Raw genomic sequence first — 57425 nt, 5'->3', positions numbered from 1 at the left:
GAGCGCCTCGACGGGTAGGTGCTCGGTCCCGGGATCACTTCCTCCGCCCGCCAAGAGGCGGAGGAAGTGAGACTTCCCTGACCCGTTGGAGCCCAGCACGGCAACTCGATCTCCGTACCAGATCTCGGTGTTGAACGGCTTCATCAACCCGGTCAACTCGAGTTCCTGGCATACCAAGGCGCGCTTGGCAGTTCGTCCACCGGTAAGTCGGACGGTCACCTTCTGCTGAAGCGGAATCGCCTCGGGTGGTCCGGCTTTCTCGAACTTCGCCAACCTGGTCTGTGAAGCGTGATATCGAGCGGCGAGGCCGTCGTTGAACTTCGCCTTCTCACGCAATCGCAGAACCAGGGCACGCAGTTTCGCGTGTTCTTCGTCCCAGCGGCGGCGCAGTTCTTCGAAGCGGGTGTTCCGATCCTCACGTGCCTGGTGGTAGCTAGCCAACCCGCCACCGTGTGTCCACGACGTCGCGCCGCTGATCCCCGGTTCCAGAGTGACGATGTGGGTGGCGGCGTTGGCGATCAATTCGCGGTCGTGGCTGACGAACAGGACCACCTTCGTCGACTCCGAGATCGTCTTTTCCAACCATCTCTTGCCCGGCACGTCGAGGTAGTTGTCCGGCTCGTCCAGAAGAAGAGCGTCGTCAGACCCGGCGAACAGCGCTTCGAGAACCAACCGTTTCTGCTCGCCGCCACTGAGTGAGTTGGCCTTTCGCCACTTCGCACGGTCGTACGCGACACCGAGAGCCGAGGTAGTGACCTTGTCCCAGAAGTCCTCGGCCTCGTAGCCACTCACGTCTGCCCAATCGGCCAGCGCGTGTGAATACTGCATCTGGGTTGATTCTTCGTCGCGCTCGATCATCGCGTTCTCTGCGTTGTCGAGCGCCTGCGCTGCGACGCGAATGGGGGTTGGGGACACGGACAACAGCAGATCGCGAACCGTGGAGTCGTCGCGAACCTGTCCGACGAATTGGCGCATGACGCCTAGCGTTCCGGATCGTGTGACAGCGCCCTCGTCTGCCGCCGCATCCCCGGCGATGATACGGAGCAGCGTCGTCTTGCCGGTCCCATTCGGGCCGATCAGTGCAGTTTTGGCACCACTGCCGACTCGAAAGTTCACACCGTTGAGCAACTGCCGACCATCGGGGAGGAAGTAGTCGACGTCGGCGATGTTGAGGTGGGCCACGCTCTGAAGCGAACCCTACCCACGGCGATCTGCCAAACCATTTCTGTGCCCACCGGTCTAAGTCCCACTGCAGCCGGGGGAGCGAGCCACCAGGCAGCCGGTGGCACGCGACCGGCAGGTCGCCTTCTCGGTTCAGCGCAGCATCACGTGCGCCGCTCTGATCGCTGATATCCCGGCGCGATGCATCGCCGCGGCGACGGCTGCGGCGTCGAAGTCGGGAACCTCAGCGATGAACGTGCATCACACGATTTCGGGACGAATCCCGTCAGCTTGTCCCACTCCGGAATAGTTCACGGCCTCCGGTGGTACTACGAGATCGTGAACATCGACCTGACTGGTAAGACCGCACTCGTCACCGGATCGACCCAGGGGATCGGCTACGCGATCGCTGAGGGGCTGGCCGCCAGTGGCGCCCGCGTCGTGGTGAACGGCCGATCGGCGGAGCGCGTCGATGCCGCCGCCGCGGATCTGCGCAGGGCGACCGGAGCCGACGTCATCGGCGTTGCGGCCGACGTCACCACCGACGACGGCGTCGCTGAATTGGTGCGTGCCCTGCCGACCGTCGACGTGCTGGTCAACAACCTCGGCATCTTCGGTGCTGTACCGGCCCGCGAGATCACCGACGAGCAATGGCGCACGTACTTCGACGTCAACGTGCTGACGGCCGTCCGGCTGATCCGGACGTACCTGCCGGCGATGACCGAGCGGGGCTGGGGGAGGGTCCTGCAGATCGCGAGTGACTCGGCGATCGTCATCCCCGCCGAGATGATCCACTACGGCGTCTCCAAGACCGCGCTGCTGGCGGTGTCGCGCGGATTCGCCAAGGACGCCGCGGGCACCGGCGTCACGGTGAACTCGGTGATCGTCGGACCCACCCACACCGGCGGCGTCGAGGACTTCGTCTACGAGCTGGTCGACAAGTCCCTCCCGTGGGACGAGGCGCAGCGCGAGTTCATGCGCAAACACCGGCCACAGTCGTTGCTACAGAGGCTGATCGAGCCTGCCGAGGTCGCCAACATGGTGACCTACCTGGCGTCCCCGCTGGCGTCGGCGACGACGGGAGCCGCGGTCCGGGTGGACGGCGGCTACGTCGACTCGATCCTGCCGTGACACAGGGCCTTTCACCCGCAGCGCACCGCTGATCAGCAGCGCCACCACGGTGAGCGCGGCGGGCATCACGCCGAGCCCGGCGAGACTCAAGTGGTCCACGGCCCAGCCGCCGACGAGTGCCCCAACGGCGATGCCGAGGTTGGCCGTCGAGATGTTCAAGGTCATGGCGAAGGCCGGCGCGGTGGCACCGGCCAACGTCACCCGAACCTGGCTGAGCGTGACACCCGCCGTGTGCATGACGCCCCAGACGGCCAGTGGAATGACGGCCGCAAGAATCGAGTCTCCGGTCCAGGCTGCCACGTTCACGGCGACGGTGAGTGCGACGGCAGTGAATACGGTCGCCGTCAGCGGGAACCGGTCGGCGATACGTTCTGCAATGAAATTGCCCGCGACTCCGACAGCGCCGAACACGAGAAACGCGAGCGCGAGCCGGCCGGCGTCGAGTCCCATGACGTCCTCGAACCACGCACCCAGATAGGTGTAGGCCGAGAACATGGCGGCGAAGATCGCGACCGACAGCGCGAGATGACCGAGGAACCGGGGCCTCCGCAGCAGGGCGAGGTCGTCGGCGATACGGGGTGAGGGCTGGTCGGGCACGTGGTGGTCGCGCGGGAACAGAAATGCCACCGCTGCCGCGACAGGCAGGGTGGCGATCGCGAGCACGACGAACGGCATACGCCAGTCGCCACCTCGTGCCAGCGCGATACCTGCGGGCAGCGCGAGCAGCACGCCGAGCACAAAGCCGAGGTTGGCGCGGGCCAGCGCGCGGCCACGCGATTCCGCAGGCGCGTGCCGCAGGACCTCCGCCGTGCCGACACCGATGAGGGCTGGCAGAAACGCCCCCTGCACGCCCCGCACCGCCAGCACGAGGGTGAAGTCCGAGGCAACGGCGATGACGCCGTTGCCCACCCCGAACAACACGAGCGCCGCGGTGAGCAGCGTCTGCGGTGGCACACGGCTCACGGCGAGTGTGACGAGTGGTCCGAGCACCGCCGCGGCGATCGCGAACACCGCGGTCAGACCTCCGGCGGTCGAGAGCGGCACATCGAACTCGCTGGCGATCGGCGGCAGCAGACCGACGACGATGAACTCGGTCGCGACTGCCAGCATGATCGTGGGCGCGAGCAGCAGGTGCACCCGACGCAGGGCCCGGTCGGCGTCCGCGTCGACGGAGGTCACGCGTTGGCGCCGCCGTCCACGGTCAGGCCGGTTCCGTTGATCGAACCGGCCTCCGGGCCTGCCACGAATGCGACGAGCGCGGCCACATCCGCGGGCGAGCCGTAGCGCGGAATCGCCATGAGCGCCCGCTGATCCGCCGCATGTGGGCCGTCGGCCGGGTTCATATCGGTGTCGGTGGAACCCGGATGTACGACGTTCACGGTGATTCCGCGGGGACCGAGATCGCGGGCCAGTCCCTGTGTCCACCCGATCAGCGCCGCCTTGCTCGCCGAGTACAGCGCCATGCCCGCCCCGGGCACGCGGGTCGCCAGGTTGCTGCCGGTGGAGATGATGCGACCGCCCTCCGGCAGGTGCGCCAGCGCGGCCTGCGATGCGAGCATCACCGCGCGCACGTTGACGTTCAACGTCGCGTCGACATCCTCGAGCGTCATCTCCTCGACTGGGCCATCGCGGTAGATGCCGGCGTTGTTCACCAGGATGTCCAGTCCGCCAAGGGCTTCGGCGGCCTCATTCACCGCCCGACGGACGGCCGCGGGATCGTCCGCTGACATCTGGACCGCAACGGCGCGCCCACCGCTGGCGGTGATGGCGTCGACGACGGCGCGTGCCGCGTCCACCGAATGCTCGTAGCCCACGGCCACGGCGGCGCCCTCGTCGGCCAACCGATGGGCGATGGCCGCACCGATTCCCCGGCTGGCGCCGGTCACGAAGGCCCTCTTCCCGTCGAGCTTCTGCATCGCGTCTCCATTTCTGTAGTGATCGATGCAAATATAGGAGCGACCAGCCGCCCCGTCAAGGATTTCTGTATTATTCGGTGCAGAATTGCGAGAAGGGCGGTTCCGATGGCGACACGTGGACGACCGAGGGAGTTCGACAGGACGGCCGCGCTCGAACGCGCCATGGAGCTGTTCTGGGAGAAGGGTTTCGAGGGCACGTCGATGTCCGACCTCACGTCGGCCATGGGCATCGGGTCGACCAGTCTGTACGCGGCCTTCGGGTGCAAGGACGAACTGTTTCGCGAGGCGGTGGAGCATTACGGGCAGAGCGCGGGCGCGGAGATCTGGGCCGCGGTGACCGCGGCCGACAGCGCCTACGGTGCGGTCGAGAGCTTCCTGATGACGACGGCGCGCGCCTTCACGCGTGGCGATTGTCCAACGGGCTGCATGATCGTGCTGTCGGCGCTGCACGTCAACGGCGCGACGGATGCGCTCCGGGCCGACCTCGTCGACAAGCGTGAGGCGAACACCGCCGAGCTGGCCGAAATCCTGTCACGCGGCATCGGCACCGGCGAGATCCCGTCGACCGCAGATGTCTCCGCGATCGCCCGCTTCTACGTCACGGTGCAGCAGGGCATGTCGATCCAGGCGCGCGACGGCGCCGACCGGGCGACCCTGGAGAGGATCGCGCGGTCGGCGCTGGCCGCGTGGCAGCCGCTGGTATCCGCGGTCTAGTACTCGATCGCCTCGATCAGCGGACCGGGCTCGTCCATGAGCGCCCAGAAGCGGTCGCGGATCGCGACGGTCAGCGGTCCCGGCGTGCCGTCGCCGATCGGCTCACCGTCGAGGGTGTTGATCGGGGTGACCCCGCCCGCGGTGGTGACGGCCATCAACTCGTCGGCGTCGTAGAGCTCGTGGCTGGTGACATCGCGCAGGGTTGCCTCGATGCCCATGGCGTCGGCCAGCTCGAACACGGTCTTGCGGGTGATCCCGGGCAGGGCGTTTCGCGACGGGGACGCCAGCTTGCCGTCCTTGACGATGCAGACATTGAAACCGGGCCCCTCGGCCACGCAGTTGTCGGAGTCCAGCAGGATCGCCGTACGCGCCCCGCGGTCCTTGGCCTCGAAGCTCGCCGCGGTCAGATCGCCCCACTGGTAGTTCTTGATGGTGGGGTCGACGGTGTTGCGGCCGGCCCGACGGACATGGCGCGGCACGATCGCGGTGGTGCCGAAGATCTGTTCGGCGGGTGGGAAGGCCCACAGGTAGGGGATCGCATAGATGTAGACCTGGTGGGTGAGCTTGGTCAAGTCCTTCTCGCCCTTGCGCTTTCCGTATCCGCGCGTGACGGTCAGGTTGACGAAGGACTCGCGTAGCTGCGACATCGAGATGCACTTGCGGGTGATCTCGGCGAGTTCGTCCTTGCTCATGCCCGCATCCAGGCGGAGCTTGCTCGCCCCGTCCAGCAGGCGGTCGAGGTGATCGCCCAGGCGAAAGACGTTGCCGTGCCAGACGTGAGCCACGGTGTAGGTCAGGTCGGAGTGGCCGAAGCCGGTGTCGAAGATCGAGATCTTCGCCTCCTCGGCGGGCATGTACTCACCCTCGATCCAGGCCACGCCGCCCGCGAACGGGCTGGACGTGTCGAGCTCGTAGTCGCTGTACTGGATCACCGATCCGGGCGGGGTGTCCTCGCGGATGGCGCCGGGTTCGACGGCGACGAGGTTGCTGGTTCCCAATGTGGCGGTCATGAGATGTGTTGTCCCTTCTGGAGATTGAGTCTGGTTCAGACAGAGTGGGTCTTGACGTAGTTGACGCCGGCCTCGCCGCGGCGCAACCGGGCCTTCAGGCCGGTGGCCCACCAGAGCGCGGCGATGACGACGACGCCGAGGAACACCCATTTGTTGCTGGTGAACTGCGGCAGGAACAGCAGGGCCACCGCGACGCTGAGGAAGACCACCAGCGCCGTGATGTAGAGCGGCAGACGGAACCTGCCGAGGTCGAATGTGCCGGGTTCGGGCTCGGGAATGGTGCCCTTGCGGACGCCGACCAGCAGGCCGATGGTCTGCAGGATGTAGACGAAGAAGAACAGCAGCGACGCGATGCCGATGATGAAGTTGAACGCCTTCTCGTTGACCAGCGCCGAGAGCAGCAGCAGGGTCGAGAGGCAGCCAAGGCCGATGATCGAGTACGTCGGGGTCTTGCGGGTTGGGGAGACGTGCCGCCAGATGTGTGAGAACGGCAGCATGTTGTCGCGCGCCATCGAGTAGCTGAGCCGCGTGGCCACCAGGATGTTGGCCAGCAGGCACGCCAGGATGTTCGTCAGCGCGACGGCCACGACGATCTTCGTGACGAGGGGGCCGGCCTGTTGCGTGATGATCTCCTCAATCGGCGCAGCGGAATTGGCCTGGACGGCGGCGACGTCCTTGATGGCGAGCACGTAGACGATGTACATCAGCAGCTCGATGACGATCGAGGTGACCAGGGCGTAGAACATCGTCTTCGGGACGACGCGCCGCGCGTCCTTGGTCTCCTCGGCGACATCGGCACCGGACTCGACGCCGATCAGGCCGAAGAACGGTCCGAGCGCGGCGGCCAGCCAGGCCAGCATGTAGGAGTCCTTGTCGCCGGCCTCACCACCGGTGAACAGCACCGAGATCGGCTGGTGGTTCTCGGGTGCGGAGAACGCGATGATCGCGATCAGGGCAGTGGCGCCCACCGTGATGACGAGTTCCAGGCTGACACCGATGTTGTTGACCATGGTGGCGAAGCGGACACCGTAGATGTTGATCAGCACACACACCGCAACCACGCCGATGGCGAGCAGGATCTGGGCGCTCTGGCTCATGCTCCAGCCGAACAGTCCACCGAGGTAACCGGACAGGATGAACCCGACGCCGGTCATGCCGCAGACCCACCCCATGAGGGCGATGAACCCGGTGAACCAGGCGAGATCGGGTCCGTTGATGCGGCTGATCCACTGGTAGGAATAGCCGGCCAGCGGCAGCTTGGCGGTCAGGTCGGCGGCGATGAACGTCCACAGGGCGAACACCACGCCGGCGAGGAGCAGCGTCCACACGAACGGTGCGCCCGCGGTGAAATAACCGGCGCCGAAGCCTGTGAACACAGCCGTGGTCGCGCTGATGGTCGCGAAGCCGATCGCGAAGGACGCCAACGTTCCGACCGAGCGGTCGAGCTTCTGCTCGTAGCCGAGTTCGGCGAGCTTGGCGTCCTCGGTGTTGAGCGTGGACGGCGGTGAATCAGCGTGTCGTACGGGGGTATCGGTCACGGTCACTCCAGGTCATGCGTTGCCGGATAACGAGTGATGCCAGGAAAGCCGGATTGCGCGCACACCGGAAGTTCAATGTTTTGATCTACTCATAAGCTGCGTTTATCAGTCGTTGTCCACCGCCGTCAGAAGTAGGTCGCCGGTGCGTCCCGATGCTGCGCATCGCCGAAGTTCCAATGCTCCTGCACGTGCCTGACCAGCGCATCCGCCTGCGGACTCAGCCCCGCGGGGTTCCACGCCAGCGCCGTGTAGCTCGGCGGCCGATCTGTGATCGGCACGTAAACGATGCCGGGGCGGTCGTAGAACCGAGCCACCGACGAGGTGGTGAAGCTGATGCCGAGGCCGCGTGCGATGGACGTCGTCTCGGCCTCATATGTGGCGGCGACCGCGGCGATGGAAGGTGGGCGGTGCCCGCGCACGTCCATCGCCAACCAGTAGTCACGCCAGGTCCCCGCGGTCAGCGGTGCGCAGACGATCGGGTCGTCGAGCAGTTCGGTGATCGCGATCTCGGCGCGGTCGGCCAGCCTGTGGTCCCGCGGCAGGCATGCCATCCACGTCTCGGAGTCCAGGATCAACATGCGGTGGTCGGGGAGATCCACGGGCGGCCGAATGAGAGCGACGTCGGTGCTGCCGGTGGCCAGACCCGCCGTGGGATCGGCGAAGTCGAACTCGACGGGCGCAACGGTGATATCGGGGTATGCGGACTCGAAATGCCGCACCACCCGGAACAGGAGGTCGGCCCCGGTGCCGATGAGGTAGCCGAGGCGCAACCGACCCTGGCGCGTGCCGGAGAGGGTGACGAGGTTCTCGACGATGGCGTCCACTCCACCGAGGGCCTGCTGCACCTGGGGCAGCCAGGCGGCGCCGAGGTCGGTCAGCGCGACCTCGCGGGTGTTGCGGGTGAACAGCACGACGCCGAAGTGATTCTCCAGTGCCTTGATCGCCGTCGACAGCGCGGGCTGCGTGATGAACAGGCGCTCGGCGGCGCGTCGATAGTTGAGTTCCTCGCCGAGCACGGCGAAGTACCGCAACTGGCGCAGTGTCACCTCGGCGCTCGTGGGTCACCTCCCAGTGATTCCCCCGAATTCTGCACCACTGTAGCCATCTGGGTACAACTACGACGATGGTGCAGAACTCGACGGGGGAGGCGAGAGGCTACGGATCGCGCGGCAGGCCCAGCAGACGCTCGGCGATGATGTTGAGCTGCACCTCGGACGTGCCGCCGTAGATCGTCGTCGCACGGCCTGCCAGCAGGTACTCGGCCCACTTGCCGGAGGGCTGCTCCTTATCGCCGACCGCCGCGTCGGTGCCGAACGAGGACACCCCGAACTCGGCGTAGCCCTGGCCGGTCTTCATCGACAGCAGCTTGGAGATCGCGGCAGCGGGCATCGGGTCGCCACCGGCGAGCGTCAGCAGTGTCGAGCGCATGTTGAGCAGCTTGGCGGCATGGCCCTCGGCGATAAGCCGGCCCGCGTGGTTCTGCTCGATCTGGTCGAAGTGGCCCTCTTTGAGGAACTCGACGAACTGGTCGAGGCTGGCCAGGAACGGCGGCTCGCTGCTCCCGATCGACACCCTCTCGTTGGTCAGTGTGTTGCGGCTGACCTCCCATCCGCGGTCCACCTCGCCGAGCACCATGGAGTCGGGGACGAACACATCGTCGATGAAGACGGTGTTGAACATCGCGTTGCCGGTCAGCTCCCGCAGCGGCTTGACCTCGACGCCCTCGGCCTTCATATCGAGCAGGAAGTAGGTGATACCAGCGTGTTTCGGTGCGGACGGGTTGGTACGGGCCAGCAGCGCGCCCCACTGGCTGTACTGCGCGCCGGTGGTCCAGATCTTCTGTCCGGTGATGCGCCAGCCACCGTCGACCTTGGTCGCCTTGGTGGTCAGGCTGGCGAGGTCAGAGCCCGCGCCCGGCTCGGAGAACAGCTGGCACCAGATCATCTCGCCGCGGAATGTCGGCGGCAGGAAGCGCTGCTGCTGCTCGTCGGTGCCATACGCCACGATCGACGGGATGATCCAGGCGGCGATGCCCATCTGCGGCCGCTTGACCCGCCCGCTGGAGAACTCCTGCGCGATGATGATCTGCTCGATCGGGGCGGCCGCCCGGCCCCACGGCTTGGGCAGGTGCGGTTGCACCCAGCCGCCCTCGGCGATCGCGGTGGTGCGCTCCTGGCTCGGAATCTCCTTCAGCGCAGCCACTTCCGCACGGATCTCGGCGCGAAGCTTCTCGGTGTCGGGATCCAGGTCGATGTCGATCGAACGCATGCCTGTGCTCGTCGCGACGTCGACGACCTGCTGGGGGTAGTCGGCGGCGCGGCCGAAGCTGGCGGCCAGCACGATCGCGCGCCGGTAGAAGACGTTGGTGTCGTGCTCCCAGGTGAAGCCGATGCCACCGTGCACCTGGATGCAGTCCTGGGTGCAGTGCTGGGCCGCGACGGGCGCCAGCGTGGCGGCGACGGCGGCGGCGAACTCGTAGGCGCTGTCGGCGTTGCCGCCACTGAACTCGTCGATGGCGCGCGCCGCATCCCACACCGCGGCGGTGGCGCGCTCGGTCTCGGCGATCATCCCGGCACACTTGTGCTTGATGGCCTGGAACTGGCCGATGGGGCGCCCGAACTGCTCGCGAATCTTGGCGTACTCGGCGGCGGTGTCGGTGGCCCACCGGGCGATGCCGACACATTCGGCCGACAGCAGCGTCGACATCAGGGCGCGCGCCTGGACGCGGCTGAGGTTGGACAGCACGCGGTCGTCGCCGACCTCAACGGCGTCGGCCTGCACGTGCGCGAGCGGGCGCAGCGGGTCGACGCTCTCAACGGGTTCGATGCCGACCTGGTCGGCGTCGAGCAGCAGCCACTCCTCGCCACCGTCGATCGCGACGGGCAGCACCAGCAGGGATGCCTGCGCGGCGGCAGGCACGGCCCGCACCTCGCCGCGGATGATCAGGCTCTCGCCCTGGCGGGTGGCGGTCAGGCCGGAGTCAATGGCGTAGGCGGCGATGACCTCGCCGGAGGCCAGCCCCTCGAGGCGCTTGTCTTGCGCGTCGTTGGCCGAGATCAGTGCGCTCGCGATGGCCGACGGCACGAACGGACCCGGGACGGCGCCGTAGCCGAACTCGGCGAGCACGATGGCGAGTTCGAGGATGCCGAAGCCCTGGCCGCCGACGGCCTCGGACAGGTGGACACCCTGCAGACCCTGCTCGGCGGCGGCGGACCAGAACGAGGGCGGATTGGCGATGGGCGTCTCCAACGCCTCGTGCAGCACCTCAGACGGTGCCACTCGTTCGATGAACGAACGTACCGATTCGGCCAGGTCAGTGTGCTCGGACAGGATTGCGATGGGCATTCATTGCCTCCTCTATTAACCGGTCGGTTGGGAACGAGGGTACTCGGGCGCTCAGGCGCGGCGGACAGGATGGTCGTTAACCAGGTTCACCAAGTCGCGGCCATCGCGCAGGCGGGCGCAGTTGTCGACCGCCTCGGCCAGGTAACGCCGCATCGTGTCGGCGGTGTACCAGGCGACGTGTGGCGTCGCCACCACGTTGGGCAGCGCGAGAAGCGGGTTGTCGGCGCAGACCGGTTCCTCGGTGAAGACATCGAGGCCCGCGGCGGCGATCCGATTGCCGGCAAGTGCGTCCAGCAGTGCCTGCTCATCGACGATCGGCCCGCGTGATGTGTTGACCAGCACGGCGTCTGGCTTCATGGCGGTCAGCGCGTCCACGCCGATCAGCCCCTCGGTCTGATCGGTCAGGGGCAGGTGCAGCGAGACGATGTCGCTTTCGGCGAGCAGCTCGCGAACCGGTCGCCACCCGGGTTGCCCGTCATCGCGCGTGCTGGTGTGCAGGACGTCGGCGCCCATGGCCGTCACGATCGTCTCCACCCGCTTGGCGACGTTGCCGTAGCCGACGAGGCCGACGGTGCAGCTGCCGATATCGCGCACCGTCTCACCCAGCGTGGGGTCCGAGGGCCAGCCGCGGCCCTCGCGGGTGCGGCGGTCGAGCTCGGGTAGCCGACGCAGCGCCGCGAGCATGAGAAGCACGGCGCCCTCGGCGACCGACGGCGCGTTGGCGCCGGGCATGTTGGCCACCGCGATGCCGTTGCGCGTGGCGGTGTCGACGTCGATGGTGTTGACGCCCGCGCCCAGTTTGTGGATCAGCTTGCATCGCGCGGCGCGCTCGACGTCCGAGCCCGAGAGGGGGCGTAGGACGTGCCAGATCACCTCGGCCTCGGGTAGCTCGCGATAGAAGGTGTCATCGTCGTCCTCGGCGCAGAACCGGACGTCGATCCAATCAGACTGCGGTGCAATGTACTCAAGCACCCGCTCACCCGGGGTGAAGTGGGCCAGTACTCTCAGTGCCACCGTTTTGCGATCCATTTGGCGATGAAGTCGGCCTGCTCGCTGCGTGCACCCGGTGTGGTGAAGTAGTGGTCGGAGTCGATGGCGTGCAACGCCTTGTCCGTACTCGCCAGCGCGTCGTGAATGCGTTGTGCGTCGGAGGGGTACACGCCGGTGTCCTGTTCGGCGTTGATGACGAGCGCGGGGCTCTTGATGCGCGCGAGGTGCGGTTCGGCGCGCGTCTGGGCGTGTCGAAGGCTCCACATTCCCAGCCAGCCCCGCAGAGTGCAGGCCCCGGCGATACCGTGCGCCGAGCGGTTGGCCTTCGCGGGTTCTCCGGCGTAGCACGAATTGGGCGGACGCTTGGTGGGCTCGAGGGTGGGATCCACCATGCGGGGGTCGGCCCAGGTGCGGTGCACGGTGAAGGGGCGATCCGAGAAGCCAGCCGCACGTACGCGTTTGAGTTCGGTCTCGACCCAGTCGGTGATGGCGTGGTTGCGCGCGATCTGCGCGGTGCGGTAGCGGTCGACGAACTCGGCCGAGTAGGGGGGACCGTTGCGCTTGGCGAACAGGTCGAGTTCGGGATCGGTTGCGACCGGATCGGCCTCGTCGACGACGGCGCCGTCCATCCACGCCGTGAGGACCTCGGGTCTGCCCGGATGTGCCGCGCTCGCCACATAGCCGTCCGCGGGCAGGAGCTCTGTCAGTCCCGCGGCCGGTCGCATACCGCTCAGCGGTACGACGTGGGGGTCGACGGCCTGCGCCTGGTACGCGGCCATCAGGGAGCCGCCGCCAGAGTTGCCCAGAAGCACAACGGTTTCCACCCCGGCGACCTCGCGGAGCCAGCGCACGCCCACGCCGATGTCGACCAGCGCGTGGTCGAGCAGGAAGCTGCTCTCGAAGCCGCGGAACCGGGTGTTCCAGCCGAGGAAGCCGATCCCGCGGGTGGCCATGTAGTCCGCGAGATAGTGCTCGGAGAAGTCGATCTGATAGTGGGTGGCAATCATGGCCACCTTCGGCTTTCGGCCCACGCCGCGGTAGTAGATGCCCTGGCAGGGATGTCCACCCGAGCCGGCCCGGCGGGCCGACGGCGAGTCGACCCCGATGAAGTCCCGTGTGACGCCGGGCGTCACCCCCGATGTCTTTGTCATCTATCCATGTCCCCCTGGTAGTGGCTGGTCCCCTTGTAGTGGCTGGTTCCCTTGTAATAGATAGTCCGGTAGAAGACGTTCGCCAGCGTGGTGATGCAGGCTTCGTCATCGACTTTGGCGGCGCCATCGCCACTGAGTTGTGTGTAGCAGAACTGGTTCAACATCGACACCAGAGCGACGGCTACGAGGTGGGCGTCGTCGTCGCGGCAGAAGCCCTGCTGCTGAGCGCTGTGCACCATCGAGGTGACGAGACTTATCGGCAGTTCGCAGATCTCGGCCCAGTACTGGGCGAAGTCGTCGCTGACCATCGCCAGTTGCGACACGCTGATGCTCTCGGCAAGGCGGTGTCGGTACGTGTGCCAGTGCGCGGCGGCCGCCCGGTGCGCCCGCTCCCGGTTGCTCAGGTCGGGCTCGGCGGCGGAGCGGGCGCGGTCGCGGGCCTCGTCGCGGAAGCGGACCGCCCATTCGCGGACCATCGCCTCCTTGGAGTCGTAGTAGTTGTAGAACGATGCCGTGGAGCGGCCCGCCTCGGTGGCGATGTCGGCGATGGTGGTGGCGAGGATCCCCTTGCGCGCGATGACTGTTCGCGCGGCCGCGTCGATCGCAGCCTGCGTCTGCCGCCCGCGGATCGTGGGCAGCTGTTCGCGGGGTGTGACGGTCAAGGGCGGCCTTCCCAAATCCATTGATCGCATCTGAATCTGATGTTAGATTCAGATTCTGATCTTGACCAGACCTCAGGGCCCATCGAGGAGGCGCGCGATGATCAAGCCGGCCAATCCCAACGCCGAGTTCGAGTTCGGCGGCATCAACCATGTGGCCATGGTGTGTGCCGATATGAGCAAGACCGTCGACTTCTACTCGGGCATCCTCGGCATGCCGCTGGTCAAGTCGCTCGATCTCCCGAACGGTATGGGACAGCACTTCTTCTTCGATGCGGGCAACGGCGACTGCGTCGCCTTCTTCTGGTTCGCCGAGGCACCGGACGGGGTGCCGGGCGTGACCGCGCCCGCTGCCATCCCCGGTATCGGCGAGATCGTCAGCGCCGTTGGGTCGCTCAACCACCTCGCCTTCCACGTCCCGGCCGAGAAGTTCGACGAGTATCGGCAGCGGCTCAAGGACAAGGGCGTTCGGGTCGGCCCCATCCTCAACCACGATGAGAGCCCCATGCAGGTCTCGGCGACGCTGCACCCCGGTGTGTACGTGCGGTCGTTCTACTTCCAGGATCCGGACGGCATCACCCTCGAGTTCGCCTGCTGGACCAAGGAGTTCACCCCTGCGGACACCACGACGGTGCCGCGCACGCAGGCCGACCGCCGGCCACCTGTGGCCGCGAACTGAGACCTAGCCGTGCAGGCGCGGATCGGTGAACGCGTCGAGGATCGCGGCGAGCTGATCGATCAGCTCCTCGGGCTCCAGCGTGAAGTCACCCGCGAGCCAGGCGCTGATGGTCTGGCCCACACCGCCGACGGCAAAGTGCGCTGTCGCCATTCCCTTCTGGCTGGTCCGCTCCGCGCGGTTGATGTGCAGTGCGGTGCCGATCTCATGGCTGTAGAGCGTCGCCAGCAGCACGCCTGACTCCGCGCGCTTGGCCGCCACGACGGCGTTGGACAGCTGGGCACTAAACAGCAGTCGGCCGATCCGGGCGTCGGCGGCGATGGTGTGGACGATATTGGCCATACCGGCCCGGTTCTGTTCGGCGGCCGGAGCGGCGGCGACGGCGGCCTGCGTCGTCGCCGCGAGTTCGGCGATCACGGTGTCGAACACCGCGCCGACGAATTGATCCTTGTCGGTGAAGGCCTCATAGAAGTAGCGCGTCGCGACACCGGCCTGCCTGCACGCCGCGCGCACCGTCAGCTCGGGGAGTGCGCCGTTCTCCGCCGGAGCGCCGAGCAGGTCGAGGCCGGCCTCGATGAACTGCCGTCGGCGGTCGGCGAGACGCTGTGCCGCCTCGACGCCCCGATAGGGCCGGACTTGAGCCATCGCTCCATCTTGACACCCGCCGACTCCGCGCTGCAATATCAGGAAACACGCGTTCTCACATTCAGGGTGAAGGAGTCGGCCAATGACGGTCAGCGATAGCCATGTCGAACGTGCGGTCAGCGCACCGGCCAGGACCCGCACCCCCCGTGCCCGTCGCCGCGGCGCGACATTCGAGGACGGCCTCATGGGAGTGGCACTGTTGGCCGGCCCGGCGAACGTCATCATGCAGCTGGCCAGGCCCGGTGTCGGCTACGGCGTGAAGGAGAGCCGCGTCGAGAGCGGTCGTGTCGACCGGCATCCGATCAAGCGGGCCCGCACGACGTTCACCTATCTCGCGGTGGCCGCCAAGGGCAACGATGCGCAGAAGGCCGCCTACCGCCGCGCGGTCAACAAGGCGCATGCGCAGGTGTACTCCACCGATGAGAGCCCGGTGAGCTACAACGCCTTCGACAAGGACCTGCAGATGTGGGTCGCCGCGTGTCTCTACAAGGGTGGTGTCGACGTCTACCGGCTCTTCATCGGCGAGTTCGATGAGCAGACGGCCGACCAGCACTACGTCGAGGGGATGAGCCTTGGCACGACGCTGCAGGTGCCGCCGGAGATGTGGCCGGCCGACAGGGCCGCGTTCGACGAGTACTGGCAGCGCTCGCTGGAGCAGGTGCACATCGACGATGCGGTGCGCGACTACCTGTACCCGATCGCCGCCAACCGCATGCGCGGCGTGAAACTGCCTGGCGCACTGCAGCGCAAGTCGGACGAGTTCGCGTTGCTCATCACCACGGGCTTCCTGCCGCAGCGGTTCCGTGACGAGATGCGGCTGCCCTGGGATGACGAGCGGCAGCGCCGGTTCGACCGTGTAATCAGGGTGCTGAGCACCGTGAACCACATGCTGCCCAGCTTTGTCCGTCAGTTCCCGTTCAACGTCTTGCTCAAGGACCTGGATCGCCGCGTACGACAGGGCAAACCGCTGGTCTGACGCTGTCAGGTTGCACGCGTAATCTCGCGGCCATGCGACCTGAGGAGAACGAACGCGACACCTGGGACATCACGACGAGCGTGGGGTCGACGGCTTTGTTCGTCGCCGCCGCACGGGCACTCGAGGCGCAGAAGGAGCGGCCACTCTCGCTCGACCCGTATGCCGAGGTCTTCTGTCGCGCCGTCGGTGGGGAGTGGGCCGACCTCCTCGACGGAAACGCGCCCGAGCACAAGCTGATGAGCGACTTCGGTGGGCACTTCGTGTCGTTCCAAGCGGCGCGCACCAAGTACTTCGACGAGTACTTCGACGCGGCATCGGAAGCGGGCGTGCGTCAGATCGTCCTGCTGGCTGCGGGCCTCGACTCACGCGCGTACCGCCTGCCGTGGCCCGACGGCACCGTGGTGTACGAACTGGACCAGCCGCAGGTGCTCGAGTTCAAGCGCAAAGCGCTGGATCGGCACGGCGATAGCCCGATGGCAGAACGTCGCGAGGTGGCCATCGATCTTCGCGACGACTGGCCTGGCGCGCTGCGGGCGGCCGGCTTCGACCCGTCCCGGCCGTCGGCCTGGATCGCGGAGGGGTTGCTCATCTACCTGCCCGCCAAGGCGCAGGAGCAACTGTTCAGCGGAATTGACGAACTGGCCGATTCGGGCAGCTGGGTTGCCGTGGAGGAGGGTGCCCCGATGCCTGCTGAGATATTCGCAGCAAAGCAGGCTGAGGAACGCGACGGCGGTGCGGAGGGGACGTTCTTCACCCTGGTCTACAACGAGCAGCACGCCCCCGCTGAGCGGTGGTTCGGCGACCGCGGCTGGACCGCCGAAGCGACGCCCCTACCTGCTTATCTCGAAGAAGTCGGCCGCCCCATCCCGCTGGATGATCAGGAGGCAGGCCCGATGGCGGGCTCGATCAGTCTGGTGCGCGCGACGAAGCGGTGAGCTGGGTCACCTGAGCAAAGAGGACCGTGCATCTCGACAGTTAAGTTATGCAATGCTAACTTCGCGGGGTTAGCTTAGGCATACATAAGGAGATGTCGGGGGCGTGTTGCTTCCGTGAGGCATATGGGTAGTGACACTCTTGCGGGAGCGCGGATAGACCGCGAAGTTCTGAGTCGATTCGCCACGGGTTGTCTGGCACTCGGTCTGACCGTTCACGAACGTCGGCGACCCGCCGATATCGCGGCGGCACACACCGGGTTCGTCGAGTTGACCCGCATCGCACACGAGCACTGCGACGCCTGGACCGGTCTTGCGGCCGCAGGTGACACCAGTGCCCGTGTCATCGAGTCGGTGTGGCGCACGGTCGGCACCGCCGGCATGCTGCAACGCCAACTCGAGATGGCGCCGGGCGACCTCGGATTCGACTACGACACAGGGCTCTATCTGCAGTTCCGCGCCACCACGTCCGACGACTTCCAGCTGTCCTACGCGGCAACGCTGTCCGCCGCCGGAGACCACGCCGAGGCCGACCTCCTGGTCGAGCAGCTGATCGGCCGTCGGCCCAGCTGGCTCAACGCCCGGTGGGTGCGGGTCGCGATGTGTTACCGCACCGAGCGGTGGCAGGACGTCGTGCGGCTACTGACCCCGGTGGTCAACGACCCGAAGCTCGACGAGACCTACGCGCACGCTGCGCGTATCGCGCTGGGTACCGCGCTGGCCCGGCTTGGCATGTTCGCTCCCGCGCTGTCCTACCTGGAGGAGTCCACCGGGCCGGTCAAGGTCGCCGTCGTTGACGGCACACTGGCCAAGGCTCTGTGCCTGCGCGCGCAGGGCGAGGATCTCGACGCCACCGACACCCTGGCCGAGCTCTACGCCGCAAACCCCGAGCACGAGCAGGTCGAGCAGGCCCTATTGGACACGTCCTACGGCATCGTGCCCACCACCGCCGCCCGCATCGATGCGCGCACCGACCCGTGGGATCCCGAGACCGAGCCGGGCGAGACCGATTTCGTCGATCCCGGCGCCAAGGAGCGCAAGGCCCACCTGCTGATCGAGGCCGAGGCCGAACTCGCGGAGTTCATCGGCCTCGAAGAGGTCAAGTACCAGGTGGCCAGGCTGAAGTCCTCAGTGGCGATGGCCATCCGCCGCCAGGAACGCGGCCTGACCGTCGCGCAGCGGACCAACCACCTGGTGTTCGCCGGCCCACCGGGAACCGGCAAGACCACCATCGCGCGTGTCGTCGCGAAGATCTACTGCGGCCTGGGCATCCTCAAGAAGGAGACCGTCCGCGAGGTCCACCGCGCCGACCTCATCGGCCAGCACATCGGCGAGACCGAGGCCAAGACCAACGCCATCATCGACAGCGCACTGGACGGCGTGCTGTTCCTCGACGAGGCCTACGCCCTGGTGTCCACCGGAGCCAAGAACGACTTCGGCCTGGTTGCCATCGACACACTCCTGGCACGCATGGAGAACGACCGCAACCGGCTGGTCGTCATCGTGGCCGGTTACCGCGCCGACCTCGACAACTTCCTCGACACCAACGAAGGCCTGCGGTCCCGCTTCACCCGCAGTATCGACTTCCCGTCCTACTCGTCGCATGAACTGGTCGAGATCGCGATGAGGATGGCCGAGAAGCGCGACAGCATCTTCGAGAAGGCAGCACTGACACACATGGAGAGCCTGTTCGGCCATCTCGCGACGGCGACCACGCCGGACGCAGCCGGGGTGGCCCGGCGCAGCCTGGACATCGCGGGCAACGGCCGTTTCGTTCGTAACCTCGTCGAACGCTCCGAGGAGGAGCGTGAGTACCGGCTCGATCACTCCGACGTCGAAGAGTTCACCGACGACGAGTTGATGACGATCATCGACCAGGACGTGAACAACTCCGCCATTCCGCTGCTGCGCGGCCTTGGCCTGGCGGTGCCCGAATGAGCACCCCGGAGAATCCGGACCGTCGGACGTTCACATCCCGCACACCGGCCAACGACAACCCCGAGCGGGTGGAGTACCGACGCGGCTTCGTCACGCGGCATCAGGTGTCGGGCTGGCGATTCATCATGCGGCGCATCGCATCTGGGGTCGCCCTGCACGACACCCGCATGCTCGTCGACCCGTTGCGCACCCAGTCGCGCTCGGTGCTCGTCGGCGCACTGGTGCTCATCACCGGTGTGATCGGATGCTTCATCTTCTCGCTGATCCGGCCCGCGGGCGTGGCAGGCGACAGCGCCATCCTGGCCGACCGCGAGACCTCGGCGCTCTACGTGCGTCTCGGTGAGCAGCTGCACCCCGTGCTGAACCTGACCTCTGCGCGCCTGATCGCCAACCGCGCCGAGAACCCGACCACCGTGAAGAGCAGCGAGCTGGACAAGTTCGCCCGCGGGAACCTGGTGGGCATCCCCGGAGCACCGGAACGCATGGTGCAGAACAGCGCTCGCAACGCCGACTGGACGGTGTGTGACGCCGCGTCCGGCGCGTCTGCCGGTGTCACGGTCATCGCGGGCCCGGTCGAGACTGGTGGCGAACGCGCATCGGTGCTTCCTGACTCCGGCGCCGTGCTGGTCCGCAATGACGCGGGCACCTGGCTGCTGTGGGACGGACGACGCAGCCTGGTCGACCTCAACGACCGCGCCGTCACCGGCGCGCTGGGGCTGAACTCCGAACTGCCGCAACCGCGTGCCGTCGCACCCGGTCTGTTCAACGCGGTGCCCGAGGGTCCCGCGCTCACGCCTCCGGTCATCGTCGGTGCGGGCGAGCAGCCGGCCTTCGATCTGCCGGTGTCCGCGCCGGTGGGATCGGTTGTCACGGCGTTCGACACCGATAACACGCTGCGGCACTATGCAGTCCTGATGGACGGCCTTCAGCCCGTCTCCCCGGTGGTGGCCGCAATCCTGCGCAACACCAACTCGTTTGGGCTGAGCCAGGCGCCGCAGATCGGCGCCGATGACGTGGCACGCCTGCCGGTGGCCCAGGCCATCGACGTCGACGCGTTCCCGAGTGAGCCGATCACCATCGTCGACGCCGGGTCCGCTCCGCTGACCTGCGCGCACTGGTCCCATCCCGTCGACGCCACCGGTGGCACGCTGCAACTGCTCTCGGGCGCAGCACTTCCGGTCGCCGACGGCCTGCGTGCCGTGCAACTCGTCGGCGGCGGCGCCGGTGTGACCGCCAACCGCGTGATCCTGGCGCCGGGCACCGGGTTCCTGGTGCAGACCGTTGGCCAGGATGTGCGTCAGCAGCCCGCGTCCCCGGCGGCGGGATCGCTGTTCTGGGTCAGCGACACCGGCGTGCGCTATGGCATCGACCAGGACGGCGATCAGAACACCGTTGCCGCACTTGGTCTCACACCGCCAGCCCTGCCCATCCCGTGGGCGATGCTGAGCCAGTTCGCCGCAGGGCCGACGCTGTCACGTGGTGACGCGCTGCTCGCGCACGACGGACTGGCCCCCGATCCCCGTCCCGCAGTTTTGAGAGAGGCGCCGTGACCAAGCGAGAAGCGGAGCGGTATCGCGCATGAGTAGGCTGATCTTCGAGGCCCGCCGCCGCATTCCGGTGCCGGCCACCCGCAAGGGCACCATTGCCATCGAGCCACCTCCGGAACTGCCGCGGGTGATTCCCCCGTCGCTGCTCCGGCGCGTGCTGCCGTACCTGATTGTCATCCTCATCGTTGGCATGATCGTCGCGCTCTTCGCGACGGGTATGCGCCTCATCTCGCCGACGATGCTGTTCTTCCCGTTCGTGCTGCTGCTCGCTGCCACCGCGATGTACCGCGGCACCGACGGCAAGGTGCGGACCGAGGAGGTCGACGCCGAGCGCGCCGACTACCTGCGCTACCTCACGGTGGTGCGGGACAACGTGCGCGCACACGCAGCCGAACAGCGGGCCGCACTCGAGTGGTCGCACCCCGACCCCGCACTGCTGGCCGAGGTGCCCGGAACCCGGCGGCAGTGGGAACGCGATCCCCACGACCCCGACTTCCTGGTGCTGCGCGCCGGCCTGCACGACGCGCCGCTGAGCGCGACGATGCGGGTGAAGGACGCTGCCGACGAGATCGACCTGGAGCCGGTGTCGCACACCGCATTACGCAGCCTTCTCGAGGTGCAGCGCACCGTTCGAGCCGTCCCCACCGGCATCGAACTGCCCAAGGTCTCCCGGATCACCGTGCTCGGTGACGCCGACGAGGTTCGCGGCGCGCTACGGGCGTGGGTCGCGCAGGCGGCCGCATGGCACGATCCTGCCGTGCTCGGCGTCGCGCTGGCGACCCCCGATCTCGAGGACGATGCCTGGTCATGGTTGAAGTGGTTGCCGCATAACGATGTCCCTGGACAGGTCGACGGCGTCGGCCCGGCCCGTTACCTGGCCGCCAGCGTCACCCGACTGAACGATGTGCTGGCGCCCGCACTGGACGACCGCGAGACCTTTGGGTCCGACGACGCGGCCTCGGCCAACAAGCACCTGCTGATCATCGTTGACGACCCGGATGCCGACCCTGAGATTCTGGTGCCCAGGTCGGGTCTGGCCGGTGTCACCATCGTGCACAGGACCACCGAGGAGCCGCACCGCGAGCAGTACGCGGACCCCGAGCGTCCCATCCTGCGGGTCAGCGGTGGACGCATCGAGCGCTGGCAGTCGGGCGGATGGCAGACCTACGTCGAAGCCGCCGATCAGCTCGGCACGGCTGACGCACAGCATTTCGCGCGCCGGCTGTCTCGGTGGGACTCCAACCCCCGCCACGCCAGGAGTAATAGCGCGGGCCTCGCGACATTCACCACATTGCTCGGGATCCCTGATGCCGCAGCGCTGGACGTGGCTGACCTGTGGGCGCCGCGCAGCAGGCACGATGAGCTGCGGGTGCCGATCGGTGTCACGCCCTCGGGTGAACCGCTGATCTTCGACCTGAAGGACGAGGCCGAGGGCGGTATGGGTCCGCACGGCCTGATGATCGGTATGACCGGCTCGGGCAAGTCGCAGACGTTGATGTCGATTCTGTTGGCGCTGTTGACCACTCACTCGGCGGAACGCCTGATCGTCATCTACGCCGACTTCAAGGGCGAGGCGGGCGCGGACATCTTCCGCAACTTCCCGCAGGTCGTCGCCGTGATCTCCAACATGGCCGAGAAGAAGTCCCTGGCCGACCGGTTCGCCGACACGCTTCGTGGTGAGGTGGCTCGCCGCGAGCAGATCCTGATGGAGGCCGGCCGACGGGTGCAGGGCAGCGCCTTCAACTCCGTGCTGGAGTACGAGGCCGCGATCGACGCGGGGCATGACCTGCCGCCGATGCCGACGCTGCTGGTGGTGGCCGACGAGTTCTCGCTCATGCTGGCCGACCACCCCGAGTACGCCGAGCTGTTCGACTACGTTGCGCGCAAGGGGCGTTCGTTCCGCATCCACATCCTGTTCGCGTCCCAGACGCTGGATGTCGGGCGGATCAAGGACATCGACAAGAACACCTCCTACCGGATCGGTCTGAAGGTGGCCAGCCCCAGTATCAGCCGCCAGATCATCGGTGTGGAGGACGCCTTCCACCTCGAATCCGGACCGGATCACAAGGGTGAGGGTTTCCTGGTGCCGACGCCGGGCGCCATGCCGCAGAAGTTCCGCAGCACCTACGTCGACGGCATCTACGATCCGCCGCGCACCCCCACATCGGTTGTGGTGTCCGCTGTTCCGACACCGCAGCCGTTCACCGCCGGCCATGCCGAGGCCGCCCCCGACACGATCGTGGTCACCGGTGGCGGAGACCACGACGCATTGCCGCCGCGCAAGCTCGTCGCGACCGTCGGCGATCAGCTGGCGCACTACGGCCCCAAGGCGCCGCCACTGTGGCTGCCGCCGCTCGATGAGCCCATCGCGCTCACCGAACTGCTGCACCGCGCCGGTGTGCCGGAACGTGAGTGGCGCTGGCCGCTCGGTGAGATCGACCGGCCGTTCCAGATGCGCCGTGACCCACTGGTGTTCGACGCCACGTCGGCGGGTGCCAATGTGCTGATCCACGGTGGACCCAAATCGGGCAAGACCACCGCGCTGCAGACGTTCATCCTGTCGGCGGCCGCGCTGCACTCGCCGCGTGACGTGACGTTCTACTGCCTGGACTACGGCGGCGGCCAACTTCGTGAGATGGCCGATCTGGCGCATGTCGGAAGCGTGGCCTCACCGCTGGAACCCGAGCGCATCCGCAGGACGTTCGGCGAGCTGGAACAGCTGCTCCGCGCCCGCCAGGCCCGTGCCGTCAATGGCAATGGGGCTGGGGCCGGCAACGGCAATGACGGCGACGGCTACGGCGAGGTGTTCCTCGTCATCGACAACCTGTACGCGTTCAGCAGGGACAACACCGACACCTTCAACACGCGTAATCCGTTGTTGGCCAGGGTCACCGAGCTGGCCAACACGGGCCTGTCGTACGGCATCCACGTCGTGATCACCACGCCCAACTGGCTCGAGGTCCCGCTGGCCATGCGTGACGGCCTTGGGTTGCGGCTCGAGCTCAAGCTGTCGGACTCCCAGGACAGCAACGTCCGTGTCGTCGGGGCCCTGCGCCGAGCGGCCGACGGCGTGCCTGCCGACCAGCCGGGCCGGGGCCTCACCATGGCCGCCGAGCACTTCCTGTTCGCCAAGCCTGCGCTGGAGACCATCGGAATGGTCAACTCGCGCTACCCGGGCCTGTCCGCACCGCGGGTGCGGCTGCTACCCGCGGATCTCGCGCCGGAGACCCTCGGGCCGCTGTACTCGCCGCCGGAGCGGATCGTCATCGGCCAGCGCGAGCAGGACCTGGCGCCGGTGTCGGTCGACTTCGCGGAGAACCCGTTGCTGATGGTGTTCGGCGACTCCAAGTCCGGCAAGACGACGCTGCTGCGTCACCTGATTCGGACCATCCGGGTGAACTCCAGCCCGGACCGCGTCGCGTTCACGGTGATCGACCGCAGGCTGCACCTCGTCGACGAACCGTTGTTCCCCGACAACGAGTACACGCCCAACATCGACCGCGTCACACCTGCGATGCTGGGGCTGGCCGCACTGCTCGAGAAGCGTCGGCCGCCGGGCGGACTCACTGCGGCGCAGCTCAGCGGCTGGACGTATGAGGGGCACACGCATTACCTGATCATCGACGATCTCGATCAGATCCCCGACGCGCCAGCGGTCAGCGGTCCCTATGTGGGACAGCGTCCGTGGACGGGCCTCATCGGTCTGCTGTCTCAAGCCGCTGAACTCGGATTGCGCGTCATCGTCACCGCTCGCGCCACGGGTTCTGCTCACGCCATCATGACGGCACCTTTGCTGAGAAGGCTCAACGAACTGCAGGCGACAACGGTCATGCTGTCGGGCAGCCCGCAGGACAGCGGGAAGATCCGAGGGCACCGATTCGGTCGTCTGCCGGCAGGACGCGGGATTCTGCTCGACGATGGTGACGAGGCAACGTTCGTTCAACTGGTGAATCCGTTCGCCAACGAGGCGGCACCCACTAACCGAGGAAGGGAGTTCAGCTGATGACTCTGCGCGTGGTTCCCGAAGGTCTCACCGCGGCAAGTGCCCAGGTGGAGGCGCTGACGGCAAAGCTCGCCGCCGCGCATGCGGCGGCGGCACCCCTGATCTCGGCGGTGCTGGCACCCGCGGCGGACCCGGTCTCGCTGCAGACCGCCGCGGCGTTCAGCGCCCACGGCAGTGCGCACAACGCCATCGCGGCCCAGGGCGCGGAAGAGCTCGGCCGCGCGGGTATCGGCGTCGGCGAGTCCGGCACGAGTTACGCGACGGGTGATGCCATGGCTGCCTCGTCCTACCTCATCGCAGGTAGCTGACCGATCATGACCGCCCCCGTCTGGATGGCGCTACCGCCCGAGGTGCATTCGGGGCTGCTCAGCAGCGGCCCTGGCCCCGGGCCGTTGCTCGCTGCCGCGGGGGCGTGGCAGGCCCTTAGCGTCGAGTACTCCACGGCGGCGGCCGAACTGACCGCGCTGCTGGCGGGGGTGCAGTCCGGCGCCTGGGAGGGGCCCAGCGCCGAGCAGTACATCGCGTCCCACGCGCCCTATCTGGCGTGGCTGGCCCAGGCCAGTGCCAACAGTGCGGCCGCCGCGGTGCAGCACGAGACCGCGGCTGCCTCCTACACGACCGCCCTGGCGATGATGCCGACGCTGCCGGAGTTGGCGCTCAACCACGCCACGCACGGGGTGCTGCTGGCCACCAACTTCCTTGGCCTCAACACGATTCCGATCGCGTTGAATGAAGCCGACTACGTGCGGATGTGGATTCAGGCGGCCACCACCATGGCCACCTATCAGGCCGTGGCGGGGGCATCGGTGGCCGCGACGCCGATGATGGCGCCCGCCCCCATGCTGCTGGCCCCGGGGGTCGGTGAGGCCGGCTCGTCAGCGGCCAGCGCCCAGCAGGTCATGGCGCAGGCGCAGGGAGGAGATGCCGGTGCCGCGCTGAACAACTCGGACATCCTCTCGCAGCTGCTGAAGTTCATCCAGCAGATCCTTCAGACCTACACCGACTTCACCAACTCGCTGATGCAGCCGATTATCGAGTTCTTCCAGGATCCGATCGGCAACACCGTCAACCTGATCACCGGGCTGCTCACCAACCCGGGACCGACGCTCGTCCAGTACGGGCCGTTCCTGTTGGCTCTCGCCTACCAGGCGATCTCGTGGGTGGGCGCGCTATCGACCTACCCGCAACTTCTACTGCAGCCCCTGTTGGCGATAGGCCTGGGTATCGCGGTGCCCTACCTGCGGCAGATCATGGATCTGCTGAACTTCCCGCCGTACGTCCCCGCCGAGGCCGCCGTCCCCGCGCAGGCGCCGGCACCGAGAGTCGATGTGCAGAGCCAGATGCCGGTGGCGCCGGTCGCGCCGACCGTGCCTGGCCCGGCGCCGACCTCGGTGACCTCGGTGGCCGGCGGCACCGCCCCCGGTGTGGGATCTGCGGTGGCCGCCGCGGCACCTGCGGTGCCCTACATCGTTCCCGGTGGGGACCCCGGACCCGGTGCCTCGCCGACGCTTCGTGAGGGCACCGGTGCGAAGGCGCCTGCCTCGGACATAGCGGCGTCGGCTGTCGCGGCTGCCGCGGCGTCGTCGTTGGCCAAGCGCAAGGCACGCCGCAAGCGTGGGGCCTCGGTGAAGGAGCGCGGTTACGCCGATGCGTACATGGACTATGAACCCGAACCCGATGCGCCGGAGCCCGCACCCCGGCCCGAACCGCGTGTGTCCGCGTCATCGCGCGGTGCGGGGGCGATGGGGTTCGGGGGCACTCTCGGTACGCAGGACGCCGACCAGTCGGCGGCCGCGGGTCTGACCCAGCTGCCCGAGGACCCCTATGGCGGCGGCCCGGTCGACCCGATGCTTCCGGGCAACTGGGATCCGAAGGGGGGATCACGCAGCTGAACACAACCGCGCATCTGAACACAACAGGGCCACAACGCAACTGCACGTCACCTGAAACACAATCCACGATCCGAAAGGAACCAGCATGAGCCTCCTTGATGCTCACATCCCCCAACTCATCGCCTCGGAGGGCGCGTTCGCCGCGAAGGCCGGTCTGATGCGCAGCACCATCGCCCAGGCCGAGCAGGCGGCCCAGGCGTCGCAGGCCTTCCACATGGGTGAGTCGGCAGCCGCGTTCCAGGCCGCGCACGCACGCTTCATCGAGGTGTCGGCACGCGTGAACGCGCTGCTCGACGTCGCGCAGGCCAACATTGGTGACGCCGCCTCCACCTACGTCGCCGAGGATGCCGCCGCGTCCAGCAGCTACACCGCCATCTGAACCGCCGAGCAGAGCTGAAGGGAATATCTGATGTCTCAGATCATGTACAACTACCCGGCGATGATGGCACTGTCCGCCGAGATGAACTCCTACTCGGGTGCGCTGCACGCTGTGGGAGCCGATGTCGCGAGCGAGCAGGCGGCACTGTCCGCGGGCTGGCAGGGTGACACCGGGATGTCCTACCAGGCATGGCAGGCCCAGTGGAACACCTCGCTCGAGGAACTGGTCCGTGCCTACCGGGCGATGGCCAGCACCCACGAGATGAACACCATGTCGATGAGCGCACGTGACGCGGCCCAGGGCGCCAAGTGGGTCGGCGCCTGATGAGCAGTGGGCGTTAACGCGGTCGAGCTGACCGTCGAGCAGGCCTGGTTCATCGCGGAATCGGTTGGTGCCGGGAGCTTTCCGTGGGTGCTTGCCATCACGCCGCCGTATGCCGACCCGTCCGAGCGCGCAGTGTTCGAGGCGGATCGCCGTGCCGAGCTGAGCGAGCTGGGTGTGCTGGTCGGCGACGGCGTCATCCCGCCGGTCGCCCGGTGGGTCACGACGGCATGCCGTGCGCGGCGCTGGCTCGAGCTGCGATTTGTGTCCGCGCGCGGAGACGTGCTGCGTGGCTTGGTCGCTCGGCGTGACGGCCGCACGGTGGTGGCGCTGCGCAACGGTCAGCTGGTGACGTTCACCGAACTCGACGTCGACCACCCCGAGGCACTGGTGCCGGTCCTGACCGCCGGCCTGTCCGGACGTTCGCCGGCCCAGTTCGACCAGTTCACCATCCCGGTCAGGATCGGTGCCAAGGCGGACGCGCAGTTGCGCGACGGCGCCGCGCTGGCCGACGTCGTCGAGTTCCTGGGCATCCCGCCCGGGGCACGGCCCGTGGTGGAGGCGGCGTATGCGCCCGACCGGACCTACGTGGAGATCGTGGCCGGTGACCACCGCGACGGTCATCGGGTCAGCACCGACGTCGGCGTCAGCGTCGTCGACACCTCCGCGGGGCGCGTAGTCGTGAGCCCCACAAAGGCATTCGACGGCGAATGGGTGTCGACATTCGCGTCGGGCACCCCGCTGGCCATCGCCGCCGCCGTCGAGCGACTCACCGCGACGCTGCCGGACGGGGAGTGGTTCCCCGAGGCCCACCTCATTAGAGACTTCGACCAGAGAACGGAAGATCAGCAATGTCCGACACCATCACACCGGGCGTGACCGCCCCCTCCGGATCGTCGGTGATGCCGATCGTCCGCGTCGCGGTGCTTGCCACCGGCGAGAGCGGCGGCCGCATCACCGATATGGCCCTGCCGACCGAGCTGCCGCTGCGCGAGATCCTGCCCGCGGTGCGTCGCATGGCGCACCAGGCCGAGGTCAACGACGACGACAGCGGCACGCCCGTCGTGCTGTCGCTGGCGCCGGTCGGCGGTGCGTCGTTCAGCCTCGACGCCACCCTGGACACCGTGGGCGTCGTCGACGGTGATCTGCTCGCACTGCAGCCCGTGCCCGTCGGAACCCCCGCGCCGCGCATCGTCGAGGACATCGCCGACGCCGCGGTGATCTTCTCCGCGGCGCGCGAGAGGCCATGGGGTGCTGCGCACATCGAGCGGGCCGCTGCCATCGCGGTGATCGGTGTGATCCTGCTGGCCACGGCCGTGGCCAGCGTGCATCGGGTTGTCACCGGTGAGTACGCCGGCCTGTTCACTGTCAGCGGTCTCGCCGCATTGACGGTGCTGGGTGCGCTCGTGACCCGCTCTCGTTCACCGCGCCTCGCGACGGCGCTGTCGGTGAGCGCCCTCGTGCCGGTTGCGGCGGCCTTCGCGCTCGCCGTGCCGGGAGAGTTCGGGGCTGCGCAGATCCTGCTCGCAGCCGCGGGCGTCACGGCGTGGTCCATCATCAGCATCACCATCGGGGAGCGGGCGATCGCGCTGTTCACCGCCGTCGTCGCCGTTGGTGGGGCCGCGGTCCTGACCGCGGGCGCTGCCGCCATCTGGGGCCTGAACTCCGTGGCGATCGCCGCGATCCTGATCGTGCTGGCCCTGATCGTCACCGTGCAGGCCGCCTCGCTGTCCGCGCTGTGGGCCCGCTTCCCGGCACCCGTCCTTCCCGCACCGGGTGACCCCGCGCCGTCGGTCCCCTCGCAGCGGCTTCTCGAGGACCTGCCGCGACGCGTCCGCGTCAGCGACTCACACCAGACCGGATTCATCGCCGCTGGCGTCCTGCTGTCCGTGGCCGGTTCGCTGACACTGGTCGTGCCCCAGGGTGTTTCGCCGTGGGCGTGGTACGTGCTCGGCGCCGCCGCGCTCGGTACCGCACTGCGGGCCAGGGTGTGGGACTCCGCCCCGTGCAAGGCGTGGCTGCTCAGCCAGCCCTACCTGGTCACCGTGGGACTGGTCGTGGTGTTCCTGCTCGACGAGCGCTACACGGCCGCGTGGTGGGCATTGATCGCGCTGGCGATCCTGGGCGTGGGGTGGGCGATCGCCGCGCTGAATCCGGTCGTCGCGTCGCCGGACACCTACTCGCTGCCGATGCGACGGCTCACCGGCTTCCTGGCCTCGGCTCTGGACGCCTCGCTGATCCCCGTCCTGGCCTACCTCGTCGGTCTGTTCGCCTGGGTGCTGAATCGGTGACTCGCACGCGACTGCGTACCGGTATCTCGGCGCTGGCGGTGTCTGTTGCCGTCGCGGTGACGAGTTGTCCTGCGGCAGGGGCCATCACGCCACCGACGGTGCCCCCCGACGTGGCGCCGCCACCAGGGACGGCGGGACCGGTTGCGCCGATGACGCAGCGCGGCGACTGCATCACCGCCGGCGTGTTCCCCGGCACGAACCCCGGTGCGGTGAACCCGAACACGTCGCTGCTGAACCTGAGCGGCGCCTGGGGTTACAGCCGCGGCGAGGGCCAGACGGTCGCGGTGATCGACACGGGCGTACGGCCCGGACCTCGGCTGCCCAACGTTGAGGCAGGCGGTGACTACGTCGAGAGCACCGACGGCCTCACCGACTGTGACGGCCACGGCACGCTGGTCGCAGGTCTCATCGCCGGCCAGCCGGGTGAGGATGGGTTCTCCGGTGTCGCACCCGCGGCCCGCCTCATCTCGATCCGCCAGACCTCGGCCCGGTTCGCTCCGCGCAATCCTGGCGAGGACCCAGTCGCAGCCCGGGCGGCGCTGGATATCGCAACGCTGGCCCGCGCCGTCGTGCGCGCGGCAGATCTGGGCGCCCGGGTCATCAACATCTCCGCCGTGACATGCCTGCCGGCCGACAAGATGGTCGACCAGGCGGAACTCGGTGCGGCGCTGCGCTATGCGTCGGTCGACAAGGACGTCGTCATCGTGGCCGCGGCGGGTAACAACCGCACCGGTCTGAACGCCGGGTCGGACTGCCCGTCCAACCCGCTGTCGGATCTTGCGCGCCCCGAAGACCCCCGCAACTGGTCGAGTGTGACGTCGGTGTCGATACCGTCGTGGTGGCAGCCGTACGTGCTGTCCGTCGGCTCGTTGACCCCCGACGGTCAACCGTCGGCGTTCACTACCGCGGGCCCGTGGGTTGGCGTCGCGGCGCCGGGCGAGAACGTCTCCTCGGTGAGCAACGCCGATGGTGGCGGACTGGCCAACGCGCTGCCCAACGATCAGGGCCAGCTGTTCGGCATCAGCGGAAGCAGTTACGCCTCGGCGTATGTGTCCGGGATCGCCGCGCTGGTCCGCAGCAGATTCCCCGAGCTCAGTGCTGCCGAGGTGGTCCATCGGATCACCGCGAGTTCACATGGTGCGGCCCGGTCGCCGTCGAACCTGGTCGGCGCCGGTCTCGTGGATCCGGTGGCCGCTCTGACGTGGGACGTCGCCGAGTTGGGTGCCGCCGCACAGACACCAGCCACACCTGTGGCCGCGCCGGCAGAACCCAGCGTCACTGACACCACCCCCCGCACGATTGCGTTCATCGGCACCGGCGTCCTCATGCTGGTCGCCGTGGCCACCGCGGCCTATGCCACGCAACGTCGCAAGGACAACACGGCTGAGGCCGCAGATCGGAGGGAGGCCCGATGACGGCCCGAATCACCCTGGCACTGTTGGCCATCATCTCGGCCGCGATGTCCTACCCCTTCCAGACAACCTTCGAGCGCTGGGTACTCGGCGTCGCGGTTGTCGTCGTGCTCGTCGTGTTCGCCTGGTGGCGTGGAGAGTTTCTCACCACGATGCTCGGGCGGAGGCTGGCGGTGTGGCGGCGCAACCACGGCAGGTCCGCGCGGACGCCATCCGATGAGGTGGCGATGCTGCTGTCGGTCAAGGCGCCCGCGGGAGTCACGGCGCCGCTGGCGGCGGTCGCCGGCTACGTCGAGCGATACGGAATCCGCAGTGCCAAGGTCCGTCTCACCAACCTGGACGGCGCAGGCACGCGGCGCACCTGGATCAGCGTGACGCTGGCGGCCACCGACAACCTTGCCGCGCTGCAGGCGCGCTCACCGCAGCTGCCGCTGTATGACACCGCCGAGGTCGTCGGGCGGCGGCTGGCGGATCATCTCCGTGAACTCGGACTCGACGCGACGATCGTCGACACCGCCAATGCGCCGTGGACGCCGAAGGCCAAGGAGACGTGGCGCGGAATGCGCGACGAGCAGGGGTATCTGGCCGCCTACGCCATACCCGCCGACGCGGGACTGTCGGAGCGCCTGGTCGAGGTGTGGTCACAGGACCAGGGAGAGATCTGGACGGCCCTCGAGTTCACTGGCACCGCAGCGAATCCTCGCGTCGTCGCAGTGGCCGCGTTCCGCACCGCCGAAGCCCCCTCGGGCCCGCCGGTCGCGGGACTGAAGTCCCAGAACGGCCGCCACAAGCCGCTTCTGAGCGCACTGGACCCGCGGTCGGTCGATCGCCTCGACATTGCCGCCGCCCCGTTGCGCGCCGATGCGCTCGATCAGGTGACGTGGCCGGTCGGTTCGGACGGTTCGACGGTGGGCGCGCACGCGCAGGTGTAGCGGGGCCACGCCTAGCCGAACATGAACCCCCGCATGAAGCGGGTCATCCTGCGCAGGTAGTCGGGCTGGCTGACGTGCAGGATGTGATTGCCGGGGAACCAGTGAAACGCGCAGCGATCCCAGTGCTCCCAGAGCATTTCGGCTTGCTCGGGGGGTGCGAGACGATCACCGAGGCCGGTGATGATGAGACGGCGATCCCTCGGCACCAGCGGGGGGTAGTTCAGCGGTGAGTGGTAGGCCGACGCGGCCGACATCAGGTCGCTGTCGGTTCCCGCCATTCGGTTACCAAGCTTGACCAGCAGGCTCGCCGGGAACCAGTCGTCGAACGCGGCGTCCGGTGTCACCACCGGCACGTTGGGGATGACGGCCTGAACCCGGTCATCGACGCTTGCGATGAGTGCCGAGGTGTAGCCGCCCAAGGACATTCCCGTCAGGGCGATTCGGTCCACACCGGTGTGCTCGAGATAGTCCAGCACCGAGCGGAAGTCGTGCACGGCCTGCGACATCGCCTCGGCGAAGCCGCCCAGGCCGTCGGCGAAGTAGCCGTAACCGCTGAAGGGGGAGTGCTTCTCGGCACGCTGACCGTGGAAGGGCAGCGTGTAGAGCAGCACGTCGTAACCCGACCGGTAGAACCACGGCAGCGAGAAGAACAACCCGTTGAACAGATACGCCGATCCCATGAAACCGTGGATCAGACACAGCGTGGGACGAGGACCGTCGTCGTGGAGCCAGTGCTGTGCGTGGACGACGTTGTTACGCGTGTAGGCGCTGCGCCGCTCTCTCAGGGCTGGGTTGATCGCCCGATGGCTACTCGTGAAGCGGATGTTCTCCACCCGCCCGTGTGCGATCCACTCGGCGAAAGGGTTCGCCGCGCGCGTCGAGACGCGCGGCATCTCGGTTGGCGCAGGAAACGACGTGACGGGATCGCGCGCCGCACCGAGTTCGGCGTAGAACTCGAGTGCGTCGTGTTCGGCTCTGGTCTGCGACGGGCGCAGTGTCGCCGCCGCGACGCGCGGCAACATGGCAGCACCGATCACCGACGCGATGGCCGTGCGCAGGCCCAGGTCGGCGACGGCCGAGGAGTCGACGATGAGCTTCTGATGCCAGCTCAGGTCGTCCCGACGCGGTAAGCCGCGGGCCGAGGCGTCGGCACCCTCGACATCGGGAACCGGAATCGGCGGATCGATCGGGGCGACACTGGCCACACGTGATGCTATCCCGGCAAACTGTCCTGGCGGTCGAGGTCGAACAATCGGGCGCCGTTGTCGTACAGCACGCCGCGTCGCCAGTCATCGTCGAAATGGTCCAGCCGGGTCACCGCGGTGAGCGCGTCGGCGTAGCCGTACGGGATGTTGGGGAAGTCGCTACCGAACAGAATGCGATCACCCAGGTCGCGCAGCCGTGGATATGCGTCGGCGGGGAAGGGCATGTTCTCCTCGACGAACGGGGTGAACGCCATGGTGGTGTCGAGGTGCACGCCGTCATACCTGTCGCAGATATCGAGGAAGTCGGTGTACTCGGGCATGCCCATGTGCGCGACGATCAGCCGCAGCCGTGGGTGGCGCGCGAGCAACGCCAGGATGGGCCCGGGCCCGGTGTGATCGCCGGGGGCCGGCCCCGAACCGCAGTGGATGACGACGGGGACGCCGGCGTCGGCAATCACGCCCCAGGCGTCGTCCAACAGGGGATCGCTGGGGTCGAACTGTCCGACCTGGACGTGGACCTTGAACACACGGGTGCCACGGTCGATCGCGTCGGTGACGTAACCGCTCACGCCGGGTTCTGGGAACAGCGTGGCGGTGGAAAGGCAGTCCGGGGTGTCCGCCGCGAACTGGGTGGCCCACTGATTCAGCCAGGCCGCCATCTGCGGTTTGTGCGGATAGACCAGGGATGTGAAGGACCGCACGCCGAAGCCGCGCAGCGTGGCCAGGCGGTTGGCCTCGTCGGTGCGGTAGGTGATCGGCCAGGGCCGCCCGACCAGCGGTCCCACGTCGTCGAAGTACTTCCACACCTTGTCCATCACCGGTTTCGGCATGAAGTGGGTGTGGACGTCGACGATGCCGGGCAACCCGAGCGATGTCCAGATCGAACGTACGGAGTCTGAGGCTTCCATCATCAGAGAGAATGTCACGGTGTGGAATCCCGACGTGTACCTGGCCTTCGCAGACGATCGTGGACGCCCGTTCTTCGACCTGCTGGCGCGGGTTGGAGCGACGAACCCGCGCCGCGTCGTCGACCTCGGGTGCGGGCCGGGCAACCTCACGCTCAGCCTGTCGAAGCGGTGGCCCGACGCCGCGATCGAGGCCGTCGACTCCTCACCGGAGATGGTGGCCGCTGCGCGTGATCGGGGCCTGGACGCCGTCGTCGGTGACCTCGAGAAGTGGTCACCGCAACCCGACACCGACGTGGTCGTGTCGAACGCGGCGCTGCAGTGGGTACCCGGCCACACGGACCTGATGGTGCGGTGGGCGGGGGAGTTGGCGCCCGGGTCGTGGATCGCGATGCAGGTGCCGGGGAACTTCAATGCCCCCTCGCACGAGGCCGTCAAGGCGCTCGCGCGCACCGAACCGTTCGCCGAGCCCTTGCGGGACATGCCGTTCCGCGATGAGAAGGTGGTGAACACACCCACGGGCTACGCCGACATCCTGACCGAGGCGGGTTGCGCCGTCGATGCCTGGGAGACCACCTATGTCCATCAATTGACCGGCCAGACACCGGTTCTGGACTGGATCATGGGCACGGCGCTGACCCAGGTGCGGAGCCGGCTGCCCGAGGATCTGTGGCAGCAGTATCTGCGGGAGATCACCCCGATGCTGGCCGAGGCCTATCCGCAGCGTCCCGACGGCACCACGTTCTTCCCGTTCCGCCGTGTCTTCGTGGTCGCCCGGGTGGGCGGGTAGGCGTTCTTCCTAGGCGGTGCCACGCCGGGCCTCCAGCACCTTGAGCACCTGGGCCACCAGGTCATCGATATCGGCACCTGTGGTGTCGAGAACCAGATCGGGACTCTCGGGCGCCTCATACGGTCCGTCGATGCCGGTGAGCCCCTTCAGCTCGCCGGCCCGGGCCCGGGCGTAGAGCCCCTTCGGATCGCGCTTCTCGCACTCTGCCACCGACGTCGAGATGTGTACCTCGATGAACGGCAGCTTCGCCGCGTCGTTGAGGGCGCGGGCGATCTCCCGGTCCGATTTCAGCGGCGACACCAGTGAGGCCAGCGCGACCACGCCTGCGTCGGCGAACAAGCGCGTTAGATGTCCTACCCGCCTGATGTTCTCGGCGCGGTCACCGGCGGAGAAGCCGAGATCGTCGGACAGTCCGTGCCGGATGTTGTCACCATCCAGCAGGTAAGCGACCTCTCCCGCCTCAACCAGCGCGCGCTCCACGGCGACGGCCACCGTCGACTTGCCCGATGCGGGAAGGCCAGTGAACCAGATGGTGGCGCCGCGCTGGCCGGTCGACGTCCAGCGGTAGTCACGGTCCAGTGACGACGGGTGCCAGCGAATGTCATTGCGGGTCTGGGCTCCCGGCTTTACCTCGCGGGGTTGCACGATGGTGCCCGCACCGATGGTGTCGTTGGATGTCTCGTCGATCAGGATGAACGCGCCGCTGTCACGATTGTCGGTGTACGGGTCGGCTACCACGACGGAGCTGGTGCGCAACGTGATCGTGCCGATATCGTTGAGCGACAGCTCAACTGGATTGTCCAGCTCGTCGAGTGTTTCGGGATCCAGCCGGGTGTGCAGGGCCTGCACCGTGGCGCGCACCGTCTTTGAGGTCTGCTTCAGTGCGATTCGATCACCGGCGCGCAGTGGGGTCTCGGCGAACCAGCACACGGTCGCGTCGATTTCGCGGGCTAGCACCGGCAGTGTCGCGTTGTCGGTGCCGCTTACCAGCACGTCGCCGCGGCCCACATCGATGTCATCGGCCAGTTCGATCGAGATGGACAGTGGTGCAACGGCTGTCGTGCGGGAGTCATCGAGAGTGTCGACGGCGGTCACGGTGGAGCGGGTACCCGCGGGCAGAGAGACCACTGAGTCGCCCACACTCAGGGTTCCCGACGCCAGCCGGCCGGTGTAGCGCCTGCGCTGGTCTGTGCCCGGTCGGGACACCCACTGGATGGGAAAGCGCAGCTTGGCCGTTTCGGGCTGCGGCGCGGACAGTTCGATGCCCTCGAGATACTCCAGCAGTGTCGGTCCGGTGTACCAGGGAGTGTTGTCGGAGCGGTGCACCACATTGTCCCCGAGCTTGGCGGCGATGGGGATGACCGACAGTTCCGCGCCGCCGAGGCGGGCGGCCATCTGGGCGAGCTCGACCTCGACCTCGCTGAACCTGCCCGCGTCGAACTCGACGAGGTCGATCTTGTTGACGGCTGCCACGAAGTGTTGGATGCCAAGGAGTTTGGCGATGCGCGCGTGTCGGCGGGTCTGACGAAGCACGCCGGACCGGGCATCCACTAGCAGCACCGCGACGTGTGCGTTGGAGGCTCCGGTGAACATGTTGCGCGTGTACCGCTCGTGGCCGGGGGTGTCGGCCAGGATGTAGCTGCGATGCTCGGTCGAGAAGAACCGGTACGCGACGTCGATGGTGATGCCCTGTTCACGCTCGGCGCGCAATCCGTCGGAGAGCGCGGCCAGGTCGGCGACACCGGCCTCGTCAGTGACGGCATCGAGATGGTCGAGAGGCAGGCTGTCGGTATCGTGCATCAGCCGGCCGATCAGGGTGCTCTTGCCGTCGTCCACCGACCCCGCGGTGGCCATCCTGAGTAACTGCCTCGTCGGTGGCATCAGATTCCCCGTCGCTTCGCTCGCCCCATCAGATTCCCCGTCGCTTCGCTCGCCCCATCAGAAGTAGCCCTCCCGCTTGCGGTCCTCCATCGCCGCAACCGAAGTCCGGTCGTCGGCTCGGGTCTCGCCACGCTCGGACACCGTTGCCGCCGAGATCTCCTCGATCACACCGGCGATAGCCGTGGCGTGGGACCTGACGGCGCCGGTGATCGTGAGGTCACCGACAGTGCGGTAGCGGACCCACTCGACGGCGGACGTCTCGCCGTCCCGCGGTGCGACGTACTCCGAAACCGCCAGCAGGATGCCGTCACGCTCGAGCACCTCGCGCTCGTGGGCGAAGTAGATCGACGGCAGTTCGAGGTTCTCCAGTTCGATGTAGCGCCACACGTCCAGCTCGGTCCAGTTGGACAGAGGGAACACTCGGACCTGCTCGCCCTTGCGGATCCGCCCGTTGTAGAGCGACCACGGTTCCGGCCGCTGTGCGCGCGGATCCCATTGGCCGAACTCGTCGCGGAAGCTCAGAATGCGCTCCTTGGCGCGGGCGCGCTCCTCGTCGCGGCGGGCGCCGCCGAATGCCGCGTCGAACCCGCCTGCCTCCAGCGCATCCAGCAGGGTGCGGGTCTGCTGCCGGTTGCGGGATGCGTCAGGACCGGGGTCGGGGACCCGGCCCGCGTCGATCGACTCCTGCACAGACCCGACGATCAGCCGGTGTCCGTGTTCTCCGAGCCTGCGGTCGCGAAACTCGATGACCTCGTCAAAGTTGTGGCCGGTGTCGATGTGAAGGACGGGAAAGGGCAGGGGGAAGGGCCGAAAGGCCTTCTCCGCCAGGCGAAGCAGGACTATCGAGTCCTTGCCTGCGGAGAACAGCAGCACCGGGCGCGCCAACTCTGCCACGACCTCGCGGATGATGTGGACTGCCTCCGCCTCCAGCAGGCGCAGCTCGTCGACGTGCGTGGTCTCGTCGGACACGGTCGTCACAGCGGTAGTCCCTCTCGTTGCGCGTCGACGCGGTAGCGGTCCACCCATTCGTCGGAGCGGCCGTCGGCCTGGCGTTCGAGCACCGGTTCCGGTGCCAGTCGGGGGTCGAGGCCGAGCGCTTCGAGAACGGTGCCGACGATCTCGGTGAGGTTGCGCCATAACACTGGGTAGGGCACCTCAATCGGCTCGACGTTCTCCTCGGCAAACCAGTTACGCCAGCCCACTTCCTGCGCCTGCAGCATCGTGATGACGTGTGCAATGGCGCCGGCGTGGTACTCGGCACGCGCATCGCGGACCGGGTCTGGCCGCCCTCGCCACACCCGGGTCTGCACCGCGCGCCAGAACGAGACCGCTTGGGAGACCACGTCGGGCCGGTACACGTGCACCAGCACGGGATCGGCCCCGACGACGTCGCGGATCGCTGACAGCAGGCCGGTGCCTGAGCGGTCTGCAAGACCCTCGGCGCGCTGCAGCAGCAGCGGCGTCTGATTCCACATCAGCTTGCCGCCCCATACGCCGTTCGGGGTGCGGCCCACAGTGCGGATGTAGTCACGCCAGATCTCCGGTGGCGCGAGGTCGGGCTTTCCCTCGTCCAACGGGTCGAGCAGGCGCAGGATCGACTGATCCTCGACGCCGGTGAACCACTCGCGTGGCTGCGGTGACTGGCTGGTCTTCGGTAGGTATTGGAAGAACTCGCCGGGCTCACCGGCGACGCCGGTCGCGCGGAGCGACTCGACGAGCAGTGTGCTGCCACTGCGCTGTGAGGCGAGCACCAGATACGCAGGCGGAGCCGACATGCGCGTGAGCCTAACCCCATTGAAATGGCGGTGCATATCCGCCGGAAGAGTTGGCTTTTAATTCGTGGTGAGTCGAACTATTGCATTGTGTCGAGGCTGTCCTCGACGCCGCGTTCGGCCGCCATTGCGGAGCGACTGGGAAGAGTCAATCCATTTATGTGCATATACGTTTCGGTGTACCTGGCGGATATGCGGGAGCCAGCGAAATCGGAGGGGATGACGTCGTTCATCTTCTCCCGCCAGTCGTTGAGCAGCAGGGCCATCTCGCTGGCGATAGCCTCGGAATCCGGCGTTACGGTGCCGGTCAGCAGATTGTCTCGCTCGGTGGGGTCGGTGCGCAGATCATAGAGCTCGCGTGCCGGGCGCGGCGCGGAATTCAAGGGGCCCATCACCTTTCCCGGGGCGCTCTCCTCGATATCGAGGGGGAGTTCCAGAATGGGTCGATTCGCGTAATTCTCGATATAGCTGAATTCCTTGGTTCTGATCGCTCGAATGGGATCGAAGGAATCGTGATAGTTCTTCATCGTATAAATTGCGTCACGCACGGGCGTGGAATGCGTAATGGGCTCGAGTAGCGTCGCGGCGTGTGAGAGTCCCTCGACATCCTCGGGGACCGGCAGGCCCAGTATTTCGAGCAGCGTGGGCATCAGATCCACGCCACTGAACAGTTCGTCGTACACGCGGCCGGGCGCCCGATGGCGCGTCGGGGGCCGCACGATCATCGCGATGCCGGTGCCTGCGTCGTACAGCGTCGACTTCGCGCGCGGCAGGGCCGGCCCGTGATCGGTGAGGAAGACCACCCAGGTCGAGCGGTCCAGTCCGGTCTCGGCGAGCGTGTCCAGGAGTCGACCGACGGCGGCATCGGCCACCGATATCGAACCGTAGAAGTCGGCCAGGTCCTGGCGCACGTCGGGCAGATCGGGCAGGTAGTCCGGCAGGGTGACGGCATCGGGATCGGCGGGTTCGTATCGCGCGGGGGGATAGGGGCGGTGGGTCTCGAAGAAGCCGGTGACGAGTAGGAACGGCTCCTCGGGCGCCTGTGTCAACCAGGTCGTCGCGTGCTCGACCACGTACTCGCAGTACGAGTTCGACACGTCATAGGCGTCGAATCCCAGGGTCGGCGGGTAGGACGTCTCATGCTGCATGCCGAATAGCGCAGTGCGCCAACCGGACTCGGACAGGCGGTGCGGCAGGGTGCGGACTCCCGAGCGGTACTCCCAGCCGTGGTGGGCGAGGCCGACGAGGCCGTTGCTCTGCGGGTACCGGCCGGTGAACAGCGACCCACGCGACGGCGAGCACAGCGGCGCCGTCGCATGCGCCCTCGTGAACAGGATGCCCTCGGCGGCGAGCTGGTCAAGCCGGGGGCTGGAGACGTCGGTGTGACCGTAGGCCCCGAGGTGGCGGCCCAGGTCGTGCCAGTGCACCAACAGGACGTTGTCGGGTTCGGGTCCGCTCACCGGTCGTCTCTCATCGGGGGTCTACCCAACACGTCGGACGAGGGATCGGCAACCGTTGCGTTCAACGGGCGTGCTCGGGAGGCCGATCACGCGGTGGAACGGGGTGGTCGCCGGACAGAGCGACAAACCCGCATGCCTACCTGGCGAGGGGCCCATCGCCGCCAGCGCTACCGGCCGTCGCGGAAGCTTGCCGACTTCCTGTTGTGCCCCGACGGTCACATCTGACCCGTTTGTAACGTTTTGGACACGGACATCTATATGCCCTGGGTACGGGCGAGTCGGCGTGACCTTGGGGCATCCAGCCGGGGCAACGATCTCGCGCGATCCGTCGCGAGCGGGAAGGGGCTAGACAATGGTCGCCGGCAGGAGAGTTATGACGGGGGCGGCGCTGGGAGGTGTGTTCGTGGCGTGTGCGGCGCTGACCACAGCGCCTGCGCAGGCCGAGACCTCGGCCACGGTGAAGGTGCACACGCAGCGTATGGCGGATGCCAACCTGAACGTCGCGCAGAATGCCTGGTACGACCAGGGGGATCAGCTCACGCTGGTGTGTTCGCAGCGAGGGCAGTCCGTCACAGGGCACCTCAATCCCAGCGTCCCCACCGGCGGATGGAATGACTTGTGGTACAAAACCTCTGACGGCAGTTTCGTCCCCGAGGTGTACATCGATACCGGCGCACTCGGTGTCGTCGCACCCGACTGCGGCGACGGCCAGTCGGTACTCGAATCGGAACCCGCATCGACCAATGGGCCAACGACAGGGCGGACGACCAACGTCAACCGTGCGACGCCCGGTCAATGTACCGACGGTGCGATGCAGAAATGGTTCCAGGCGGCAGGCAGCTATCCGGCCTTGAGCGGTAACGCCAAGGACTGGCCGGCATCCGCACAAGCCAGCGGGTGGACGGTGACCGACGATGCCCAACCCCGCTCGTTGGTCGTGTTCCAGCCAGGTGTGCAGGGTGCGGCCGACTATGGACACGTCGCGTGGGTGAACTCGACGAGCCAACGCCCCGACGGTCTCTACCTCAACATCACCGAGATGAACAACGCCCAATACGGCGGCGTCGGCGCTTGGCACACTCGCGATGTCAAGCACGTGCCGACCATGACCTACATCCTGCTCCCGTGACGTGAACTGCCCGTGCGGCAGCGGCGCCGGCTATGACGTCTGCTGCGAACCACTCCACGACGGTCGACGTGACGCGGCGACCGCCGAGGAGTTGATGAGGTCGCGATACGCGGCCTATGCACGTGGTGATGCCGACTACGTCTTCCGCACCTGGCACCCGCGTACGCGCCCGACGGACGTCAGCATCGACGCCGACATCGTCTGGCGCGGACTCGAGGTGACTGATACCGCGGCAGGCGGGGTTGACGACGATCGTGGGGAAGTGGAGTTCACCGCCCACTACGAGGTCGACGGCCGGGCGGCCGCGATGCACGAGCGCAGCCAGTTCGAACGTCGCGCCGGCCGGTGGTTCTACACCGACGGTGACGTCGACGCCTAGCCGCGCGGCACACCGCACATCGAGTAGACGAACTTGGGCGGTACGTCGAAGATGAACGACCGCTCCGGCAGGCGCAGCAGAACATCCTGCGGTAGCGGCGACTTGTAGTGCAGCGACACCGAACCGGTGAGGGTCGGGTCCACCGCCGAGAGATCGGGCAAATCCAGTGTCAACCCGCTCTCGTCGAGGGTGGCGTGCACCATCGAACCCTCCGCGTCGTTCCACTGGTGGTCGACGGAGCGGCCCGCCTTCTTCGGCACCGTCGACACAGTGCCGAGCACACGACGATTGGTGAGCGCCAGCGCGCCGACGTAGCTGCGAAGGTTGCCGCGGGCGGTCTTGCCGGGGATCCTCCCCGAGAACCGGAACGTCACCGGGACGAACTCGGCGAGGTGAATCAGACCCTCGGACTCGACCGCGGCGCGCATGTCGTCGGGCAGTTTGCCGATACCTAGTAGCCTGCGCAGAAATACGGCCATTCGCGCAGACTAACGCCGTCGCAGCGAGCAGAGGCGAAAACGTGCGGCTAGGAGGCGGCGAGTGACGAAGAGCAAGCCCGTGCTGCTGGGCCTCGCGGTGCTGGCCGCCGCGCTATACGTCGCGATGTGGATCGGATGGACAACGCCGTGGGCGTGGGTCGCCGATGTCGATGCGTCCGCACTTGCCGCCGCGCACCGGGCCGGCGTCGAGAACCACATGTGGGTGACGTTCTGGAACACCGTGTGCACGGTGTTCTCCCCGTTTGTGTTCCGGCTCGTCACAGTTGGCCTGATCGTGTACGCATTCATGCGACGGCAGCGCCGAATCGCGGTGTTCCTGATCCTCAGCATCGAGCTGTCGGGCGTTCTGACCGAGGCGGCGAAGTACCTGGCGGACCGACCCCGGCCCGCCACGGCGATGGTCCACGCACTGTCGACGTCCTTCCCGTCCGGCCACGCGCTCGGGGTGATGGTCAGCGTGCTGGCGCTCGCGGTGGTCCTCGCCCCGTACGTGCGACGGGGACTGTGGCCGTGGCTCGTCGTCGCGGGCGTGATCGTGGTCATCGCGGTCGGCGTGGGCCGTGTCGCCCTGAACGTGCACCACCCCTCCGACGTGGTGGCGGGATGGGCGCTCGGCTACCTGTGGTTCCTCGCCTGCCTGCCCGTGCTCTCCGGCGGGTTCAGGGCTGTCAAGGCAGAGGCCGAAACACCGGAAGCGCACGGTAGAGAACGCTGAAACTGGCCTCTTCCAAGGTCATTTCGACCTCCCCGTCGTGGGCGAGCGGGGTGGGGCCGTCGACGGCGGTGAAGCGGAACTCGGGGACCCGCATCTCGTGATAGAGCGGACTGCGCACCAGTCGGCCGAGAGCCAGAGACACCACGATGCGCAACGTGGCCAGGCGGCGGCCGGTCTCGAGGATGCGCACGTCGATCAGGCCGTCGTCCATTCGGGTGCGCCGTGACGGTGCGAAACCCGACGGGAGGTAGACGGAGTTCCCCAGGAAGAACAGTGAGGTCGTAAGGACCTTGTTGTCGTAGGCGATTCGCACGGGTGCCTCGCGGCGCAGGGTGTGGAAGATGGCGTACGCGCCGGCCAGCGGCTTGCCGATCCTGTGTTCGAGCTTCTCGCGCGTCCGGACGAACGCGGGGTAGGCGCCGATACTCGCCGTGTTGATGACAGTGTCGGTCTCGTTGAGACGCAGGACATCCACGCAACCGACGCTGCCCTCGCGGATCGCGGCGACGGTGCGGGCCACGGTGTCGCAGCCGACGTCCTTGGCGAAGTGGTTGAAGGTGCCGCCCGGGAACACCGCGAAGGGGACACCGGTCTCCAGCGCGATGCCCGCGGCGCAGGACACGGTTCCGTCGCCGCCACCGACCGCGAGCACCTCGGCGCGTTCTGCCGCGTCCCGCAGGACCGTCTGGATGTCGTCGTCACCGTCGAGTTCCACGATCTCGGCCCTCGGCAGCGCCTCGCGGACCTCTTCGACGACGCGCGCCCCGGTGCCGCTTCCGGAGGTGGGGTTGATGACAAGCACCACCCCGGCGCCGTCGGGCCGCGGTGGGGTCTCCACCCGCAGTGGGTCGGCGGTGGGCAACCCGGCCTCGACGATCGGTGGCACGATTCGAGCCCCGACCACCGCGATCGCGGCTCCGAGCCCGAAACCCGCCAGCACGTCGCCGGGGTAGTGCGCGCCGGTGGCGACGCGGGACACCCCCACCATGCCTGCCAGCAGTGCGAGGCCGAGTCCCACGGGTGGGCTCTCGAGCCCCACTCCGACGGCGAACGCCGCTGCGCTGGCGGAGTGACCCGATGGCAGTGAGTTCGAGGTGGGCATCCGCCGAGAGCGCCGCACGACGGGCACGGTGGCCCAGTTCGGTCGCGGCCGCTTCCACACCCGTTTGGCGACCTGATTGGTCAGCAGACTCGTCACCGCGAGGCTGGCCACACCGCGGGCCGCGCCGCGTTTGGCCGATGTGCTGCCGACCGCGCCGATGGCCGCCGCGAGCACGAACCACAGCTTGGAGTGGTCGGCTGCCGAGGACAGTCGCGGCATCACCGCATCCAGCAACGGGCTGGGTGACTCGGCGATCGCCTCGAAAACCTCGCGGTCGAGGGTGCCGAGGCCCTCCCCGATCTGCTGAATGCCTCGTCGGCGTCGCAGGAGTTCCATGGCACCCAACGTAGCCCGGCGCGCCACGGGCTAAACCGGCACCGGATCGTGTCCAATCCTTGTCTTGACCTGACGTCGGTCGTCTGCGAACGATGGAGGACGTGCGCCGACTGCTGACCGTCTTATGCGTGGCGGTGGTGTCTCTGGCGGCCGCGCCCGTGGCCCGTGCTGAACTCATCCCGTGGTTCGCCAGCCAGGTGGGGGGCGCCACCCAGGTGATTTCGGTTGTGGGCGTGGGTGGCTCGGACGCCAAGCTCGACGTGTACGAACGCACCGCGGCCGGCTGGCAAGCGATCGCCGCCGGCGTGCCTGCCAAGATCGGCTCCAAGGGCATGTCGCCCGACCACTACGACGGCTCGCTGTTGACGCCGATGGGTATCTACACCCTCGACTTCGCCTTTGGCACACAACCGAATCCAGGCGGGGGACTGCAGTACGTGCAGGTCGGACCCAACCACTGGTGGGACGGCGATATGAAGAGCCCGACCTACAACCTGATGCAGGTGTGCGAGAAGAGCAAGTGCCCGTTCAGCACATCGCTGAGCGATGGCACCGAGAACCTCGACATCCCCCAGTACGCGCACGCGGTCGTGATGGGCGTCAACAAGGAGCGCGTCCCCGGCAAGGGCGGCGCGTTCTTCCTACACACCACCGATGGCGGGGCGACGGCAGGCTGCGTGGCGATCGATGACGCGATGATGGTCAAGCTCATCAAGTGGCTGCGCCCCGGTGCGCTCATCGCCGTGTCCAAGTGATCAAGTCCGGACGGCGCGACCGGCTTTCACCTTGAAGTTCAAGGACTCCGTTGACAACGACGCGTCGTAGGTGCGGTCGTAGCCCGTTGCGCTGATCTTCCAGCCATCGGCGGTGCGCCGATAACGATCGTGGTAGAAACCCGCACCCATCAACATGAAGTTGAACTTCGGCACGATGACCTTGTCCTGCAGGTACCAGATGCCGGTGGCCTCATCGCCGTCGACGGTGATCTCCGGGTGTGTCACGCGGTGCTCGGTGATGACGTCGGCCGGCATGGAGGTCGTCATGAACTCGAGCAGTGAAGTCCGATCGGTGAAGTGGTGCTCCTCGCCAAGAGACTCGCCGTAGTCGCCGATGACGTCCTCGGTGAGTGTCTCCGCGAAATCGTCCCAGTGCTTGGTGTCGAGCGCACGTAGGTAGCGGTACTTCACTTGCTGGATCTCGTCGATGTCACCCATCTCGACATTTCAACACACGTCCACGTGCTCGCATACGATTCCGGCGTGGGTTTTATTGACGGATACGTGAAATCGCCTCTCGCCGGCATCGCGCCGTGGGTGCTGCTGTCGATTCTGTCCGGACCCGGCAGGTTCGAGGAGGCCGCGTCCGCAGCCCTTGGCCTAACCCTGTTCACCCTGTGGGTGGGGTGGCGTCGCGGCGTGCCGATACACCTGCTCGAGGTGTTCGGCGCGGCGTTCTTCGTTGTGATGGCAATCCTTGGACTTGTCGCCTCCGACGGCGTCATCACGTGGCTCGAGCAGTGGGCGGGTGAGGTCAGCAACATCGCCCTCGCGAGTTTCGCGATCGTGACACTTCTGATCCGGCGGCCGTTCACGATGTCCTACGCCAAGGACACCACGCCCGAGGAGTACTGGGAATCACCGCTGTTCATGCGGATCAACTGCGCCATCTCGGCGGTGTGGGCCGGTGCCTTCACGTTCTCGGCCATCATCGGGGCGCTTGGCGGCACTGTGCTGCGCACCGACAACGACTTCTGGATGGGCTGGATCCTGCCGCTCGCGGCGATTCTGTTCGCCGTGGAGTTCACCGAGTTCTATCCCGACTACGCTGGCGCCAAGTTCTCGCAGTCCATCGGTGAAGCCGCCGACCCGCCCGAGTCATTGGCCCGACTGCTGGACTGGTTACCGCCGTTCATCCTGGTGACAGGCATCGTGGGATGGGTCTCGGATGCGACCCCAGCCGCGCTGGGCATCGCGATGATCTTGGTCGGCATTGCCGGTTCAGCCCTGCTTCGTAAGACCCAGAAGGTCAAAACCTAGCTGCCAGAACGCTGTTCGAATAGTTTGCCACCGGAGTGTCTGAGCCACCGGCGGTGGTGTTGCGGTTATGGTGGGTCCGTTATGAGCGACCCGTTGGGGTTGTCGATCGGGACCACCAACATGGTTGCGGCTCGAGTCGGCAACCCACCCGTCACGCGGCGATCCGTGCTGACCGTTTCCGGCCAGGTACTCAGCGGTTTCGTCGAACGAGTCGGCGATCCGGTGCCCCTGGTCTCCGCGGACAGCACGAGACATCTGGCCGACAACCTCGTCGTCGAGGCACTCGACGCGATGATCGGCGACGGGGATGCATCGCAGGTCGCTGTCGCGGTGCCGGCGCACTGGAACGGTGCGACGCTGCGGGCGTTACGCGCCGCCATGCGGGCCAAACCAGCCCTCTCACCCAACGGCGTTCCCGCGCGACTGGTGTCCGACGCCGTCGCGGCACTGACGGCGCTGCACGCCAATCCCGGACTGCCCAGCAGTGGCGTCGTTGCGCTCATGGACTTCGGTGGCGGTGGCACCAGCATCACCCTGGCTGACGCCGCGTCGTCGTTCGAGCCCATCGAGACGCTGCGGGTCCCCGACTTCTCGGGTGAGCAGATCGACCAGGCTCTGCTGGCGCACGTGCTCGACGCGGTGGCCGACAGCGACGGCATCGACCCGGCGGGGACCGCATCCGTCGGATCGTTGACGGTATTGCGAGAGGAGTCCCGCCGGGCCAAGGAGTCGCTGTCCGACCTGGACGCGACCGAGGTGACGGTCGAACTGCCGGGCCATCGATCCGCCGTTCAGGTCACCCGGGAAGATCTCGAGACGCTGATGGCGGCGCCGTTGGACAAGGTCTTCTCCGAACTCGATGAATTATTGCTGCGCAACAGGATTGCGTGGGCTGACGTCTCGTCCGTGATCGCCGTCGGTGGGGGAGCGCGCATCCCGCTGGTGACTCGGCGGCTGGCCGAACACAGTCAGGCACCCGTGGTGACCACGCCGCAGCCGGCGCTCGACGCCGCGGTGGGGGCCGCCGTGTTCGCCGCATTCGCCGCCGACTCCGATGCTCAGACCGGGGTGGCGTCGGCAGCACTGGCCACGGGCACCATCGACCTGGGCGCCGTCGATGCCAGTGCCCCGGGATCGGCGACCTTCCGCGCACTGGCCTGGTCGCAGGACGATGACCTCGTCGCCGATCCGCTGCCGTACACCGGCAATCCCTACGAGAGCCCCTACACCGGACAGAGCCCGTACGTCGCCGCTGACACCGGCACGACACGTGCGGTGTCGCAATACGTTCCGGCCGCCGCCACCTATGACGATGAACCCCGAGCCTGGCAACGGTTGCCGCAGTTGGTCTTCGGGCTGGCCGCGGTCGTGGCTCTGGTCGCCGTCGGCGGTGTGGCGATCGTCTTGACGAGCGCGACCGACGACTCGACGCCCAAGCCGAGCACGGCCCCGGTCACCGCGACCTCCGCGCCTGAACTTCTGCCGCCGCCCCCATCGGAGCTGCCGCCTCCGCCTCCCGTTGAGCCACCGCCCCCTGTTGAGCCGCCGCCGAGCGTGGTGACCGTGACCAACGAGGCGCCACCTCCGCCGCCCCCGGAGACCGTCACGGTGGAGCGCCCCGCACCGACCACCACTACGACCACGACGTCGCCGACGACCACAACGACGACGACCACCACAACAACGACCACGACGACGCCGCCGACCACAACAACGACGACCACGACGGCGCCGGCGATGACGACCAGCTACCTCACGGTGCCGTTCCTGCCGGTGCCCATCCCGATCCAGGTGCCGTCGAACCCGAATCCGCCGCCCTACCAGCAGCCTCCGCAGTACCAGCAGCCCCCGTACTACCCGCAACAGCCGCAGTTCGGCTACTAGCAACGTCACAGCGGGGATTCAGCTGTAGGGCCAGTGCACCCGGCAGGCTCCTGAGATGGACGTCAAACAGCAGCGGTTCGATCGCTCCACCGCGCGACTGCTCGCCGCCCTCGGCGCGTGCGCCATGGTTGCGCTGGGACTTCTCGGAATCCACTCGGCCGAAACCCACTCCGGCGCGGCCACAACGACCGCGAGACACAGTGTCAGCCGGGCAGTGACGCCTTGACCGACTCGAAAACCTGCCGGGCGAGTAACGGGGGAACCGAGTTGCCCAACTGGGCCTGCACGCTGGATCGGCTGCCGACGAGTTCGAAGTGATCGGGAAAGGTGAAGAGCCGCTTGATCTCTGCGGCGCGCAATCGCCGATTGTTCCAGTGGAAGGGCCCGACATTCGGCCCCGGTTGGGCCTGGATGGTCGGCGAGGGCTTACCGGGGTCCAGCTTCAACAGGAACGACCAGTACCGACTGCGCCACTCGAACTTCGGCCGCGGATGGCCGCGCTCGGTGGTGTAGTGCAGGTAGTTGCTGCCGGGCGGGATCTCGGCGAGCAGGGGGGCGTACTGACCGCGGAGCACCTCCTCGGGCTCGGGGTCGCAGACCAACCCCTCGAGTGCCTCACCCGAGGTGACGAAGGGGCGCTCGCCATTGCCGGTGGTGCGGCGCTCCCAACTTCCACCGTGTGTCGGTGTGGGGAGCACGGGAGTCGGCTTTCCCTTCGGCGCGCCGACGATGAAAAGTCGTGGGCGTGCTTGCGGCACACCAAAATTCGCCGCATGGAGGACTTCCATGTGGTAGGCGTAACCCGCCTCGTCGATCTCACGTAGCAGCCGTTGCAGTGCGGGACGGCTGGCGCGGTTGTCATAGGTCAGGGCGTAGACGTTCTCCAGGACGAACGCGCGGGGTCTGGCCTCGCGGAGCACCCGGGTGTACTCCTGCAGCAGCGACGCGTCCGGATCAAGCCCGGAGCGCTTCCACTCGAGCCAGAAGCCGCTCTTGCTGAATGGGGTGCACGGCGGCCCACCGAGGAGAAGGTCGGGGCGTTGCCCCTTGCGCAGCCCGGCGGCGCGCAGAATCTCGTCGGTGCTGGTCTCGAGGATGTCCTGCTGGATGACGGGTGAGGCGAGCGCAGGGAAGTTCTTCTCCATGGTGAGCGCGGCATCGCGGTTGCGCTCGACGGCTGCTCGGACGTCGAATCCGGCCGCCTCCGCGCCCAGATCCAGACCGCCTGCGCCAGAGAACAACGAGATCGCCACTCCCTTTGTGCTCGCCATGGCAAGAGCATCCCATGACCCACCCACAAAACGCCGACAGGCAACCGGCGTCGGAGGGGGCCTATTTGTCGAGTTGCTTGGCGAGCAGCAGTTCGACGGCCCTTGCCGTCTTGAACGGGAACTTGCGCCAGTACGCGTAGAACTCGGCCTCGGTGTCGAATTCGCCCTCACCGGCGCGCAGCTGATCGATCTTGTCGACAGCTCCGATGTACTCACGCGTCGTCGACGATCGATGCCTGCTCGCGATCTGCCATGGGTGCGCCACGATCAGCTCGAGGTCGGCCACCCGGCCCGGTGTGTTCTCGTCGAGCGTGTAGATCCCGAGCACGTCGAGGTGGGAGGCGTATTCGGCGAACGGCCGCATGACTCCGGGAAACAGGATCTTCGGGTGCCTGAAATAGGTGTTGCCGGTGTAGAGGGTGATTCGGCTCTGTGTTCGGCCCAAAGCGTTGCCGCGGGCACCGACTGCGCGCCGGGCCACTTTGATGTCGATGGCGTGAAATCCGCCACCGAACGCCTCACCGCCGAGTTCGACATCGGGGTAGCCACGCTCGGTGCCCCGTGCGGCTATTGATCCGGAGAGGTCGGCGGCACGGTCGATCAGGAAGCTGACGATGCCGACCTCGAGGACGTTTGCCAGCGCCGCGGGCTCCTTGGGCAGCGGCAGGATGTGTCCGCCAGCCAGGAGTTGTGCCTCGAGGTCCTCGGGACCCGTCGCGACCAGCGGCCAGGCGTGATCGCCCCGGCTGCGGAACACACCGCCCAGACCCCACCCGTACTCCGCGCATTGCTCCCGCAGCCACTGCTCCACCGCCACCACGGTTGGCAGCTTGCCAGAGACGGGCGTGCGATTCGGACGGGCTGGGCTCTCGGGGCGCGTGTGTTGAGCGACGCGCCGAGGGGTCCACGTGACGTCTGTAACTATTTGCCCGCTTGTCAACGATGTGAAGGCGGATGGGTCGGTGCCGACGGGACCGGGGCTGCGGCAACGCAATTCATTGCTGTAATCATCGACGTAAGCGGAAGCACGAGGTTGTGACGTTTTGTAGCGTTACAATCCCATTGCCATTTGCGTCCCTATCCGCTGTCGGCGGACCGTCGGCAGCTATCTCTCGAGCACGATGGAGCACCGCCAAACATGACCGCGCCCTCCCTTGCCCCCACCCATGACGGACTGGCCACCTTCGGTGGCTTCAGGCGCACCGCCTGCTGGGATCCGGTGGCCGAATGCACCATGACCATGGCGAGGCCGAGTGCCGAGCCCGACCTCTTCGCCCGGTATCACCGCGGCGCTGTCGCGAGTTACGCGCGATTCGGAGTCTCAGACGCGCTGGACCCCGACGTGGACCGCTGCGCCGAGGACACCGCGCTGTTCTGGGTGCTGACTGACATCAGCGGCCAGGTGGTCGGTGGTGTGCGAGCAAAGGGTCCGCTGCGTGGGCCGGAGGACTCACATGCGGTCGTGGAGTGGGCTGGGCATCCCGGTGAGGACCAGGTGCATGCCGCGATCTCGGAGCGCGTCCCGCTGGGCATCCTCGAGATGAAGGCGGCGTGGCTGGACAAGGAGCCCGGCGGCGGTCGCCGTCGGGCCAAGATGATCGCTCGAAGCGGCTTCCACGCGATGGGGCTCTTCGACATCACCTACTGCATGGCCACCTCGGCGGCGCACATCCTGGATCAGTGGCGTTCGTCGGGCGGTGTCGTGGCCGACATCCCCGCCGCGCCGTACCCCAACGAGCACTACCAGACTCAGATGATGTGGTGGGACCGGCGCACGTTCGCCGCTCACGGGGACCCCGTCCAGGTCTCCGCCATCATCGGAGAGATCGCCCAAACCCGGCGCGGGGTCGTCACCGACCGCACCGCGGCGGCGCCGGTGTGGCGCGGCGCGCTCTCGCACGCCTAGCGCGAATACCGCCTGAAACCGGTCCAGAACGTTGCCCTTGCAACAAATTTATTTTTGGCCCGTCGGCGATTGCGCCGGTTTGGTCAGTTCCTTGCTGGGTAACGTTTTGGTCTCGGGCGGATATCGGATACGTCTCCGTGCTGAGTCGGCATGTCTGACCTGCGGAAATGCCCTAGACGTCGAGGTGGATCGGCCACGGATCGCACGCGTTCGGCCCGCGCGGCGGTGGTCGCTGCACCGTCCGCCCAATTTCTTAGACGGATGCTCTCTCGCCCTTCGGTTCCTCGGGAGTTGCTGGACAACCTGCGTTTTGCTCGTATGGTGCTTCCCGTGGGTAGACATGCGTTGGCCCGCCCCCGTCGCAAACGATCGGTGGGCCTGGCCGCTCTGATCGCGCCGGCCGCCGTCTTCCTCGCCGCTGGCGGGAGTGCATACCCCACCGTGGTGACCGAGGAACCCACTCCTGTGGCCGCCGATGTTCCGGTGTGTTGCCTCGAGGTCGTGGCGTTGGCACCGGCCGTAGGGTCGGGGCCGTCCATCGGGCAGGTGAGCATGGCGGCGGCGCCGGACCGCACGGTCGCGGCGTCGAGGTGGCGGGTCGATGATCGGCCGCGTCTGCTGCCCGTCGGTGTCGCGCCGGAGCGCGGCCTTCAGGTCAAGACCATCCTGGCCGCACGCGCGGTCAGCGCGGCGTTCCCCGAGATCCACTCGATCGGCGGTGTGCGGGCGGATGCGCTGAGATGGCATCCCAACGGCCTGGCACTCGACGTGATGATCCCCAACCCCAGCTCCGCCGCGGGCATCGCGCTCGGCAACCAGATCGTCGCGTTCGCGTTCAAGAACGCAGAGCGGTTCGGGTTGCAGGATGCGATCTGGCGTGGCGTGTACTACACCCCCAAGGGCCCGCAGAGCGGTGGTTACGGGCATTACGACCACGTCCACCTCACCACCACAGGCGGCGGGTACCCCACCGGCGACGAGGCATACCTGCGCTGACGGAGCCGCGGTTCGGCCGGGGACTAGGCTTGATTGACTATGCCCCGGATCGATGCCGACACCGTCGAAGAGCACCGCGAGGCACTGCGCCGCAGGGTGTTCGCGGCGTTCGCCGACTTGATGGCAGAGCACAGTTTCGACGCGATCTCGATGGCGCAGATCGCGGCGCGGGCCGAGGTTGGCCGAACGGCGATCTACCATCACTTCCCCGACAAGGAAGCGGTGCTGGTGGCTTTCGCCACCCATGAGACCGGTCGCTACCTCGTCGCACTGCAGGAACAGCTGGTGGGCGCCGACAGTCCGGCAGACGCACTGCGCCTCTACATCCGCCACCACCTGGCCTCCGGCGAGCAATTCCACATGGGGCTGGGGCGTCAGATGTCCGGCGTTGTGTCCCCGGCGTCGCGTACCGCCATCAGAGAGCACGTGCTGGCGGTGGAGGCGGTGTTGCGCCAGATCATCGCGGATGGGGTGGCGCAGGGCGCATTTGTCGTCGATGACGTCGACACCACGCTGTTGCTCATTCACTCCTGCCTGAGTCCGCGGGATCTCGACCAGGCCACGGTGGAGAGGTTCCTGCTCCGGGCTGTGTCGCGCAAGGCGCCCTGAAAGGGAGGCCACACTTTCTGACTAGTTGTCAGTACGATGCTGACAATGTGTCATAAAGTTGGCACAGCCCCGCGTGCGTAACCCTTCAGGAGCCCCGATGACCCTTGTGTCCACCGCCGTTGAGCAGCCGTTATCGATCGCTATGCGGGAGGGCTCGCAGTCCGAGCACGACGCCGCCGAGAACGCGAACTTCATCGGTGAACTCCTCGCGGGACGGATCGCGCCTGCGGGCTATGTCGCCTATCTGCGGCAGTTGCACACTGTCTACGCCGCACTCGAGGCGGCCGTCCGCCGCCACCGCAACGACCCGATCGTGGCGGCGGTCTACGACCCGGCCCTCGAGCGTCTGGCGGCACTCGAAGCCGACCTCGATCACTGGGCGCCCGGGGCCACCTCGTATGCCACCGACAGCCCCGCCGCGGCGCGGTACGCCGAGCGTCTGACCAGCGCCGATTGGGGCGGCCTGCTTCTCGCGCACCACTACACCCGCTACCTCGGGGACCTGTCGGGTGGCCAGGCCATCGGCCGCATCCTCGACCGGACATTCGAACTCGACGGCGCGGGCCTGGCGTTCTACGACTTTCCCCAGATCAGCAAGCCGAAGATCTACAAGGACGCCTATCGCGATCGCCTCGACGCGCTCGCCCTCGACCACGACGATCAGCGGCGCGTGGTCGCCGAGGTCAAGGCGACATTCGGCCTGAACCACGGACTCTTCGATGAACTCGGACAGCGCCTCGGCGAGTTCGCTCGCTGATCCGCTCCGCCGGCTGCGTTCGGTGACGGTGAACCACTAGGCGATTGGACCCGTGTCAAAAGGGCACCCCTCAGACACGCCGCACGTGGGTCCGGCGCAGACAGGAGCCGTCATGATCCGTCACTTCCTCCGTCGCTGCAGGTCACTCACCATCGGTGCGGTGGCCGCCGTGCTCATGTTGGCGCTGACGAGCCCCCCGGCGGCGCTCGCCGACGATCGCCTTGATTTCACCGGAACGACGCTGTCCGGCGCACCCTTCAACGGCGCCTCGCTGCAGGGCAAGCCCGCCGTGCTGTGGTTCTGGACACCGTGGTGCCCGTTCTGCAATGCCGAGGCGCCGTCGGTGAGCAGTGTCGCGGCCGCCAACCCCAAGGTGACGTTTGTGGGCGTTGCGGCTCGCTCCGACGTCGGGGCCATGCAGAACTTCGTATCGAAGTACAACCTGAACTTCACGAACCTCGATGACGCCGACGGTTCCATCTGGGCGCGGTACAACGTGCCGTGGCAGCCCGCGTACGTGTTCTATCGGCCTGATGGCTCATCGACATTCGTGAACAACCCGACTGCGGCGATGCCGCAACAGGAACTGCAGGAGCGGGTTTCCGCGCTGAGCACGTAGTCGTCGCGCCGCGTGCAGCAAGATCTGGTCGGGCTGGCCTTCGCAGCAGGAATGGTCGCCGCACTCAATCCGTGTGGCTTCGCGATGCTGCCCGCCTACCTCGCGTTGGTGGTGCGGGGCAACGGAAACGGTGCTCCCACCGCGGTCGGACGCGCCGTGGCGGCGACCGCGGCGATGACGCTCGGATTCCTTGTGGTGTTCGCTGTCTTCGGGTTGCTGACGGTCTCGCTGGCGTCCACGGTGCAGCAGTACGTCCCGTATGTCACCGTGGTCATCGGCATTGTGCTTGTGGCGCTTGGTATCTGGTTGGTCAGTGGACGTGAGCTAGCCCTGCTGACGCCGGACCGGATGGCCCACGGCGTATCGGGGGCGCCGACATCGAGGCTCGGTTCGATGTTCGGCTACGGCGTGGCTTATGCGCTTGCCTCACTGTCCTGCACCGTGGGCCCGTTCCTGGCGGTGACCGGCGCCGGTCTCGGCGGTACGTCCGTCGCCAGCCGAGCGTGGATCTACCTGGCATACGCGGGCGGCTTCGCGTTGGTGGTCGGTGTGCTGGCGGTCGTCGTCGCACTCGCCGGTTCGGCGCTGACCGACCGAATCCGACGAATCCTGCCGTATGTCAACCGCATTGGCGGAGCAGTTTTGATTCTGGTCGGGCTCTATGTCGCCTACTACGGCTACTACGAGGTCCAGTTGTTCTCTGCGGGAGGCAATCCCGCGGATCCGGTGATCGCGGGAGCGGGGCGGGTGCAGGGCGCCATCGCCGGCTGGGTCCATCGGCATGGGGTCTGGCCGTGGATGATCGTGCTCGCCGCCACGATCGTGGGGGCGTCGGCCTGGGCCTGGCGCGTCAGACGGCCGCGCGCAGACCGGACCGGAGCGGAGCGCTGATGAGTACGATGCAAATCATTTGGAAGCGCGATAGAGACCTGGACCATGGCAGAGCCGACAATTCAATTCCGCCGTCTCGCCGAGCAGGTCGCCGACCAGCTACGGCGGCGGATCCTGCGCGGCGAACTGGCCGACGGCAGCATCCTGCCCAAGGAGGATGAGCTTCTCCTCGAGTTCCCGGTTAGCAAGCCATCCCTGCGCGAGGCGATGCGGATTCTCGAGGCCGAGGGGTTGCTGCGGGTGCGTCGCGGCAAGCTCGGGGGCGCGGTGGTGATTCGGCCCACCGCGGCGAACGTGGCCTACACGATCGGTCTGGTGCTCGGATCGCACGAGGTCGGCCTCTCGGATGTGGGTAGCGCGCTGCGTCAGGTCGAGCCGGCGTGCGCGGCGCTGTGCGCTGAGCGGGCTGACCGCAAGACCGCCGTCGTGCCTGCGCTGCGTCAACTGCACGCCGAGGCGCTGGACTCGGTCGACGACCTTCTGCGCGCGACGTCGGCGAGCCGGCGCTACCACGAGGCGCTTGTCTCGCTGTGTGGGAACCAGACCATGATCATCCTGGCGGGAGCGCTGGAAACGCTCTGGTCGGCGCACGAACAGGGTTGGTCGACGCAGGTGACCGATCACAGTGTCGTCCCGGTCAACGAGCGCCTTGCGGTCCTCGAGGATCATCTGCAGGTGATCGATGCCATCGATGACGGCGATGCGCGGCGCGCACACGACCTTGCCGCGGCGCACCTCGTCAATGCCCAGCACTACCCGGGTTCATCGGGCGTCGTCGATCCCTCGATGGTGCGTAATCGCGGGCAATCCGCCACAGACCATTGACGGGGATCCTTATTTTCATATGATTTGGTGATGGCCGTCGACACCGCAGCCGTGACCAGTACCGAGGCTGCCGAGTACCGCGCCGCCGGCTGGTGGTCGGACACGACGCTGTCGGACTGCGTTCGGCACAACGCGGCGTCGGCGCCGGACAAAACGGCCTACGTCGACTTCTCGCTCGACTCCTCCGATCGTGTGCTGACCTGGTCGGAGTTCGACAGCGCCGCCACCACCCTGGCGGCGAGACTGCAGGCATTGGGTGTCGGGCCCGGCGATGGTGTGGCGGTGTGGCACCACGACGGCTCGGCGATTCACGTGCTTTTGGTTGCCATCGAACGCTGTGGCGCCGTGGCCGTGGGCCTGGGAGCCCGCGCGGGGGTCCGTGAGGTGGCCGCGATCCTGCGGACCGCGCAACCGTCGTTGCTCGTCAGCGATGTCGAGCGCCGTGGGCAGGCGGCTCAGGCGGCTGCCGATGCCATGGGGTCGTCCCTTCGTGCGGTGGTGCTCGGAGATGAGGCCGACGAGCTGTTCATCGACATCACCTCTCGGCCGGGCGCTGCCGAGGGGCTGAGCCCCCTCGCGGCCGACGACGTCTTTCTGATCAACTCCACCTCGGGCACCACCGGTCTGCCCAAATGCGTTGTCCACACCGAGAATCGCTGGTACTACTTCCACCAGAAGGCGGTCGCCAACGGCGAACTCACGGCGGGCGACGTCTTCCTTCCCGTCATCCCCACGCCTTTCGGGTTCGGAATCTGGACCTCGCACACCACGCCAATCCACCTGGGCGCGACGGCGGTACGAATCGAGCGTTTCGATCCCGTCGCCACCTGCGCCGCGATCGAGCGGTACCGCGTGACGGTGCTCTGTTGTGTCAGCACGCAATTGGCGATGCTGCTGGCGAGCCCGGCGTCCCGCGAGTATGACCTCACCAGCCTGCGCGTCGTGTTCACCGGCGGTGAACCGCTCCCGTACACGCAGGCGGCGCAGTTCGAAGAGCTCACCGGGGTCACGATCCTGCAGTTCTACGGCTCCAACGAGACCGGCATGTTGAGCGCGACCACCACCGCGGACACACTGCACCGCCGCCTCCGCACCGCGGGGAGGATCGTGCCGGAGATGCAGGTGCGACTGTTCGACGGTGATCGCGACGTCACGGAATCCGGTCGCGGGCAACCGGCTTGCCGCGGCCCGGCGACCAGCCTGGGCTACCTGGGTGGCAGCGACCACGACAAGTTGTTCACCACGGACGGCTGGATGCGCATGGGTGATATCTGCGAGGTGGATGCCGAGGGCTATCTCAGCCTGACCGGCCGCACCTCCGACTTCATCCTGCGGGGTGGGAAGAACATCAGCGCCGTCGCCGTGGAGGAGGTCGTGGCGACACACCCCGCCGTGGCCGTTGCGGCCGCCGTGGCGATGCCTGACCCCATGTTCGGCGAGCGGGTGTGTGCGTATGTCGAGCTCAAGGACGGCGGTGTGCTCGATCTGCCCGCACTCGTCGAACACCTGCTGCAGCAGGGTGTTTCCAAGGAACTGTTGCCCGAGAGACTCGAAGTGCTCGACGAGCTGCCGCGTTCCTCCGGCGGCAAGGTCGCGAAGGGCCAACTTCGCGAGGACATCCGATCGACGCTCGAGGCGGGCCTCGAAATTCGGCAGGAGCAGCGGTCATGACCACAGACGAAGTGCGGCGGGGCGGTCTTGGAGTCTGGGCACCGTCGAAGGTGCCGCCCATCGGCGTCGACCTCACCAACGAACAGCAGTTGGCGGTGGCATTCCGCCACCTCGCCGATATCGGCATCGCCGAGAACATGGCCGGGCACATCACCTGGCAGCTCGACGGGCAGACCGACATGCTGGTCAATCCGTGGGGACTGTGGTGGCAGGAGTTGACCGCGTCA

At 67.2% G+C, this 57425-nt stretch carries 53 protein-coding genes and 1 pseudogene (1 of these 54 running past the window's edge); 32 read left to right on the top strand and 22 right to left on the bottom strand.

Annotated features, from left to right (window positions below; all coding sequences use genetic code 11):
• Nucleotides 1–1182, bottom strand: the 5' portion of a protein-coding gene (locus ABIA65_RS32365; protein ID WP_354526132.1) for an ATP-binding cassette domain-containing protein. The gene continues 501 nt to the left of window position 1, outside the view; 1182 of the gene's 1683 nt are visible here — the first part of the coding sequence; the start codon lies at nucleotides 1180–1182; its stop codon lies off the left edge, out of view.
• A gap of 318 nt (nucleotides 1183–1500) precedes the next feature.
• Here ABIA65_RS32365 and ABIA65_RS32360 point away from each other — a divergent pair, with 318 nt between their 5' ends.
• Nucleotides 1501–2292, top strand: coding sequence for an SDR family NAD(P)-dependent oxidoreductase (locus ABIA65_RS32360; RefSeq protein ID WP_241401447.1), 792 nt, complete (start codon nucleotides 1501–1503; stop codon nucleotides 2290–2292).
• 216 nt (nucleotides 2293–2508) lie between these two features.
• On the opposite strand, the pseudogene ABIA65_RS32355 reads toward ABIA65_RS32360, so the two are convergent.
• Nucleotides 2509–3402: pseudogene (locus ABIA65_RS32355) on the bottom strand (MFS transporter); the annotation flags it as partial.
• 65 nt (nucleotides 3403–3467) lie between these two features.
• Nucleotides 3468–4208, bottom strand: a complete 741-nt coding sequence (locus ABIA65_RS32350) for a 3-oxoacyl-ACP reductase family protein (RefSeq protein ID WP_354526131.1) — start codon at nucleotides 4206–4208, stop codon at nucleotides 3468–3470.
• A 105-nt stretch (nucleotides 4209–4313) separates the two neighbouring features.
• Here ABIA65_RS32350 and ABIA65_RS32345 point away from each other — a divergent pair, with 105 nt between their 5' ends.
• Nucleotides 4314–4922: a TetR/AcrR family transcriptional regulator gene (locus ABIA65_RS32345; RefSeq protein ID WP_354526130.1), complete on the top strand. Its 609-nt coding sequence runs from the start codon at nucleotides 4314–4316 to the stop codon at nucleotides 4920–4922.
• Here ABIA65_RS32345 and ABIA65_RS32340 read toward each other — a convergent pair.
• The 7 genes from ABIA65_RS32340 to ABIA65_RS32310 form a co-directional block, all read right to left on the bottom strand.
• Nucleotides 4919–5932, bottom strand: coding sequence for an aminotransferase class IV (locus ABIA65_RS32340; RefSeq protein ID WP_354526129.1), 1014 nt, complete (start codon nucleotides 5930–5932; stop codon nucleotides 4919–4921). The genes ABIA65_RS32345 and ABIA65_RS32340 overlap by 4 nt on opposite strands.
• A 35-nt stretch (nucleotides 5933–5967) precedes the next feature.
• Nucleotides 5968–7470, bottom strand: a complete 1503-nt coding sequence (locus ABIA65_RS32335) for an APC family permease (protein WP_241401443.1) — start codon at nucleotides 7468–7470, stop codon at nucleotides 5968–5970.
• Between the two features lie 125 nt (nucleotides 7471–7595).
• Complete coding sequence (locus ABIA65_RS32330) at nucleotides 7596–8516, bottom strand: LysR family transcriptional regulator (protein WP_241401442.1); 921 nt, start codon at nucleotides 8514–8516, stop codon at nucleotides 7596–7598.
• Between the two features lie 109 nt (nucleotides 8517–8625).
• Complete coding sequence (locus tag ABIA65_RS32325; protein WP_241401441.1) at nucleotides 8626–10815, bottom strand: acyl-CoA dehydrogenase family protein; 2190 nt, start codon at nucleotides 10813–10815, stop codon at nucleotides 8626–8628.
• Nucleotides 10816–10866: 51 nt separating this feature from the next.
• The gene (locus tag ABIA65_RS32320; protein WP_354526128.1) at nucleotides 10867–11844 is read right to left on the bottom strand and encodes a 2-hydroxyacid dehydrogenase; all 978 of its coding nucleotides are present in this window, start codon (nucleotides 11842–11844) and stop codon (nucleotides 10867–10869) included.
• On the bottom strand, nucleotides 11820–12956 hold the full coding sequence (locus ABIA65_RS32315; protein ID WP_241401439.1) for an alpha/beta hydrolase: 1137 nt from the start codon (nucleotides 12954–12956) through the stop codon (nucleotides 11820–11822). Before ABIA65_RS32315 ends, ABIA65_RS32320 begins: the two co-directional genes overlap by 25 nt.
• A complete protein-coding gene (locus tag ABIA65_RS32310) occupies nucleotides 12953–13618 on the bottom strand; it encodes a TetR/AcrR family transcriptional regulator (protein ID WP_354526127.1) in 666 nt (221 codons plus the stop codon). The genes ABIA65_RS32315 and ABIA65_RS32310 overlap by 4 nt, the downstream gene beginning before the upstream one ends.
• Before the next feature lie 97 nt (nucleotides 13619–13715).
• On the opposite strand from ABIA65_RS32310, the gene ABIA65_RS32305 reads away from it, so the two are divergent.
• Nucleotides 13716–14294 carry a VOC family protein gene (locus tag ABIA65_RS32305; protein WP_241401437.1) on the top strand — a complete coding sequence of 193 codons (579 nt, stop codon included), beginning with the start codon at nucleotides 13716–13718 and terminating at the stop codon, nucleotides 14292–14294.
• Nucleotides 14295–14297: 3 nt separating this feature from the next.
• On the opposite strand, the gene ABIA65_RS32300 is transcribed toward ABIA65_RS32305, so the two are convergent.
• Entirely contained in the window at nucleotides 14298–14936 is a 639-nt protein-coding gene (locus ABIA65_RS32300) for a TetR/AcrR family transcriptional regulator (protein WP_354526126.1), read from the bottom strand.
• Nucleotides 14937–15018: 82 nt separating this feature from the next.
• Between ABIA65_RS32300 and ABIA65_RS32295 the strand changes: the two genes are divergently transcribed.
• The 13 genes from ABIA65_RS32295 to eccE all read left to right on the top strand — a co-directional run bounded on the left by ABIA65_RS32295 (nucleotide 15019) and on the right by eccE (nucleotide 31559).
• Nucleotides 15019–15912, top strand: coding sequence for an oxygenase MpaB family protein (locus ABIA65_RS32295; protein ID WP_354526125.1), 894 nt, complete (start codon nucleotides 15019–15021; stop codon nucleotides 15910–15912).
• Nucleotides 15913–15944: 32 nt separating this feature from the next.
• On the top strand, nucleotides 15945–16847 hold the full coding sequence (locus ABIA65_RS32290; RefSeq protein WP_241401434.1) for a class I SAM-dependent methyltransferase: 903 nt from the start codon (nucleotides 15945–15947) through the stop codon (nucleotides 16845–16847).
• A 123-nt stretch (nucleotides 16848–16970) separates the two neighbouring features.
• Nucleotides 16971–18782: a type VII secretion AAA-ATPase EccA gene (gene eccA, locus ABIA65_RS32285; RefSeq protein WP_354526124.1), complete on the top strand. Its 1812-nt coding sequence runs from the start codon at nucleotides 16971–16973 to the stop codon at nucleotides 18780–18782.
• A complete protein-coding gene (gene eccB / locus ABIA65_RS32280) occupies nucleotides 18779–20332 on the top strand; it encodes a type VII secretion protein EccB (RefSeq protein ID WP_241401432.1) in 1554 nt (517 codons plus the stop codon). The genes eccA and eccB overlap by 4 nt, the downstream gene beginning before the upstream one ends.
• A 28-nt stretch (nucleotides 20333–20360) precedes the next feature.
• Complete coding sequence (eccCa, locus tag ABIA65_RS32275; protein WP_354526123.1) at nucleotides 20361–24332, top strand: type VII secretion protein EccCa; 3972 nt, start codon at nucleotides 20361–20363, stop codon at nucleotides 24330–24332.
• Nucleotides 24332–24640, top strand: coding sequence for a PE family protein (locus tag ABIA65_RS32270; RefSeq protein WP_354526122.1), 309 nt, complete (start codon nucleotides 24332–24334; stop codon nucleotides 24638–24640). The genes eccCa and ABIA65_RS32270 overlap by 1 nt, the downstream gene beginning before the upstream one ends.
• A 6-nt stretch (nucleotides 24641–24646) precedes the next feature.
• Nucleotides 24647–26224, top strand: coding sequence for a PPE family protein (locus ABIA65_RS32265; protein WP_354526121.1), 1578 nt, complete (start codon nucleotides 24647–24649; stop codon nucleotides 26222–26224).
• Between the two features lie 85 nt (nucleotides 26225–26309).
• Entirely contained in the window at nucleotides 26310–26603 is a 294-nt protein-coding gene (locus ABIA65_RS32260) for a type VII secretion protein EsxS (RefSeq protein ID WP_241401428.1), read from the top strand.
• A 30-nt stretch (nucleotides 26604–26633) separates the two neighbouring features.
• A complete protein-coding gene (locus ABIA65_RS32255; RefSeq protein ID WP_241401427.1) occupies nucleotides 26634–26927 on the top strand; it encodes a WXG100 family type VII secretion target in 294 nt (97 codons plus the stop codon).
• Nucleotides 26928–26933: 6 nt separating this feature from the next.
• On the top strand, nucleotides 26934–27803 hold the full coding sequence (locus tag ABIA65_RS32250; RefSeq protein WP_354526120.1) for an ESX secretion-associated protein EspG: 870 nt from the start codon (nucleotides 26934–26936) through the stop codon (nucleotides 27801–27803).
• Nucleotides 27776–29215: a type VII secretion integral membrane protein EccD gene (gene eccD / locus ABIA65_RS32245; RefSeq protein ID WP_354526119.1), complete on the top strand. Its 1440-nt coding sequence runs from the start codon at nucleotides 27776–27778 to the stop codon at nucleotides 29213–29215. Before ABIA65_RS32250 ends, eccD begins: the two co-directional genes overlap by 28 nt.
• Nucleotides 29212–30630 carry a type VII secretion-associated serine protease mycosin gene (gene mycP / locus ABIA65_RS32240; RefSeq protein ID WP_502919646.1) on the top strand — a complete coding sequence of 473 codons (1419 nt, stop codon included), beginning with the start codon at nucleotides 29212–29214 and terminating at the stop codon, nucleotides 30628–30630. Before eccD ends, mycP begins: the two co-directional genes overlap by 4 nt.
• Entirely contained in the window at nucleotides 30627–31559 is a 933-nt protein-coding gene (eccE, locus tag ABIA65_RS32235; protein WP_354526118.1) for a type VII secretion protein EccE, read from the top strand. The genes mycP and eccE overlap by 4 nt, the downstream gene beginning before the upstream one ends.
• A gap of 11 nt (nucleotides 31560–31570) precedes the next feature.
• Here eccE and ABIA65_RS32230 read toward each other — a convergent pair whose 3' ends face one another.
• Nucleotides 31571–32764, bottom strand: a complete 1194-nt coding sequence (locus tag ABIA65_RS32230) for an alpha/beta hydrolase family protein (protein WP_354526117.1) — start codon at nucleotides 32762–32764, stop codon at nucleotides 31571–31573.
• Nucleotides 32765–32772: 8 nt separating this feature from the next.
• Nucleotides 32773–33672 carry an amidohydrolase family protein gene (locus tag ABIA65_RS32225; protein WP_371747144.1) on the bottom strand — a complete coding sequence of 300 codons (900 nt, stop codon included), beginning with the start codon at nucleotides 33670–33672 and terminating at the stop codon, nucleotides 32773–32775.
• 19 nt (nucleotides 33673–33691) lie between these two features.
• On the opposite strand from ABIA65_RS32225, the gene ABIA65_RS32220 reads away from it, so the two are divergent.
• A complete protein-coding gene (locus ABIA65_RS32220; protein ID WP_354526116.1) occupies nucleotides 33692–34459 on the top strand; it encodes a trans-aconitate 2-methyltransferase in 768 nt (255 codons plus the stop codon).
• Nucleotides 34460–34468: 9 nt separating this feature from the next.
• On the opposite strand, the gene cysC is transcribed toward ABIA65_RS32220, so the two are convergent.
• The 4 genes from cysC to ABIA65_RS32200 all read right to left on the bottom strand — a co-directional run bounded on the left by cysC (nucleotide 34469) and on the right by ABIA65_RS32200 (nucleotide 39572).
• A complete protein-coding gene (cysC, locus tag ABIA65_RS32215; protein WP_354526115.1) occupies nucleotides 34469–36340 on the bottom strand; it encodes a sulfate adenylyltransferase subunit CysN in 1872 nt (623 codons plus the stop codon).
• A gap of 57 nt (nucleotides 36341–36397) precedes the next feature.
• Nucleotides 36398–37366 carry a sulfate adenylyltransferase subunit CysD gene (gene cysD / locus ABIA65_RS32210; RefSeq protein WP_371746878.1) on the bottom strand — a complete coding sequence of 323 codons (969 nt, stop codon included), beginning with the start codon at nucleotides 37364–37366 and terminating at the stop codon, nucleotides 36398–36400.
• Nucleotides 37315–38115: a trehalose 2-sulfotransferase gene (gene stf0 / locus ABIA65_RS32205; RefSeq protein ID WP_354526114.1), complete on the bottom strand. Its 801-nt coding sequence runs from the start codon at nucleotides 38113–38115 to the stop codon at nucleotides 37315–37317. Before stf0 ends, cysD begins: the two co-directional genes overlap by 52 nt.
• A 77-nt stretch (nucleotides 38116–38192) precedes the next feature.
• Nucleotides 38193–39572, bottom strand: a complete 1380-nt coding sequence (locus ABIA65_RS32200; protein ID WP_354526113.1) for a sulfatase family protein — start codon at nucleotides 39570–39572, stop codon at nucleotides 38193–38195.
• A gap of 373 nt (nucleotides 39573–39945) precedes the next feature.
• Here ABIA65_RS32200 and ABIA65_RS32195 point away from each other — a divergent pair, with 373 nt between their 5' ends.
• Nucleotides 39946–40701, top strand: a complete 756-nt coding sequence (locus ABIA65_RS32195; protein WP_354526112.1) for a CHAP domain-containing protein — start codon at nucleotides 39946–39948, stop codon at nucleotides 40699–40701.
• Between the two features lies 1 nt (nucleotide 40702).
• Entirely contained in the window at nucleotides 40703–41080 is a 378-nt protein-coding gene (locus ABIA65_RS32190; RefSeq protein WP_256462137.1) for a YchJ family protein, read from the top strand.
• Here ABIA65_RS32190 and ABIA65_RS32185 read toward each other — a convergent pair.
• Entirely contained in the window at nucleotides 41077–41559 is a 483-nt protein-coding gene (locus ABIA65_RS32185) for a hypothetical protein (protein ID WP_241401415.1), read from the bottom strand. The two genes, ABIA65_RS32190 and ABIA65_RS32185, sit on opposite strands and share 4 nt — an antisense overlap.
• Before the next feature lie 61 nt (nucleotides 41560–41620).
• Here ABIA65_RS32185 and ABIA65_RS32180 point away from each other — a divergent pair, with 61 nt between their 5' ends.
• Nucleotides 41621–42295, top strand: a complete 675-nt coding sequence (locus ABIA65_RS32180; RefSeq protein WP_354526111.1) for a phosphatase PAP2 family protein — start codon at nucleotides 41621–41623, stop codon at nucleotides 42293–42295.
• Here the strand turns inward: ABIA65_RS32180 and ABIA65_RS32175 are convergent.
• A complete protein-coding gene (locus tag ABIA65_RS32175; protein ID WP_241401413.1) occupies nucleotides 42249–43733 on the bottom strand; it encodes a bifunctional phosphatase PAP2/diacylglycerol kinase family protein in 1485 nt (494 codons plus the stop codon). The two genes, ABIA65_RS32180 and ABIA65_RS32175, sit on opposite strands and share 47 nt — an antisense overlap.
• A 101-nt stretch (nucleotides 43734–43834) precedes the next feature.
• Here ABIA65_RS32175 and ABIA65_RS32170 point away from each other — a divergent pair, with 101 nt between their 5' ends.
• A complete protein-coding gene (locus ABIA65_RS32170; protein WP_354526164.1) occupies nucleotides 43835–44488 on the top strand; it encodes a L,D-transpeptidase family protein in 654 nt (217 codons plus the stop codon).
• Here the strand turns inward: ABIA65_RS32170 and ABIA65_RS32165 are convergent, their stop codons facing one another.
• On the bottom strand, nucleotides 44489–44947 hold the full coding sequence (locus tag ABIA65_RS32165; RefSeq protein ID WP_241401412.1) for a nuclear transport factor 2 family protein: 459 nt from the start codon (nucleotides 44945–44947) through the stop codon (nucleotides 44489–44491).
• A gap of 45 nt (nucleotides 44948–44992) precedes the next feature.
• Between ABIA65_RS32165 and ABIA65_RS32160 the strand changes: the two genes are divergently transcribed.
• On the top strand, nucleotides 44993–45769 hold the full coding sequence (locus ABIA65_RS32160; protein ID WP_241401411.1) for a DUF3159 domain-containing protein: 777 nt from the start codon (nucleotides 44993–44995) through the stop codon (nucleotides 45767–45769).
• Nucleotides 45770–45850: 81 nt separating this feature from the next.
• Nucleotides 45851–47653 (top strand): Hsp70 family protein, encoded by a 1803-nt coding sequence (locus tag ABIA65_RS32155; RefSeq protein WP_354526110.1) that lies wholly within the window; start codon nucleotides 45851–45853, stop codon nucleotides 47651–47653.
• 203 nt (nucleotides 47654–47856) lie between these two features.
• Here ABIA65_RS32155 and ABIA65_RS32150 read toward each other — a convergent pair whose 3' ends face one another.
• Both ABIA65_RS32150 and ABIA65_RS32145 read right to left on the bottom strand, forming a co-directional pair.
• Complete coding sequence (locus ABIA65_RS32150) at nucleotides 47857–48924, bottom strand: DNA cytosine methyltransferase (protein WP_241401408.1); 1068 nt, start codon at nucleotides 48922–48924, stop codon at nucleotides 47857–47859.
• Between the two features lie 61 nt (nucleotides 48925–48985).
• Nucleotides 48986–49744: a type II restriction endonuclease gene (locus ABIA65_RS32145; protein WP_241401407.1), complete on the bottom strand. Its 759-nt coding sequence runs from the start codon at nucleotides 49742–49744 to the stop codon at nucleotides 48986–48988.
• Between the two features lie 318 nt (nucleotides 49745–50062).
• Here ABIA65_RS32145 and ABIA65_RS32140 point away from each other — a divergent pair, with 318 nt between their 5' ends.
• The 9 genes from ABIA65_RS32140 to ABIA65_RS32100 all read left to right on the top strand — a co-directional run.
• Nucleotides 50063–50830: a hypothetical protein gene (locus ABIA65_RS32140; protein ID WP_354526109.1), complete on the top strand. Its 768-nt coding sequence runs from the start codon at nucleotides 50063–50065 to the stop codon at nucleotides 50828–50830.
• A 330-nt stretch (nucleotides 50831–51160) separates the two neighbouring features.
• Nucleotides 51161–51826, top strand: a complete 666-nt coding sequence (locus ABIA65_RS32135; protein ID WP_241401405.1) for a VldE C-terminal domain-containing protein — start codon at nucleotides 51161–51163, stop codon at nucleotides 51824–51826.
• Nucleotides 51827–51865: 39 nt separating this feature from the next.
• Nucleotides 51866–52435 carry a TetR/AcrR family transcriptional regulator gene (locus tag ABIA65_RS32130; RefSeq protein WP_354526108.1) on the top strand — a complete coding sequence of 190 codons (570 nt, stop codon included), beginning with the start codon at nucleotides 51866–51868 and terminating at the stop codon, nucleotides 52433–52435.
• Between the two features lie 97 nt (nucleotides 52436–52532).
• The gene (locus ABIA65_RS32125) at nucleotides 52533–53192 is read left to right on the top strand and encodes a biliverdin-producing heme oxygenase (RefSeq protein WP_241401403.1); all 660 of its coding nucleotides are present in this window, start codon (nucleotides 52533–52535) and stop codon (nucleotides 53190–53192) included.
• Between the two features lie 112 nt (nucleotides 53193–53304).
• The gene (locus tag ABIA65_RS32120) at nucleotides 53305–53811 is read left to right on the top strand and encodes a protein disulfide oxidoreductase (protein ID WP_354526107.1); all 507 of its coding nucleotides are present in this window, start codon (nucleotides 53305–53307) and stop codon (nucleotides 53809–53811) included.
• Between the two features lie 51 nt (nucleotides 53812–53862).
• A complete protein-coding gene (locus ABIA65_RS32115) occupies nucleotides 53863–54702 on the top strand; it encodes a cytochrome c biogenesis CcdA family protein (RefSeq protein WP_502919647.1) in 840 nt (279 codons plus the stop codon).
• Nucleotides 54703–54747: 45 nt separating this feature from the next.
• Nucleotides 54748–55527, top strand: coding sequence for a FadR/GntR family transcriptional regulator (locus ABIA65_RS32110; RefSeq protein WP_354526105.1), 780 nt, complete (start codon nucleotides 54748–54750; stop codon nucleotides 55525–55527).
• A gap of 30 nt (nucleotides 55528–55557) precedes the next feature.
• The gene (locus tag ABIA65_RS32105; protein ID WP_354526104.1) at nucleotides 55558–57198 is read left to right on the top strand and encodes a class I adenylate-forming enzyme family protein; all 1641 of its coding nucleotides are present in this window, start codon (nucleotides 55558–55560) and stop codon (nucleotides 57196–57198) included.
• On the top strand, nucleotides 57195–57425 hold a 231-nt coding region (locus ABIA65_RS32100; protein ID WP_354526103.1), incomplete at its 3' end, for a class II aldolase/adducin family protein. The genes ABIA65_RS32105 and ABIA65_RS32100, both read left to right, overlap by 4 nt.

Origin of the sequence: Mycolicibacterium sp. 624 (assembly GCF_040548615.1) — a bacterium.
GTDB lineage: Bacteria > Actinomycetota > Actinomycetes > Mycobacteriales > Mycobacteriaceae > Mycobacterium.
This window is presented reverse-complemented; position numbering and strand designations above follow the sequence as displayed.

Excerpts from the sequence above, each read along its gene's own strand:
- ABIA65_RS32350 (WP_354526131.1), bottom strand. The coding sequence starts at position 4,208 with ATGCAGAAGCTCGACGGGAAGAGGGCCTTCGTGACCGGCGCCAGCCGG.
- ABIA65_RS32345 (WP_354526130.1), top strand. The coding sequence starts at position 4,314 with ATGGCGACACGTGGACGACCGAGGGAGTTCGACAGGACGGCCGCGCTC.
- ABIA65_RS32340 (WP_354526129.1), bottom strand. The coding sequence starts at position 5,932 with ATGACCGCCACATTGGGAACCAGCAACCTCGTCGCCGTCGAACCCGGC.
- ABIA65_RS32325 (WP_241401441.1), bottom strand. The coding sequence starts at position 10,815 with ATGCCCATCGCAATCCTGTCCGAGCACACTGACCTGGCCGAATCGGTA.
- ABIA65_RS32320 (WP_354526128.1), bottom strand. The coding sequence starts at position 11,844 with ATGGATCGCAAAACGGTGGCACTGAGAGTACTGGCCCACTTCACCCCG.
- ABIA65_RS32315 (WP_241401439.1), bottom strand. The coding sequence starts at position 12,956 with ATGACAAAGACATCGGGGGTGACGCCCGGCGTCACACGGGACTTCATC.
- ABIA65_RS32305 (WP_241401437.1), top strand. The coding sequence starts at position 13,716 with ATGATCAAGCCGGCCAATCCCAACGCCGAGTTCGAGTTCGGCGGCATC.
- ABIA65_RS32300 (WP_354526126.1), bottom strand. The coding sequence starts at position 14,936 with ATGGCTCAAGTCCGGCCCTATCGGGGCGTCGAGGCGGCACAGCGTCTC.
- ABIA65_RS32295 (WP_354526125.1), top strand. The coding sequence starts at position 15,019 with ATGACGGTCAGCGATAGCCATGTCGAACGTGCGGTCAGCGCACCGGCC.
- ABIA65_RS32290 (WP_241401434.1), top strand. The coding sequence starts at position 15,945 with ATGCGACCTGAGGAGAACGAACGCGACACCTGGGACATCACGACGAGC.
- eccA (WP_354526124.1), top strand. The coding sequence starts at position 16,971 with ATGGGTAGTGACACTCTTGCGGGAGCGCGGATAGACCGCGAAGTTCTG.
- eccB (WP_241401432.1), top strand. The coding sequence starts at position 18,779 with ATGAGCACCCCGGAGAATCCGGACCGTCGGACGTTCACATCCCGCACA.
- eccCa (WP_354526123.1), top strand. The coding sequence starts at position 20,361 with ATGAGTAGGCTGATCTTCGAGGCCCGCCGCCGCATTCCGGTGCCGGCC.
- ABIA65_RS32270 (WP_354526122.1), top strand. The coding sequence starts at position 24,332 with ATGACTCTGCGCGTGGTTCCCGAAGGTCTCACCGCGGCAAGTGCCCAG.
- ABIA65_RS32265 (WP_354526121.1), top strand. The coding sequence starts at position 24,647 with ATGACCGCCCCCGTCTGGATGGCGCTACCGCCCGAGGTGCATTCGGGG.
- ABIA65_RS32260 (WP_241401428.1), top strand. The coding sequence starts at position 26,310 with ATGAGCCTCCTTGATGCTCACATCCCCCAACTCATCGCCTCGGAGGGC.
- ABIA65_RS32255 (WP_241401427.1), top strand. The coding sequence starts at position 26,634 with ATGTCTCAGATCATGTACAACTACCCGGCGATGATGGCACTGTCCGCC.
- eccD (WP_354526119.1), top strand. The coding sequence starts at position 27,776 with ATGTCCGACACCATCACACCGGGCGTGACCGCCCCCTCCGGATCGTCG.
- eccE (WP_354526118.1), top strand. The coding sequence starts at position 30,627 with ATGACGGCCCGAATCACCCTGGCACTGTTGGCCATCATCTCGGCCGCG.
- ABIA65_RS32225 (WP_371747144.1), bottom strand. The coding sequence starts at position 33,672 with ATGGAAGCCTCAGACTCCGTACGTTCGATCTGGACATCGCTCGGGTTG.
- cysC (WP_354526115.1), bottom strand. The coding sequence starts at position 36,340 with ATGCCACCGACGAGGCAGTTACTCAGGATGGCCACCGCGGGGTCGGTG.
- cysD (WP_371746878.1), bottom strand. The coding sequence starts at position 37,366 with ATGGGTGGACCGCTACCGCGTCGACGCGCAACGAGAGGGACTACCGCT.
- stf0 (WP_354526114.1), bottom strand. The coding sequence starts at position 38,115 with ATGTCGGCTCCGCCTGCGTATCTGGTGCTCGCCTCACAGCGCAGTGGC.
- ABIA65_RS32195 (WP_354526112.1), top strand. The coding sequence starts at position 39,946 with ATGACGGGGGCGGCGCTGGGAGGTGTGTTCGTGGCGTGTGCGGCGCTG.
- ABIA65_RS32185 (WP_241401415.1), bottom strand. The coding sequence starts at position 41,559 with ATGGCCGTATTTCTGCGCAGGCTACTAGGTATCGGCAAACTGCCCGAC.
- ABIA65_RS32175 (WP_241401413.1), bottom strand. The coding sequence starts at position 43,733 with ATGGAACTCCTGCGACGCCGACGAGGCATTCAGCAGATCGGGGAGGGC.
- ABIA65_RS32165 (WP_241401412.1), bottom strand. The coding sequence starts at position 44,947 with ATGGGTGACATCGACGAGATCCAGCAAGTGAAGTACCGCTACCTACGT.
- ABIA65_RS32155 (WP_354526110.1), top strand. The coding sequence starts at position 45,851 with ATGAGCGACCCGTTGGGGTTGTCGATCGGGACCACCAACATGGTTGCG.
- ABIA65_RS32150 (WP_241401408.1), bottom strand. The coding sequence starts at position 48,924 with ATGGCGAGCACAAAGGGAGTGGCGATCTCGTTGTTCTCTGGCGCAGGC.
- ABIA65_RS32140 (WP_354526109.1), top strand. The coding sequence starts at position 50,063 with ATGACCGCGCCCTCCCTTGCCCCCACCCATGACGGACTGGCCACCTTC.
- ABIA65_RS32130 (WP_354526108.1), top strand. The coding sequence starts at position 51,866 with ATGCCCCGGATCGATGCCGACACCGTCGAAGAGCACCGCGAGGCACTG.
- ABIA65_RS32125 (WP_241401403.1), top strand. The coding sequence starts at position 52,533 with ATGACCCTTGTGTCCACCGCCGTTGAGCAGCCGTTATCGATCGCTATG.
- ABIA65_RS32120 (WP_354526107.1), top strand. The coding sequence starts at position 53,305 with ATGATCCGTCACTTCCTCCGTCGCTGCAGGTCACTCACCATCGGTGCG.
- ABIA65_RS32115 (WP_502919647.1), top strand. The coding sequence starts at position 53,863 with ATGGTCGCCGCACTCAATCCGTGTGGCTTCGCGATGCTGCCCGCCTAC.
- ABIA65_RS32110 (WP_354526105.1), top strand. The coding sequence starts at position 54,748 with ATGGCAGAGCCGACAATTCAATTCCGCCGTCTCGCCGAGCAGGTCGCC.
- ABIA65_RS32105 (WP_354526104.1), top strand. The coding sequence starts at position 55,558 with ATGGCCGTCGACACCGCAGCCGTGACCAGTACCGAGGCTGCCGAGTAC.